This window comes from Phenylobacterium sp., assembly GCF_035539035.1.
GTDB lineage: Bacteria > Pseudomonadota > Alphaproteobacteria > Caulobacterales > Caulobacteraceae > Phenylobacterium.
On record NZ_DATLJI010000012.1, the window covers coordinates 167,319 to 222,977 of the forward strand.

Sequence of the window (55,659 nt, forward strand, 5' to 3'; positions counted from 1 at the left end):
ACGAACCGTCGCATCCGCCAGCGCCGGCCGCCGCGCCGCGATCAGCGCCCCCGCCCGCCGCAGACGGTCGCGCTGGTCGAAGGTCACGGTCTCCAGCGCGTTGGCGAGGCTGGTGCGGCGCTTGACCTCCACCACCGCCAAGGTCCGGCCCCGCAGCGCCAGGAGGTCGATCTCGGCGATCGGGGTCTTCAGGCGGAAGCCCAGGATCCGGTAGCCCTTCAGCATCAGCCAGATGGCCGCCACCACCTCGCCCCGCCGGCCCGACAGCCGCGCCGCCGCGCCGCGGGTCGAGCGGACCTGGCTCACTTGCCGGCCCTCATCTCCATGGCCCGCCGATAGAGGTCGCGGCGAGAGAGGCCCAGCGCCCTGGCCACCTCGGCGGCGGCGTCGGCGGGCTTCAGGCGGGTGAGCGCGTCGGCCAGCGCCGTATCGGCGTCGGCGGCGCTCGCCTCCGCCTCGCGTCCGGGTCCGACCAGGACGACGATCTCGCCCTTCGGGGCCTCGAAGCGCGGATCGGCGGCGAGCTCCGACAGCCGCCCGCGGATCACCGTCTCGTAGAGCTTGGTCAGCTCCCGGCAGACCACCGCCTCCCGGTCGCCCAGCACCGCGGCCATGTCGGCGAGGCTGGCCGCCAGCCGCGAGCCGCCCTCGAAGAAGACCAGGGTGGCGCGCACGGCGGCCAGCTCCTCCAGGAAGGTGCGCCGTGCGGCGCTCTTCGACGGCGGGAAGCCCGCGAACAGGAAGCGGTCGGTGGGAAGTCCGGCCACGGACAGTCCGGCAAGCAGGGCGGAGGCCCCGGGGATCGGGAACACCGGGAATCCCGCCTCGGCCGCGGCCTTCACCAGCCGGTAGCCGGGGTCGGAGACCAGCGGGGTGCCGGCGTCGGACACCAGCGCGACGCGCTTCCCCTCGGCCAGGGCGGCCATGGCCTTGGGCCGCGTGCGCTCCGCGCCATGCTCGTCGTAGCGCTCCAGCTTTGCCGACAATCCGTAGGCGGAGAGCAGCTTGCCGGCCACCCGGGTGTCCTCGGCGAGCACCAGGTCCGCGGCGTGCAGCACGTCCAGCGCCCGGAGCGTGATGTCGCGCAGATTGCCGATCGGGGTCGCCACCACATAGAGGCCCGGCGCCAGCGGCGCGTCATCGAGGGCGGGCGGAGGGAAGGCTCGGGCCATGGCGGAGGGTTCGCCGCTCGCGCGTCGAAAGGCAAGGGCGCTAAGATCGCCCACCAAGAACGAGGAAAGGGAGGAGCCCATGCGCAGGGCGCTGCCGAAGGTCGGTCGCGACTGGCCGGCCGTGAAGGCCGAGATGCTGGGCTACGCGTCGGGCGACGTCCGCTGGCGGGAGGGCAAGACCGCCGTCTACGTCTTCAACGCCGGCGCCGACGTGGAGCAGGTGCAGAAGGAGGCCTACGTCCTCTTCATGAGCGAAAACGGCCTGGGGCCGGCCGCCTTCCCGAGCCTGAAGCGGATGGAGGAGGAGGTGACGGGCTTCGGCCTGGAGCTGTTCCATGCGCCCGAGGACGCGCGGGCGACGATCACCTCCGGCGGCACGGATTCCATCACCATGGCGGTGAAGGCGGCCCGCGACTTCGCCCGGAAGAAGAGGGGCGTGACCGGTCCGCTCAACATCGTCCTGCCACGCTCAGCCCATCCTGCGTTCGACAAGGCCTGCGCCCTGATGGAGATCGAGGTCCGGCGCACGCCGCTGAAGGACTACCTCGCTGATCCCGCCGCCATGGCCGAGGCCGCCGACGCCGCCACGGTGATGATCGTGGGCTCGGCGCCCAACTTCCCCTACGGCCTGATCGACCCGATCGGGGCGCTCTCCGACCTCGCCGTGGCGCGGGACCTGTGGCTGCACGTGGACGCCTGCGTCGGCGGCTACATGGCGCCCTTCGTGCGGATGGACGGGGCGGACATCCCGCCGTTCGACTTCGAGTTGTCCGGCGTCCGTTCGATGTCGGCGGACCTGCACAAGTACGGCTACTGCGCGAAGGGCGCCTCGACGGTATTCTTCCGCTCCGGCGAGCTGCACGAGCTGATGGTCTTCGACGTCCGCAACTGGCCGGGCGGGCGGATGGTGACGCCGACGCTGGCCGGCACCCGCCCCGGTGGGGCGATCGCCGCGGCCTGGGCGGTGATGAACTTCCTGGGCGAGGCCGGCTACCGCCGGAAGCACGCGCTGGTGACCGAGGCGCGGGAGCGGATCGCGGCGGGCGTCGAGGCTCTGGGTTTCACCGTGCTGGGCAAGCCGCAGCTCGGCATCCTGGCCTTCACCCGGGCCGACGCGGACTGCGTGGCGCTCTGGGCGAAGCTGCGCGAGCGCGGCTGGTTCACCGGCGTCACCACCGAGCCCAAGAGCCTGCACCTGATGCTCTCCCCGATCCACGCCGAGGTCGCCGACGCCTACCTCGCCGACCTGAAGTGGGCGCTCGAGGGCTCGCCCGCCGCCGCGGGCGTCGAGGCGCGCTATTCCTAGGTGAGCAGGGCGCGGGTGACCGCGTCCAGCACGAGCCGGCCGGCCGGGGTGGCGCGCAGGCGCTGCGGATCGTCGGCGAGCAGGCCGAGCTCCACGAGCTCCGCCACCTTGGCCGTGGGCAGGTCCAGGACGGCGACCTCGTCGCGGCCGACCCCCTCGGCGATGCGCAGGCCCGACAGCACGCGCTCCTCGGCGGCCTCGACGGGGCTCAGGGCCTCGCGGCTCTCGAAGCCGAAGCCGGTCTCGGCCACCCGGGCGATGTAGTCGGCGGGCCTGGCGGCGGCCACCGTCGCCTCCCGGCCGGCCGACGAACCGATGCGGCCATGGGCCCCCGGGCCTGCGCCCACATAGTCGTGGCCGCGCCAGTAGACGAGGTTGTGCCGCGAACGGGCGCCCTCGCCGCGGGCGTGGTTGGAGACCTCGTAGGCCGTGAAGCCCAGGCCCTCCAGGACCTCCTGGGTGAGGTCGAAGAGCTGTGCGCCCGTCTCGGCGTCCACAGGCGTGATCCGCCCCCGCCGCACGGCCCGGTCGAAGGCCGTGCCGCTCTCGATGGTGAGCTGGTAGGGGGAGACGTGCTCGGCGCCGAGGTCCACGGCCGCGCGCAGCTCGGCCGCCCAGGCCTCGGGCGCCTGGCCGGGCCGGGCGTAGATCAGGTCCACCGAAAGCCGCGGAAAGGCGCTCGCCGCCGTCCGCGCCGCGCGGATCGCCTGGGCGGCGTCGTGGTTGCGGCCAAGGAAGGCCAGCGCCTCGTCGTGCAGCGACTGCAGTCCGAGCGACAGGCGGTTCACCCCGGCGTCGGCGAAGGCCGCGAAGCGGGCGGCCTCGGCGTCCGTGGGATTGGCCTCCAGCGAGACCTCCAGGTCCGGCGCGGGCGTCCAGAGCCGGGTGGCCGCCGCGACGATCTCCGCCGCCCAGACCGGATCCATCAGCGAGGGTGTGCCGCCGCCGAAGAAGACCGAGGTGAGCGTCCGCGGGCCGGTCAGGGCTCGCTGGGCCTCCAGGTCGGCGACGATGGCCCGGGCGAGCGCGGCCTGCTCGACCGTGCGGCCCCGGTCCTTGAAGACGTTGAAGTCGCAGTAGGGGCAGATGCGCGCGCAGTAGGGCCAGTGGACATAGACCCCCAGCGGCGGCGCCGGCGTGGTCACAAGAGCGCCGCCTTCAGCTTGGCGAACGCCCGGGCGCGGTGGCTCATGCCGTCCTTCTCCTCGGGGGCCATCTCGCCGAAGGTCCGATCGTGGCCCTCCGGGGTGAAGATCGGGTCGTAGCCGAAGCCCCGGTCGCCACGCGGCGGGAAGCTCAGCGTCCCGTCCACCCGGCCCTCCACGACCACGGCCGGGCCGTTCGGCCAGGCGACGGCGAGCGCGCAGGTGAACCAGGCCGAGAAGTCCTCGGCGCCCGCCTCCTCCAGCCGCGCCTCGACCTTGCGCATGGCCACGGCGAAGTCCTTGCCCGGCCCGGCCCAGCGGGCCGAATAGATCCCCGGCTGCCCCTCCAGCGCCGTCACCGACAGGCCGGAGTCGTCGGCCAGCGCCACGAAGCCGCTGGCGTCGGCCGCGGCGCGGGCTTTCAGCAGCGCGTTGCCGACGAAGGTGGTCTCGGTCTCGTCCGGCTCGGCCAGGCCGAGCTCGCCCGCGGTCACCAGTTCGAAGCGGTTGTCGAGGATCTCGGCGAGTTCGCGCGCCTTGCCGGGGTTGTGGGTGGCGACCACCAGCCGCGCGCCGGGCTCCAGCTTCAGGGCCATGCGTATGCTCCAAGAGGGTTCGGCCGCGGACCATAGCGCCGGGCGGCCCTGTTGCATTGCGAAAGTTTAATATCGTTACTCGATATTCATTTGATCGAGAAACGATGCGGCCATATCGTTATTCACATCGGGACGGGCAACCCGCCCCACCAACCTCGCTGCAGCGCAGCATGAAATGGAGATGTGAGATGTCGGCTTCGATGATGTTCCTGGACCGGATCGCCCTGACCTTCTTCGTGGCGCTCGCCGCCACCCCCCTGCTGGCGGTCGCCGCCGGCGTCGCGATCTAATAGGCTCCGCCCAGATGGGGTTCGCCCGACCCGCTCCGGCCCGGCACGAGGGCCGGACGGGCTTCGGCGGAGGAGGGGTGAAGATGCGCGCGCTTGGACCTGGATCGGTTTCCAGCTTCCTGAAGATCATCCTCGACGTGGTGTTCGTGGCCCTCTGGATCACCCTGGGCGCCGTGACCCTGGCGCTGCTGGCCGCCCTCCTGTTCAGCTTCAATCCCAGCCTGCTGCTCTCCTCGATCCGCTCGCCCGACGCGGCCGAGCTGGTCGCCCGCGGCCCGCTGTTCGCCGGCATGCTGTTCGCCTTCGGCCTCTCCGTGGCGGGCGTGCTGGTCATCGTCCATTCCCTGCGCCGGATCTTCGTGACGCTCACCGCCGGCGACCCCTTCCATCCGGACAACGTCGGGCGCCTGCGCCTGATCGGCGTCATGCTGGCCGCCCTCGAGCTTGGCCGCTACGCCGTCTGGGGCATCTCCTCCTGGGCGCCGCTGGTCGACCGGGTGGAGCCCAACTTCAGCCTCACCGCCTGGTTCTCGGTCCTCGTGGTCTTCGTCCTGGCCGAGGTGTTCCGCGAGGGCGCCCGCCTGCGCCGTGAAGCCGAGCTGACCATCTGATGCCCATCCGCGTGCACCTGGACCGCGTCCTCCTCGAGCGGCGCATGTCCCTGACCGAGCTCGCCGACCGCGTCGGCGTGACCATCGCCAACCTGTCGATCCTCAAGACCGGCAAGGCGCGGGCGGTGCGGTTCTCGACGCTGGCGGCGCTCTGCCGGGAGCTGGACTGCCAGCCCGGCGACCTCCTGCTCTACGAGCCCGGCCCCGACGACGCGCCGACCGACGACGAGGAGACGTAGCTTGCCCATGTTGCGGCGCACACACACCGCTGCGCCAAAGTGACGCCCGACCGGCGCTCGGGCGCGCAATTCCTTGAACGATGAAATGGACGCTCTTATATGCACTGCAGCAATGCACCTCCCCGCATTGCAGCAGAGGAGTGTCGACCCATGTGGGCGAAGATCGAACGCTTCCTGGACGCCATGTTCGCGCCGCTGGCGCGCGAGCTCGGCCGGCTGCCGCCGCAGGCGGTGCGCGGCCTGTTCGGCGGCTTCTGAGGAAGAAACGGGACGTGCGGGCGGCTGGCTAGCCGCCCGTCGCCTGCCTTTGCATCACCACCAGCTCGCCGATCCCCTTGCGGGCCAGGCTGAACAGCGCCTCGAACTCGGCTTCCGAGAAGCCACGCTTCTCGCCGGTGGCCTGAATCTCCACGATGTCCCCGTTGCCGGTCAGCACGAAGTTGGCGTCGGCCTCCGCGGTGGAGTCCTCCTCGTAGTCGAGGTCGAGCACCGGCGTGCCGGAGAACACCCCGCAGCTGATCGCCGCCACCTGGTCGAGGATCGGGTCCGTCGTGATCAGCCCCTCGTCCAGCAGGTAGCGCGTCGCCATCCTGAGCGCGACCCAGGCCCCGGTGATCGCCGCCGTGCGCGTGCCGCCGTCGGCCTGGACCACGTCGCAGTCCAGCGTGATCTGCCGTTCGCCCAGCGCCTTCATGTCCACCACAGCGCGCATCGAGCGGCCGATCAGGCGCTGGATCTCCTGGGTGCGGCCCGACTGCTTGCCCTGGGCGGCTTCGCGCCGGCCGCGGGTGTGGGTGGCGCGGGGCAGCATGCCGTACTCGGCCGTCACCCAGCCCTGGCCGCGGCCGCGCAGGAACGGCGGCACGCCCTCCTCCAGGCTCGCCGTGACCAGCACCTTGGTGTGGCCGAAGCTCGCCAGGCACGAGCCCTCCGCATAGCGGTTGACGCCGGTCTCCAGCGTCACGGGGCGAAGCAGGTCGGGGGCGCGCTCGGACGGACGCATGGTCGGGGAACTCCTTGGACCCGTCCGGCGTCTTGCGCGGACGGAGGTCGCGCTTATCCTAGATCGGATAGGTCCAGTCCATGGGCGCAGTCAGAGCACAGCCGCAAGCCGACGTGACCAGTCCCTTCCTCGCCCGCGGGCCCTCGCTGGCCGAACTCGACGAGCGCGCGCGGGACATCTTCCGTCGCATCGTCGAAAGCTATCTCGAGACCGGCGAGCCCGTGGGGTCGCGCACCCTCTCGAAGAGCGGCATCACCCTCTCTCCCGCCTCGATCCGCAACACCATGCAGGACCTGACCCAGCTCGGCCTGCTGGGGGCCCCGCACGTCAGCGCCGGCCGGCTGCCGACGCACGCCGGCCTGCGGCTGTTCGTGGACGGCCTGCTGGAGGTGGGCGACGTGGCCGAGGAAGAGCGCCGCTCCATCGAGGCCCGTCTGCGCGCCCACGGCCGCAACTTCGAGGACGCGCTGAACGAGGCCTCGGCCATCCTCTCCGGCCTGGCCGGCGGGGCGGGCGTGGTGGTGACGCCGATCCGCGACGCCGGCGTCAAGCACGTGGAGTTCGTCTCGCTCGGCGTCGAACGGACGCTGGCGATCATGGTCTTCGAGGACGGCACGGTGGAGAACCGGCTGATCCGCCTGCCGGCCGGGGTCACCCCCTCGGCGCTGACCGAGGCCGCCAACTTCCTGAACGCCCGCCTGCGCGGCCGCACGCTCGCCGAGGCCAAGGCCGACCTGCGCCAGGACCTGGAGCGCGCCCGCCGGGAGCTGGACGAAACCGCCGCGCGCCTGGTGGAGGACGGCCTCGCCGCCTGGGGTGGGGGCGACGACGACGAGCGGGCCCTGATCGTCCGCGGCCGGGCCAACCTGCTGGAGACGCGCGAGGCCGCCGACGACCTGGAGCGCGTCCGCTCGCTGTTCGAGGATCTGGAGCACAAGGAGCAGCTCATCCAGCTGCTCGACGGCGTGCGCGATGGCCAGGGCGTGCGCATCTTCATCGGCGCGGAGACCCGGCTGTTCTCGCTTTCGGGTTCCGCCGTGATCGCCGCGCCCTATATGACGGGGTCCCAGCGGGTGCTCGGCGCGATCGGGGTGATCGGGCCCGCCCGACTGAACTATGCCCGGGTCATTCCGTTGGTGGACTACACCGCCCGCGTGCTTGGCCAGGTGATGAACGCGTAAGAGAGAGCAGCCAGACAGACATGTCCGAAGACAAGACGCCCGCCGAAGAGGCGGAAGCGCTCGCGGCCGACGCGGCGGTGGACCAGATCGAAGCCCTGAAGGCCGAAACCGCCGCCCTCAAGGAGCAGGTGCTCCGCTACGCCGCCGACATGGAGAACACCCGCCGGCGCGCCGAGCGCGAGGCCAACGACGCCCGGGCCTACGCCATCCAGAAGTTCGCCAAGGACCTGCTGGCCGCCGCCGACTACCTGGCCATGGCCACCAACCACGCACCGGCCGACCACGCCGACAGCGTGGTGAAGAACTTCGTCGTCGGCGTGCAGATGACCGAGAAGGAGCTGCAGGCCGCCTTCGAGCGCAACGGGCTGAAGAAGATCGACCCGAAGAAGGGCGACCGGTTCGACCCGCACAAGCACGAGGCCATGGCCGAGCAGCCGGCCGAGGCGGGCGTGGCGCCCGGCGCGATCCTGCAGGTGATGCAGCCGGGCTATGAGCTCCTGGGCCGCCTCGTGCGCCCCGCCACCGTGGTGGTCGCGGCGAAGTCGGCCGGCGCGGCCCCGGGCGGCGACGGCGGCGCCAACCCCTACGCCGCCAACGACGAAGGCCAGGGCGGTGGCGGCTCGGTGGACACGCGGGCCTAGAATCCTCCCCTAGCCGGAGGGGGATCGGCTCACGCGCCGCCCTCCTCCCGCCGGGTTCGGCGTCAGAGGTGTGGAAGGCGCCCGAACGTGCCTCCCCGCCTCTTCCCCGGCCCACGAAAATGACTAATGTCGCAGGTCCCTTCCTGTCGGGGGCGCCGGGCGAGATTCGCCCGGGCGCAATGAGGTCCGGGACTAAGGCATGAAGCTGACGATCGAGCGGGCGGCGCTCCTGAAGGCGCTGGGGCACGTGCAGAGCGCCGTGGAACGGCGCAACACCATCCCCATCCTGTCGAACGTGCTGCTGTCGGCCGAGCGCGACCGGCTGACCTTCTCGGCCACCGACCTCGACATGGAGATCATCGACGAGGCCATGGCCCAGGTGGACCAGCCCGGCCAGATCACCGCGCCCGCCCACACCCTCTACGAGATCGTCCGCAAGCTGCCCGAGGGCGCCGACGTCTCGCTGTCGTTCACCGGCGAGGACCCGCGCCTGACGGTCGCCGCCGGCCGCTCGCGCTTCAACCTGCCGGTGCTGCCGGCGGGGGATTTCCCGGTGATGTCCTCGGAGGGCCTTTCGGGCCAGATGACCGTCGACGTCACCGACCTGATCCGCCTGATCGACAAGACCCGCTTCGCCATCTCGGCGGAAGAGACCCGCTACTACCTGAACGGCCTCTACCTCCACACCGTCTCCGAGGGCGGCGCGCTCAAGCTGCGCGCGGTCGCCACCGACGGCTCGCGGCTGGCGCTGGCCGAGATGCCGGCGCCGGAAGGCGCGGCCGGCATCCCGGGCGTGATCGTGCCCCGCAAGACCGTGGGCGAGGCCCGCCGGCTGCTGGACGACGCCGGCGAGAACGTCGAGCTGCAGATCAGCCCCCAGAAGGTCCGCTTCGACCTGAACGGCGCGGCCCTGACCTCCAAGGTCATCGACGGCAACTTCCCGGACTACGGGCGCGTCATCCCCAAGGACAACAACCGCACGGTCATGGTCGACGCCAAGCTGTTCGCCCAGGCCGTGGACCGGGTGGCGACCATCTCGGCGGAGAAGAGCCGCTCGGTGCGCATGGCCATCGAGCCGGGGCGGGTGGTGCTGACGGTCCGCAACATGGAGGCCGGGCAGGCGGTCGAGGAGCTGGAGATCGAGTACGACGGCGAGCCGTTCGAGCTCTCCTTCAACGCCCGCTACCTGCTGGACATCACCGACCAGATCTCCGGCGAGGCGGCCGAGCTGCGCTTCGGCGGCCCCAACGACCCGGCCCTGGTCCTCGACCCGGGCGATCCGGACGTCCAGTACATCCTGATGCCGCTTCGGGTCTGACGGCGCTCACCGCGCGCGGCGATAGGTGAAGTCGAAGCTCGGGCCCCAGGTCCGTCCGCCGTCGCGGCTCTCCTCGCCGAGCTGCCGGACCGAGCCGTCGGCGCCCGACGTATAGGTCATCCGCACGGTCCGCGGCCGCCCGTCCGGCCAGTCGCCGGTCAGCACCATGGCCTGGCCGGTCCAGCCGCCGCGGAACTCCACCCATTCGCCGTCCTTGCCGACCCACGCCTGCCGCCAGCCGGGGTCGGCGGGGACATAGGCGCTGAGGCTGCCCCCGCCGCCCCCCTTCTTCGGCATCCAGTTCTCGCGGATCGCGCAGCCGTCGTAGAGCCGCTCGATCAGGCTCTCGGCCACCACGCGGTTCTGGGCGGTGGGCGTCACCTGCCAGCGCCCGACCCAGAAGTCGAACTGCCCGCGCTCGGGCGTGGCGCAGGCGCCCTGCGCGAACGCGGCGGCCGGCGAGGCGAGCAGCGCGCCGGCGATGAGGATCCTGATCATGCGGGGCAGGCTAGGCCGCGGCCCGGCCGGTCGCCATCGCCGTGCGGCGAGCGCGCCTGCGCCCGCGACGGACGTCAGTGCCCGTGCGGGCCCTCGTAGACGCCGGGGGCGAGTCGCTCGTCCTCTGGGCCTTCCGAGCCCGCAGCCAGGACGAAGCGGCGGTCGCAGTAGGGACATTCCACGAAGGTGGCCTCGCCCATCTCCAGATAGACCCGCGGGTGGCCGAGCGCGCCGCCGACGCCGTCGCAGGCCACGCGGCCCGAGCGGACGGTGATCACTTCCGGCGCGGGCAGGTCGGGCGTCAGCGCCGGGCGGGCCGGCGCGGGCTCGGGACGGGACTGGGCCTCGGCGCCCTTGTTGCGGACTCGGCGAGCCATAAGCGGGACCTCTCATTGCCGCGACCGCGGCGCGCGCTTAGGTACGGGATCACGGCTTTCGCCGTCAATCGAATGGACGGGCATGGACCTCCCCAAGTACGCGATCGAGGCGAAGGGTCTCATCAAGACCTACGCCGCCACCAAGACCACGCCGGAGATGCGCGCCCTGAAAGGGATCGACCTGGCCATCCCGCGCGGCTCGATCTTCGGCCTGCTGGGACCGAACGGGGCGGGGAAATCCACCTTCATCAACATCCTGGCGGGCCTGACGAAGAAGACCTCCGGCTCGGTCAGCATCTGGGGCCGCGACATCGACGAGCGGCCCAGGGACGCGCGCGCCGCCATCGGCGTGGTGCCCCAGGAGATCGCCGCGGACCCCTTCTTCACGCCCCGGGAGGCGCTGGAGGTGGCCGCCGGCATGTACGCCGTGCCGCCGAAGGAGCGCCGCACCACCGAACTGCTCACCGCTCTGGGCCTCGCCGACAAGGAGAAGGCCTACGTCCGCCAGCTCTCCGGCGGGATGAAGCGCCGGCTGATGGTCGCCAAGGCCATGGTCCACAACCCGCCGGTGCTGATCCTCGACGAGCCCACCGCCGGCGTCGACGTGGAGCTCCGCCGCCAGCTCTGGAACTATGTCGTCGAACTGAACCGCAAGGGGGTGACCATCGTGCTCACCACCCACTACCTCGAGGAGGCCGAGGAGCTCTGCGACCAGATCGCGATCATCAACCGCGGCCAGGTGGTGGCCTGCGAGCCGACGCCCCGGCTGCTGGCCCGCATGGACACCCGCAAGGTGCTGGTGACGCCGGTGGAGCCGCTGACCGATGCGCCCGCGCTTCCCGGCTTCGAGACCCATCCCACTAAGGCCGGCGGCTTCTCGGTGAGCTACCGCACGGGCCAGTCCAGCGTCGAGCAGGTGCTGGCCGCGATCCGCGCCGCGGGCCTGCACATCAAGGACATCTCCACCGAGGATCCGGATCTGGAGGACGTGTTCGTCAGCCTCACCTACGCGGCGGAGGAGGCGGCGGAGATCTAGCCGCCTAGCCCGTCACCGCCCGGATGTCGTCCCAGCGGTAGGCCACCTCCCACAGGAGCGCGCCGCCCGGGCCGGGCTCCCGGCGCGCGGGCTCGGCGACCCCGCCGAGGTGCTCGTAGAAGCCGCGGGCGTGGAAGTTCTCGCGCAGCACCGAGATCATCAGCGACCGCGCGCCCTGGTCGCGCAGCGCCCGCGCCGTGCGGGTCAGGAGCTCGCGTCCGACGCCGCGGCCCTGCGACGGGCGCAGCACATAGAGCACGGCGATCTCCGCCTCCCCCTCGATCCCGCGCCGCGACGGCCCGCCCGAGGCGTAGCCCACCAGGCCGAAGCGGTCGGCGGCGGCCAGCGTCAGCGGCCCGTCGGGTCGGGTGAGGTCGCGGCGGAAGCGGCGCGCGAAGCCCGGCTCGCTCATCCGCGCCAGGAAGGCGTCGGGCAGCAGGCCCCGGTAGGTCTCCCGCCAGCTCGCGACGTGGACGTGGGCGAGCGCCTCCGCGTCGGCCGGGCCGGGCGGGAAGATCAGCGCTGCGGACGCTCCACGGGCCTGCGTCATCCATCCACAGCTTGGGACCAAGGGGCGCACGGTCAAGGGCTCCCGATTAGTGATTCGTTAAGCTAGCGTCCCCCGTTCCATGAACGCGCCCGCTCCCATAGCCACGCCCGATCCCGCCGCCGGCGCCTCGCCGGTCATGGCGCAGTTCTTCGAGGCCAAGGCCCGCCAGCCGGACGCGCTGGTGTTCTTCCGGATGGGCGACTTCTACGAGCTGTTCTTCGAGGACGCCCAGAAGGCCGCCGCGGCGCTCGGCATCACGCTCACCGCCCGCGGCCAGCACGCCGGAAACCCGATCCCCATGGCCGGGGTGCCGGCCCACGCCATGGAGGCCTATCTCGCCAAGCTGGTCCGCGCCGGCTTCAAGGTGGCGCTCTGCGAGCAGATGGAGGACCCCGCCGAGGCGAAGAAGCGGGGCTCCAAGTCGGTGGTGCGCCGCGACGTCGTCCGCGTGGTCACGCCCGGCACGCTCACCGAGGACGGCCTGCTCGACGCCCGCGGCGCCAACCGCCTGGCCGCCGTGGCGGTGCGGGCCGGCGCGGCGGCCGTGGCCTCGGTGGAGCTCTCCACCGGGGAGGTCGAGGTGCTGGCCACGAGCGTCTCGGGCCTCGCCTCCGCCCTCGCCGCCCTCGGCCCCTCCGAGATCCTGGTCCCCGACCGGCTGTTCTCCGACGAGGCCGTCAACGTCGCGCTGAAGGCGGCCGGCGGCTTCGTCCAGCCCCTGCCCCAGGCGCTCGCCGAGCCCGCCGCCTCCGAGGCCCGGCTCAAGCGCCTCTACGGCGTGGAGACCCTCGACGGCTTCGGGACGCTCACCGGCGCGGAGGTCGCGGCGCTCGGGCTGATCGCCGCCCATCTGGAGACCACCCAGGCCGGCCGCCTGCCGGCGCTGTCGGCCCCCCGCCGCGCCGGCGAGGCCGACGTCATGGCCATCGATCCGGCCACCCGCGCCAGCCTGGAGATCGAGAAGGCCCAGTCCGGCGGCCGCGACGGCTCCCTGCTCTCGGCGATCGACCGCACGGTCACGGCGCCCGGCGCGCGCCTGCTCGCCGCCCGCCTCGCCCGGCCGCTGCTGGACCCCGCCGCCATCGACGCCCGCCTCGACGCGGTGGCCTGGTTCTGCGAGCAGCGCGGCCAGCGCCAGCGCCTGCGCGAGCAGCTGAAGGGTCTGGGCGACATGGCCCGGGCGCTCTCCCGCCTGGCGCTGGGCCGCGGCGGCCCGCGCGACCTCGGCTGCCTGCGCGACGGCCTGGTGGCCGCCGAGGCCATCGTCGCCCTCTTCGCCCAGACCCGCGATCCGCTGGTCAATCCGCCGGCCGAGATCGCCAGCGCGCTCGCCGCCCTCAACCCGGACCTGCACGCCGACCTGCTGGCCTTCCGCGACCGGCTCTGCCGGGGCCTCGGGACGGACCTCCCGGCGCTGGCCCGCGACGGCGGCTTCGTGGCCGCAGGCGTGCGCCCCGAGCTCGACCAGGCCCGCGCCCTGCGCGACGACAGCCGCAGGGTGATCGCCCAGCTCGAGGCCCGCCTCGCCCAGGAGAGCGGCGTGGCGCTGAAGGTCCGCCACAACGCCGTCCTCGGCTACTTCGTGGAGACCACCGCCAAGGCGGCCGAGCCGCTGATGGCCGCGCCGCTGAACGCCACCTTCATCCACCGCCAGACGCTCGCCAACCAGGTGCGCTTCACCACCGTCGAGCTCGCCGAGCTGGACGCCAAGATCGCCCAGGCCGCCGAGCGGGCGCTGGCCATCGAGCTGGAGACCTTCGAGGCCTGGCGCGCGGCCGCCTGCGAGGTGGCGCCCGCCATCCAGGCCGCCGCCGAGGCCGCCGCCCGCCTGGACGTGGCCGCCGCCTGCGCCGAATGGGCCGACGACGTGGGTGCGAGCCGCCCGGTGGTCGACCGCTCCACCGCCTTCGAGGCCGAGGCCGCCCGCCACCCGGTCGTGGAGAGCGCCGTCCGCCGGGCCGGCGAGGCCTTCACCCCCAACGACTGCCGCCTGGACGGGGCGGGCGCCGGCGGACCCCGGCTGTCGATCGTCACCGGCCCGAACATGGCGGGTAAGTCGACGTTCCTGCGCCAGAACGCGATCCTGGCGGTGCTGGCCCAGGCCGGCTGCTTCGTGCCCGCGAAACGCCTGCGCCTCGGCGTCGTCGACCGGCTGTTCAGCCGCGTGGGCGCCGGCGACGACCTCGCCCGCGGCCGCTCGACCTTCATGCTGGAGATGGTGGAGACCGCCGCCATCCTCACCCAGGCCACCCCGCGCAGCCTGGTCATCCTCGACGAGATCGGCCGCGGCACCGCCACCTACGACGGCCTGGCCATCGCCTGGGCCTGCGCCGAGGCCCTGCACGAGGTGAACCGCTGCCGGGCGCTGTTCGCCACCCACTACCATGAGCTCGCCGTGCTGGAGGGCCGGCTGGCCTATGTCGCCAACCTCAGCCTGCGGGCCAAGGAGTGGAACGGCGACCTGATCTTCCTGCACGAGGCGGGTCCCGGGCCCGCGGACCGCTCCTACGGCGTGCAGGTGGCGAAGCTGGCCGGCGTGCCGCCCGCCGTGGTGGCCCGGGCCAAGGACGTGCTGGAGCGCCTGGAGCGCGAGGCCGGCGCCCCCGCCCACCTCGAGGACCTGCCCCTCTTCGCCGCCGTCGCCGAGCCGGCCCCCGGCCGCCTCGGCCCGAGCCCCGTCGAGGAGGCGCTGAAGGCCCTGGACCCCGACGGCATGAGCCCCCGCGAGGCCATGGACGCCCTCTACAAACTCAAGGGCCTGCTGGCCTAGGCTTCACCCGCCGCGCGACGCCCACCTTGTTGGCGGGCCTGCGGCGCTTGAGTTTCACCACCACCGGCGCGCTGGTGCGGGTCAGTTTGCGGAGTTTCTGCTTCTGCTCGACCTTGGCCTGCTCCTTGGCGCGCAGGTCCGGCTTGCGCGGGGTGAGGCCGTGTTTCCTGCGGGCCAGCTCGTCGCGGGCGGCGCTCTCGCCCGTGCTCTGGGCGGTGCGGCCCTTCGCCTTCAGCTTCCGGGACGGCGAGACGTAGCCGTTGGCGTTCCAGCCCGTCAGGGTGGAGCCGCCGCGATAGCCGCCTTTGGTCATGTCCGGGCCGGAGTGCGCATGGGGCGGGCAACATAGTCAGTGCGCGGGTTCGCGGAAGCCCGTGGCCAGAACCCAGGCGCGAAAAGGCGAGAACCGTCCTATATCGGGGGCCAGCCATGCCCCCGCGCCTTCGCCCGACCCGCCTGGAATACGTCGTCGACGGCGTGAAGCTGCGCTCGCAGCTCTCCACCGCCGCGCTCGAGCATCTTGGCAACGAGGCCGCCCAGCGGAGGGCGGCGCTGGAGATCCTGAAGGCGGCCCTGTTCCGTGGCCGGATGATCGCCAAGGAGCGGCTGGAGAACGGGGCCGGCGGCATCGAGACCGCCCGCCTGCTGTCCGGCGTCACCGACGAGGTTGTCCAGGCGCTCTGGGACTTCACCACCGTCCACGTGTTCCGCGCCCGCAATCCCACCGAGGGCGAGCGCCTGGCGCTGATGGCGGTGGGCGGCTACGGGCGCGGGACGCTGGCGCCCTTTTCCGACATCGATCTGCTCTTCGTGCGGCCCTACAAGCAGACGGCGCACGCCGAGAGCGTCATCGAGTACATGCTCTATGCGCTGTGGGACCTGGGCTTCAAGGTCGGCCACGCCTCGCGGACCATCGAGGAGTGCGTGAAGCTCTCGCGCGAGGACTTCACGATCCGCACCTCGATCCTGGAGGCCCGCCGCCTGGCCGGCGACGAGAGCCTGGCCGCCGAACTGATCCGGCGCTTCCAGCACGACGTGGTCAAGGGCACCGGGGCCGAGTTCGTCGCCGCCAAGCTCAAGGAGCGCGACGACCGCCACGCCCGCGCCGGGGCCAGCCGCTACATGGTCGAGCCCAACGTCAAGGAGGGGAAGGGGGGCCTGCGCGACCTCAACACCCTGTTCTGGATCGCCCAGTACCTGCACCCCGGCGAGAACATCGAGAAGGTGCTGCAGCTGGAGATGTTCGAAGGCCGCGACGTGCGCACCTTCGTCCGCGCCTTCGACTTCCTCTGGGCGGTGCGCTGCCACCTGCACTTCACCACCGGCCGGCCCGAGGAGCGGCTGACCTTCGACCTGCAGCCGGAGATCGCCCGGCGGATGGGCTATGGCGACCGGGCCGACAACCCCGCCGTCGAGCGCTTCATGCGGCGCTACTTCCTGATCGCCAAGGAGGTGGGCGCGCTGACCCGGGTGTTCGCCGCCAAGCTCGAGGCCGAGAAGGTGAAGAGCCGGCCGACCGGCATCTCCCGCCTCTTGCCGGCCCGACGGCCGAAGAAGAAGCCGCTGGACGAGCCCGGCTTCCACGAGGTCGGCGGCCGCCTGGCCGTAGAGGGCCCCGAGACCTTCGAGAAGGACCCGGTCAACCTGCTGCGGCTGTTCCGGATCGCCGACCAGCGCAACCTCGACCTGCACCCGGACGCCTTCACCGCCGCCACCCGCTGCGCGCACCTGATCACCTCGGCGGTGCGGCGCGACCGCCACGCGGCCAAGGTGTTCCTCGACATCCTCGCGCGAGGCCGCGACCCGCAGCGGACGCTGGGCCTGATGACCGAGGCCGGGGTGCTCGGCCGGTTCATCCCGGAGTTCGGGCGCATCGTCGCCCAGATGCAGTTCAACATGTACCACTCGTACACGGTGGACGAGCACACCCTGCGGGCGGTCGGCGTCATCGCGGACATCGCCGAGGGCCGCCTGGCCGAGGACCATCCGCTGTCGGCCCAGATCATGCCGCTGATCGACGACCGCGAGGCCCTGTTCCTGGCCATGCTGCTGCACGACACCGGCAAGGGCGGGGCCGGCGGCCAGGAGAAGGCCGGCGCCCGGGCCGCGCGCCAGGCCTGCGAACGGCTGGGCCTGGAGCGCTCAAAGATCGAGCTGGTCGCCTGGCTGGTGGAGCACCACCTGGTCATGAGCGACTACGCCCAGAAGCGGGACGTTTCTGACCCGCGCACCGTCGCCGACTTCGCCCGCATCGTGGAGACGCCCGAGCGCCTGCGGCTGCTGCTGGTGCTCACCGTCGCCGACATCCGCGCCGTGGGGCCCGGGGTCTGGAACGGCTGGAAGGGCCAGCTGATGCGCGAGCTCTATGGGGCCACCGAGGCGGTGTTCCGCGGCGGCCGGGGCTCCGACGCCGCCGCCGCGCTCAAGCGACATTACGAGAACGCCGCCTACGACGCCCGGGTGGCGCTGGCCCGGACCGACCCGGAAGCCGAGCCCTGGGCCGACGCCATGGAGGACGCCTACTTCTCGGCGTTCAGCGAGGCCGAGGTGCGCGCGCACGCCGCCCTCGCCCGACGCGCCCAGGGCGGCGCGGCCGCCGAGGGCCGCATCCGCGCCGAGCGCAACGCGGCCGAGGTGGCGGTGGCCGCCGCCGACCGCCCGCGCCTGTTCGTGGACCTGGCCGCCGCGATCACTGCGGCGGGCGCCAACGTCGTGGGCGCACGGGTCTTCACCTCGCGCACCGGCCAGGCGCTCGACGTCTTCTACGTGCAGGACGTCACCGGCCAGCCGTACGGCGCCCAGAACCCGCGCGCGCTGGCCAAGCTGGCCGAGTCCCTGGAGGCGGCCGCTCGCGGCGAGCCGGTGCGCCAGGAGCCGGGCCGCAAGGCCGACCTCGGCCGCGCCGCCGCCTTCTCCATCACGCCGACCGTGATGCTGGATAACGACGCCTCCGAAACCTCCACCGTGGTCGAAGCCTCCGGGCGCGACCGCCCCGGCCTGCTGGCGGCTCTGGCCCGCGTGCTCGCCGACGCCGGCCTCTCGATCCTGTCGGCCCACATCGACAGCTACGGCGAGCGGGCGGTGGACGCCTTCTATGTGGTCGACGCCGAGGGCCGGAAGCTCACCGACGCGCGGCGGCGCAATGCGCTGAAGACCGCGCTGATGGCCGCGCTGACCGTCGGCGAGGAGGAGACCTCCCGCCGGGCGCACCTGCAGCGGGCGCGCGCGAGCGTGGCGCGCTAGCCATGGACGCGTTCATGCGCGCCGCGATCGAGGAGGCCCGGCAGGGCTTCGCCGAGGGTGGGATCCCCATCGGCTCGGTCATCGTCCATCAGGGGCGGATCATCGGCCGCGGCCACAACCGGCGGGTCCAGAAGGGCAGCGCCATCCTGCACGGCGAGATGGACGCTTTCGAGAACGCCGGCCGGCAGCCGGCCCAGGTCTATCGCGAGGCGGTGCTCTACACGACGCTCTCGCCCTGCCCGATGTGCAGCGGGGCGATCCTGCTCTACGGGATTCCCAGGGTAGTTGTGGGCGAGAACCAGACGTTCCTTGGCGAGGAGGCCCTGCTGCGGTCGCGCGGCGTGGAGGTCGAGGTGCTGCAGGATCCCGAATGCGTCGCGCTGATGCACCGGTTCATCGCCGAGCGGCCGGAACTGTGGAACGAGGACATCGGCGTCCCGTCCTGAGGCGCTGCACGCGAAACGCGCCGGAAGGCCGCGTGCGCGGCGCCGCGGACGCTTGACGCCGGCGGCCACTCAGCCGACCAACGCCTCCGTGACCGACAATCCCGCCACCAGACCCAGGCCCAAGCGCGGCGGATTGATCCGGTCCTCGGCCATCTTCGCGGCCCTGACCATGGTCAGCCGCATCATGGGCCTGGCCCGCGACCTGGTGATCACCGCAAGGCTCGGCGCCAGCCAGACCATCGCGGCGGACGCCTACTACACGGCGCTGGCCTTCCCGAACCTGTTCCGCCGGATCTTTGCGGAGGGCGCCTTCGCCGCGGCCTTCGTGCCCGGCTACTCCCGCAAGCTCGCCGCCGAGGGCGAGGACGCCGCCGACAACTACGCCGCCGACGCGCTGGCCACCGTCGCGGCCGCCACCGTGGCGCTGACCCTAGCCTGCCAGCTCGCCATGCCGTGGCTGATGTACCTCATCAACCCGGGCTTCGCGGACGATCCGGCCAAGTTCAAGCTGGCGGTGATCCTCACCCAGATCACCATGCCCTACCTGCCCTGCATGGCGATCGCGGCCCTGTTCTCGGGCGTGCTGAACGCGCACGGCCGGTTCATCATCTCCGGCTTCTACCCGACAGTGCTCAATGTGGTGATGCTGGCCGTGGTGATCCCGCAGAAGGATCCGGTGCAGGCCGCCTACGCCGCCTCCTGGGGCGTCATCGTCGCCGGCGTCGGTCAGGCGGCGCTCTGCTGGTGGGGCGCGCGGCGCTCCGGCGGCCGCATCCGCCTCGTGCGGCCGAGGCTCACCCCCGAGATGAAGGCGCTGATCCGGCTGGCCGTGCCGGCGGCCATCGCCAACAGCGCCACCCAGATCAATATCTTCATCTCCGGCATCCTGGCGTCCCAGGTGGACGGCCTGCGGGTGTGGATGAACGTCGCCGACCGCCTGTACCAGCTGCCCATGAGCCTGGTGGGGGTGGCCATCGGGGTGGCGCTGCTGCCCCGCCTCTCGGCTGCCCTGCAGAAGGACGACCACGGCGACGCGCAGATGGCGATGGACCAGGGCCTGGTCTGGTCGCTGGCGCTCAGCCTGCCCGCCGCGGCGGCGCTGATGGCCATGCCGTTCTACCTGATCGACGGCTTCTTCACCCGGGCCGAGTTCGTCCGGGCCGACGCGGTCGCCACTGGCCAGCTGCTCTTCCACTACGGCTGGGGCGTGCCGGCCTTCGTGCTGCTGCGGGTCCTGCAGCCGGCGTTCTTCGCCCGGCAGGACACCAGGACGCCCATGCGCTTCTCGCTGATCAGCGTGGGCGTGAACATCGCGCTCGGCGTCGCCCTCTTCTACACCGTCGGCTTCTGGGGGATCGCCGCGGCGACCTCGATCGCCGCCTGGATCACGGTGCTCCAGATGTGGGTGGCCCTTGGCCGCCGCGGCGTCTACCGCCCCTCCGCCACCGCCCTGTTCAAGATCGGCCGGGTGGCCGCCGCCAGCCTGATCCTCGGCGGCCTGCTGGCCGTCGCCGTCCACTACCGCGCTCTCCTGGAGGCGCCGATCGCCGCCGCCGGCCTGCCGGCCAAGGAGGTGGGCGTCCTGCTGCTGAGCGCGGCGGGCCTCGGCCTCTATCCGGTGCTGCTGTTCGCCTTCGGCGGGGTGACCCCGGCCGAGGCCAAGGCCCTGCTGCGCCGCCGCAAGGGCGACCCCGCCCCGCCGGCGGACTTGCTCTGAGACCCGGCGGCCTGTATCGGCTGCCGCATGACGATGAACACCTGGCGATGGCGCTGACCGCCTGACCCGTCACCTCGGGCCTTGCGCCCGCCTGTCCGTTCCGTCCAGAAGCCTCACATCATGACCGACCAAGCTCCGGCCCCCTACGCGGGCCCGCAACGCGTGCTCTCCGGCGTGCAGCCGTCCGGCGACCTGCACCTGGGCAACTATCTCGGCGCCCTGGTGAAGTTCGCGCGCCTGCAGCACGAGATCCCGACCTTCATCTTCGTGGCCGACCTGCACGCCATCACCGTCTGGCAGGACCCGAAGCTCCTGAAGACCCAGGTCCGCGAGATCGCCGCGGCCTACCTGGCCACCGGCCTGGACCCGAAGGTCGCCACCATCTTCCCGCAGTCGGCGGTGCCGGAGCACGCCGAGCTGGCGTGGGTGTTCAACTGCGTGGCCCGCCTCGGCTGGCTCGACCGGATGACCCAGTTCAAGGAGAAGAGCGGCAAGCACAAGGAGCGGGCCAGCGTCGGGCTCTACACCTACCCCGTGCTGCAGGCGGCCGACATCCTGGTCTACAAGGCCACCCAGGTGCCGGTCGGCGAGGATCAGAAGCAGCACCTGGAGCTGACCCGCGACATCGCCGGCAAGTTCAACCACGACTACGAGGCGCCGGGCTTCTTCCCCCTGCCCGAGCCGCTGACCCAGGGCCCCGGCGCGCGGATCATGAGCCTGCGCGACGGCACGGCGAAGATGTCGAAGTCGGACCCCTCCGACAATTCCCGGATCAACCTGACCGACGACGCCGACGCCATCGCCCAGAAGATTCGCAAGGCCAAGACCGACCCCGAGCCGCTGCCGGAGACGATGGAGGCGCTTTCCGAGCGTCCTGAGGCCCGTAACCTGGTGGGAATCTACGCCGCGCTGGCCGGGCGAACCGAGGCCGAGGTGCTGGCCGAGTTCGCCGGCCAGGGTTTCGGCGCGTTCAAGCCGAAGCTGGCCGACCTCGCCGTCTCCGTGATGGGTCCGATCGGCGGCGAGATGCGCCGCCTGCTGTCCGATCCCGCCGAGATCGACCGCATTCTGGCCGACGGCGCAGCCCGCGCCCGCGAGGTGGCGACCCCCACCATGGCGGAGGTCCGCCGGCTGGTGGGCTTCTGGGCGGGGTGAGCTTGCCTCCCGCCCGACTTGGCCGCACCGTCCGCCCATGAGCGCACGCAAGTTCCTGGTCGTCGCCGACGACACGCCGGAGTTCATGGCGGCGCTGAAGTTCGCCTGCCGCCGGGCCCGCTCCACCAGCGGGCACGTGGCGATCCTGCGTGTGATCGAGCCGGCCGTCTTCGAGCACTGGAGCGGCGTGCGCGAGGAGATCGAGCGCCAGGCGCGCGACGAGGCCGAGGCCCTGCTGCAGGAGGTCGCCGGCTTCGTTCAGGCGGAGACCGGCTATCCGCCGGAGTTCCTGATCGTCAACGCCGACAACGCCCGCGTCGGCCTGAAGAAGGTCATCGGCGACGATCCCGACATCAAAATCCTGGTGCTGGCCTCCGCCTCGGGCGGCCGCGGGCCCGGCCCGCTCGTGGCGTCCATCGCCAAGGACGGGGTGAAGTGGGGCGCCCGCAAGGTGCCGGTCACCCTGGTGCCCGGCGACCTGACCGACGAGGAAATCGCAGACCTGGCCTAGGCCTGCCGGGGAGCGAAAAGTTGCGTTTCGGGCCTTCCGGGCCCACATCTCGCCCATGTTCATCCAGACCGAACCGACCCCGAACCCCGAGGTCCTGAAGTTCCTGCCCGGCCGCGAGGTCATGGCCGACGGGACGCGCGACTTCCGCGAGGCCGAGGAGGCGCAGGCCTCCCCGCTGGCCGCCGACCTGTTCGACATCGAGGGGGTCACCCGGGTCTACTTCGGGCCGGACTTCATCACCGTGGGCAAGCACCCGTCGTTCGACTGGCCGCACCTGAAGGCGCCGGTCCTGGCGGCGATCATGGACCACTTCACCTCCGGGCGGCCGCTGTTCGCGGGCGAGGCGGAGGCCCAGTCCGGCGGGCATGACGAGGGCGTCTACGAGGGCGAGACCGCCCAGATCGTCGCCGAGATCAAGGACCTGCTGGACACCCGCATCCGGCCGGCCGTAGCCCAGGACGGCGGCGACATCCTGTTCGCCAGGTTCGAGGCGGACACCGGCGTCGTCTGGCTCAACATGCGCGGCGCCTGCTCCGGCTGCCCCTCCTCGACCGCCACGCTCAAGGCCGGCGTCGAGAACATGCTCAAGCACTACGTCCCGGAAGTGACCCGGGTCGAGCAGACCCTGGGCTGACGCTTTCCGGCGCCCGCCGGATCGTCTAACCGCCACCCGTGATCGTCCTTGGCCTCGACACCTGCCTGACCGCCTGCTCGGTCGCCGTCACCGATGGCGGCCGCGTGCTGGCGTACGCCTCCGAAGTCATGGCCCGCGGCCACCAGGAGCGGCTCGCGCCCATGGCCGAGCGGGTGATGGCCGAGGCGGGCCTTTCCTTCGACCGGCTGGACCGCATCGGGGTCACCGTGGGCCCCGGCTCCTTCACCGGGCTACGGGTCGGCGTCGCCTTCGCCAAAGGCCTAGGCGCGGCGCTCGGCGTCCCCACCGCCGGGGTCGGCACCCTGGAGGCCCTGGGCGCCGAGGCCGAGGGCCTAGCGTTCGCGGCCATCGATGCGCGCCGCGACCAGGTCTATCTGCAGGCCTTCGAGGACGGCCGCCCCCTGATGGCGCCCGACGTCCTGCCGGTGTCGGTGGCCGCCGCCCGCCTGGCGGAGCTGGCCATGGGACGTCCGCTGACCCTGGTGGGCTCCGGCGCGCCGCTGCTGGCGGACGTGTCGCCGGGCGCACGGATCCTCGCGGCGGAGGGCGCCGACGCCCGTCACGTGGCGCGGATCGCGGGCGGCAAGGCCGCGGCCCCGCTCCGCCCGCTCTATCTGCGAGCGCCCGATGCGCGGCTGCCGGCGTGAGGCGGGCGGGATGAAGCTCGAATGGGCCACGGCCGAGGACGCCCCGGCGCTGGCCACGGCCCACGCCGCCGGTTTTGCGCAGCCCTGGGACGCCGAGGCCTTCGCCGGCCTGCTGGCCGGTCCCGGCGTGTTCGGCTTCCTGGCGCTCGACGAGGAGACGCCGGCGGGCCTCGTCCTCTGCCGCGCCGTGGCGGGGGAGGCGGAGGTGCTCACCATCGCGGTCGATCCCGCGCTGCGCCGGCGGGGGCTGGCCAAGGCGCTGATGGCTGCGGCCCTGGGCGCGGCCCGGCAGGCGGGCGCGGACCAGGCCTTCCTGGAGGTCGCCGCCGACAATGCGCCGGCCGCGGCGCTCTACGCCGGCCTCGGTTTCCGCCGCGCGGGCCTGCGGCGCGGCTATTATGACCGCGGGCCCGAAGGCCGCGCCGACGCGCTCGTGATGCGGCTCGACCTTACGCCCGCGTCCTCTTAGACCTATCCTCCGCAACGTAAGGAGCCTGGAGCCTTGGCCGTGCCGGACCGTATCGAGAAGCTGTGCGTCGACAAGGGCATGCGCATGACCGAGCAGCGCCGGATCATCGCGCGCGTGCTGTCCGAGGCCCACGACCATCCGGATGTCGAGGAACTGCACCGCCGGGCGCACGCCATCGACCCGCACATCTCCATCGCCACCGTCTACCGGACCGTCCGCCTGTTCGAGGAAGCCGGGATCATCCAGCGCCACGACTTCCGCGACGGCCGCTCCCGCTACGAGGAGCACCAGGACGAGCACCACGACCACCTGATCGACATGAAGACCGGCAAGGTCGTGGAGTTCATGGACCCCGAGATCGAGGCCCTGCAGGAGGCCATCGCCCGCAAGCTCGGCTACCGCCTGGTGGACCACCGCCTCGAGCTCTACGGCATGCCGATCGAGGAGTGAAGCGCCCTCCCCATGAAGGGGAGGGAAACTTGCGCCCGCCCGCGTGCGTGCCCATAACGCGGGCCATGTCCGAGACCGCGCCCCGCAAGCGCCTCTACATCAAGACCTACGGCTGTCAGATGAACGTCTACGACAGCGAGCGGATGGCTGATGTCCTCAGCCCCCTGGGCTACGGCATGACCGACAGCCCGGAGGGCGCGGACCTGGTGGTGCTGAACACCTGTCACATCCGCGAGAAGGCCACCGAGAAGGTCTACTCGGAACTCGGCAAGCTCAAGGAGCTGCGCCAGGAGCAGGCCGAGGCCGGCGGCCCCCGCCTCGGCATCGTCGTCGCCGGCTGCGTCGCCCAGGCCGAGGGCGAGGAGATCATGCGCCGCCAGCCCGCGGTCGACCTCGTGGTGGGGCCGCAGGCCTACCACCAGCTGCCGGAGCTGATCGCCCGCGCCCACCGGGCCCGCGGCGAGCGCCTGGCGGCCGACTTCGCGCCCGAGGAGAAGTTCGACGCCCTGTCCACCGCGCGGCGGCCGACGGGCGTCACCGCCTTCCTCACCGTGCAGGAGGGCTGCGACAAGTTCTGCACCTTCTGCGTGGTTCCCTACACCCGCGGCGGGGAGTGGTCGCGGTCGGTCGAGGCCGTCGAGGCGGAGGCCCGCGCCCTGGCGGAGAAGGGGGTCCGCGAGGTCACCCTGCTGGGCCAGAACGTCAACGCCTACACGGGCGAGGGCGGGCTCGCCGGGCTCGTGCGGCGCCTGGCGAAGATCCCCGGCCTGGACCGCATCCGCTACACGACCAGCCACCCGCGCGACATGGACGAGGCCCTCATCGCCGCCCATGGCGAGGTGGAGGAGCTGATGCCCTACCTGCACCTGCCGGTGCAGTCGGGCTCGGACCGGATCCTGCGCGCCATGAACCGGGCGCACACCGCCGAGAGCTACCTGCGGCTGATCGAGAAGATCCGCGCCGCGCGGCCGGACATCGCGATCTCCGGCGACTTCATCGTGGGCTTCCCGGGCGAACGCGACGCCGACTTCGAGGCCACCCTGCAGCTCGTCCGCGAGGTGGGCCACGCCGGCGCCTTCTCCTTCAAGTATTCCCGCCGTCCGGGCACCCCGGCCGCGGCCATGCCTGGCCAGGTGGCGGAAGAGGTCAAGGACGAGCGGCTGGCCCGCCTCAACGCGCTGCTCGAAGAGCAGCAGATGGCGTTCAACGCCGCCCAGACGGGCAAGGACCTGCCCGTTCTGTTCGAGAAGCGCGGCCGCCATCCGGGCCAGCTGATCGGCCGCAGCCCCTATCTGCAGTCGGTGCACGTCAGCGCGCCGGATCGTCTGATCGGCCAGATCGTTACAGTGAAGATCGAGGACGCCGCGCGGAACAGCCTGGCGGGCGCCCTCGCGTCCACCGGGGAACTGGAGCCCGCTTGAGCCGAGCGCCTGAATTCATCACCCTTTCCGACGCCGCCGCCCGCGCGGTGGCGGGGGCCAACAGCCGTCACGCCGCCCTCATCGAGGACGCCTTCGGGGTCCTCGTGGAGACGCCCGGCGGCGGGGTTTCGCTCTCCGGCGACTCCAAGAGTCGCGCCCAGGCGAAGAAGGCCGTCCAGGCCATCGCCGACCGGGCCGACCAGGGGCTGGAGATCTCCGAAGCCGACGTCCGCGTCGCCATCGGCCAGGCGCGCACCGGGACGGGCGGCCCGCCCGGTTCGCTGCCCGTCGGGCGCCGGGGCCAGGTCGCGCCGAAGACCGCCACCCAGGCCGAGTACCTGCAGGCGCTCTCGCAGTGCGAGCTGGTCTTCGGCCTCGGGCCCGCCGGCACCGGCAAGACCTTCCTCGCTGTGGCGCACGGCGCCGGCCTCCTGCTGCGCGGGGAGGTGGACCGCCTGATCGTCTCGCGCCCGGCCGTCGAGGCCGGGGAGCGCCTGGGCTTCCTGCCCGGCGACATGAACGAGAAGGTCGACCCCTACATGGCGCCGGTCTGGGAGGCGCTGACCGATATCCTGGGGGCCGAGCAGCTCCGTCGCCGGCGCGAGAAGGGCGAGATCGAGGTGGCTCCGATCGCCTTCCTGCGCGGCCGCACCCTGTCCCACGCCTTCGTCATCGTGGACGAGGCGCAGAACGCCACCCGCCTGCAGATGAAGATGGTTCTGACCCGTCTGGGCGAAGGCGCCCGGATGGTGGTGACCGGCGATCCGAGCCAGGTGGACCTGGTCAACGCCCGCGACTCCGGCCTGGCCCATGCGGTCAGCCTGCTCGACGGCGTGAAGGGCATCGGCGTGGTCCGCTTCTCCACCGCCGACGTGGTGCGTCACCCGCTCGTGGAGCGGATCGTTCGCGCCTACGACGCCGACGCCGCCCGCAGCCGCGGCGACAAGGGCCCTGACGACCGGTGACCCGGTGATCGACATCGAGATCGAGGACGAGGCCTGGACCCGCAGCCTGGCGGACGCGGAGGTCCTGGCCGTGCGCGCCGCCCAGGCGGTGCTGGACTCCGAGGGGGCCGTGGGCGAGGGGGTGACCCTGCTGCTCACCGACGACGACGCCGTCCAGGAGCTGAACGCCCGCTTCCGCCACAAGGACGGGGCCACCAACGTGCTGTCGTTTCCGGCGCCGCCGAACCCGGAGAAGCACCTTGGCGACGTGGCCCTGGCCTACGGCGTCTGCGTGCGCGAGGCTGCCGAGCAGGGGAAGCCGCTGGCGCATCACCTGCAGCATCTGGTGGCGCACGGGGTGCTCCACCTACTAGGATACGACCACATGACCGAAGCGGAGGCCGAAGCGATGGAAGGCCTCGAGCGCGTCGTCCTGGCCGGACTGGGGATTCCTGACCCCTACGCGGCCGGCGAGGGAGACCATGACCGACCCTGACCCTCCGAGTAGTCCCGAGCCCCGCCGTCGGGGACTGATGGGGCTCTTCAACCTCTTCCGGGGGCCGGCCGCGCCGCCGGAACCCGGCCCGTCCGAGCCGATCGCCCAGGCGACTGGCGAGCTGGTCAGCCAGGCGCGCGCCTTCCAGGACCTGCGCGTCGAGGACGTGATGAAGCCGCGCGCGGACATCGTGGCCATCGACCGCTCCTGCAGCTTCGCCGAGGTGGTCGCACGTTTCGTGGAGGCCGAGCACAGCCGCATGCCGGTCTACAAGGAGACGATCGACGAGCCCGTGGGCGTGATCCACGTGAAGGACGTCTTCAAGCTGCTGGCTCGCAAGACCCGCCGGCCGAAGCCCGAGGACCAGATCCTGATGGGCCGCTATCACCTCGTCCGCCCGCTGCTCTACGTCCCGCCGTCCATGCGGGCGGCCGAACTGCTGGCGATGATGCGCAGCCGGCACAGCCACATGGCGCTGGTGATCGACGAGTTCGGCGGCGCCGACGGCCTGGTCACCCTCGAGGACCTGCTGGAGACCCTGGTGGGCGAGATCGAGGACGAGCATGACGAGGAGGGGGACGACGGCGTGGCGGCCATCGTCGAGGACGAACAGGGCTGGGTGGTCGACGCCCGCACCCCGCTCGAGGACCTGGAGGCGGCCATCGGCGACGGCGTCGACCTGGCGCCCGAGGAGGTGGACGAGGAGATCGACACGGTGGCCGGCCTGGTGAACACCCTGGCCGGCCGCGTGCCGCAGCGCGGCGAACGCATCGAGCACCCGGGCGGCTTCATGATCGACGTCCTCTCCGCCGATCCGCGCCGGGTGAAGCGCGTCCGCGTCCGTCGCGCCGTCGCCGCGCAGGCCTGAGCCCGTGGCCAGCCGACTCTCGCCCTGGATGGTGCGTCTGTGGGCGCTGAGCGCCGGCCTCGCCGCCGGTCTCGCGCACCCGCCCTTCGGGCTCCTGCCGGGGCTGCTGGGCTATGCGCTAATCCTCAACATGCTGGACGCCGAGACGCCCAGGCCGCTGCGCTCGGCCTTCTTCCGCGGCTGGCTGGCCGGCGTCGGCTATTTCGCGATCGGCGTCTGGTGGGTGGTGGAGGCCTTCCTGGTGGACGCCGCCGTCCACGGCTGGATGGCGCCCTTCGCCCTGATCCTGATGGCCGGCGGACTGGCGCTGTTCTGGGGCCTGGCCGCCCTGCTCTACCGCCTGCTCGGCCCCCGGCCGGAGGCCCGCTGGCGGCTGTCGCGGGTGTTCGTCTTCGCCGGCGCCTTCTCGCTTCTGGAGTGGGTGCGCGGCCACGTCTTCACGGGCTTCCCCTGGAACCTGCCGGGTGAGACCTGGGCCGCGGGCTCGCCGCCGTCCCAGGCCGCCGCCGTCGTGGGCGCCTACGGCCTCACCTGGCTGACCCTCGCCATCGCCGCCGCGCCCGCCGTGCTGTTCGACCCCCTCGACCGCAAGGTCCGGGCGCTCGCCGCCTCCGTCTTTGTGGGCGCGCTGGCCTGCCTCTACGCCTTCGGGCTGGGACGGCTCTCGCATGCGGTAAAACCGGCCGCCGACGCGCCGCTGATCCGCATCGTCCAGGCCGACATCGACCAGAAGGACAAGTGGCGGCCGGAGAACCTCGGCCTGATCTTCGACGCCTACCTGCGCCTGTCGCAGAAGCCGGCCGCACGCCCCCCGCAGATCGTGGTCTGGCCCGAGGGCGCGCTGCCGGCGGTGATCGACGAACTGCTGGCGCCGGGCTCCCCCTACGGTTCGCGGCTGGTGGCCGGCTTCACCGAGGGCCAGACCCTGCTGATGGGGGCCAACCGCGCCGAGATCACGGCCGAGGGCGACGCACGCTACTTCAACGCCCTGGTCGCGCTGCGACGAGAGGCCGACGGGCTGCGGGTCACCGGCGTCTACGACAAGCACCGCCTGGTGCCGTTCGGCGAGTACATCCCGCTGGGCGAGCTCGCCACAAAGGTGGGCTTCCGCAGCCTCGTGCACATGCCCGAGGACTTCACCGCCGGGCCGCCGCCCGCGCCCATCGCACCCTGGGGCGTGCCCGCGGTCCAGCCGCTGATCTGCTACGAGGCCCTGTTCCCGGGGTTCACCCGATCGGGCGCCCTGAAGAGCGGCGTGCGGCCGGCCTGGATCCTCAACGTCTCCAACGACGCGTGGTTCGGCCAGACCAGCGGACCGTTGCAGCACCTGAACCTCGCCAGCTACCGGGCGATCGAGGAGGGGCTGCCGATCGTCCGCTCCACGCCCACCGGCGTTTCCGCCGTGATCGACGCCTACGGACGGATCCAGCCCGGCGCCCGGCTGGGGCTCGCCGAACTGGGCGTGATCGACGCCCAGCTTCCGCCCCCTTTGAAACCCACAGTCTACGGACGGGTTGGAGACCTGCCGTTCGTCCTGTTGCTGCTGGCGTCGGCGCTTCCTGCTCTCGCGTACCGCGTTCGCCGACCGAAATGAGGTGACCGGGCCGTCAACCTGTTTCCCTTCGCCAGAAGCTTGGGTAATGAGCCGCATGGACAAGCTTGCCGACTTCGACCGCGGGCCCAATCCCGTGGATCGTCACGTGGGGCTGCGCATCCGCATGCGCCGCAAGGAACTGGGCGTCAGCCAGGAGAAGCTGGCCGAGTCCATCGGCCTGACGTTCCAGCAGGTGCAGAAATACGAGCGGGCGGCCAACCGGGTGAGCGCCTCCAAGTTGTGGGAGATGGCGCGCGCCCTCGACACCTCCGTCGCCTATTTCTACGAGGGCCTGGCCGAGGGGACGGTCGCCCGCGGCTCGAACAGCCAGCCCGGCGAGACGGTGCAGGACTTCCTGCTGACGCCGGAGGGCATGGAGCTGGCGCAGGTATTCCCGCGGATCAGCCATCCGCGGGTGCGCCGCAAGATCCTGGAACTGGTCCGCATCATGGTCGACGATCCGGGCGTCGACGCCTGAGCGCCTGTGGCGGCGGCTTCCGGTTGGGGCGCGACGCCGCGCCGCCGACGGGGCGCTTGGCGGGACATAAAGATTTCTTTATAGGCTTTCGGACCTCGTAGCCGGGCGCCCGCCGGGGGGCGGCGCCTCAGTTCCTTTCCGGAGCCCGTCCTTGAGCCGTTCCAACTACATCTTCACCAGCGAGAGCGTGTCCGAAGGCCACCCGGACAAGGTCGCCGACCGGATCTCCGACACCGTGGTCGACGCCTTCCTGAGCGTGGAGCCTGAGGCCCGCGTGGCCTGCGAGACGCTGGTGACCACCAACCGGATCGTGCTGGCGGGCGAAGTCCGCGCCGGCCGTCCCGGCGGCTCGAAAGCCGAGAACAAGGCGCTCACCAAGGAGATCGTCCGCAGCCTGGAGCCCAAGGTCCGGGCCGCGGTGAAGGACATCGGCTACGAGCAGAAGGGCTTCCACTGGCAGAAGGCGAAGTTCGCCTGCCACCTGCACGAGCAGTCCGCCCACATCGCCCAGGGCGTCGACGCCTCCGACAAGAAGGACGAGGGCGCCGGCGACCAGGGCATCATGTTCGGCTACGCCTGCGACGAGACGCCGGAGCTGATGCCGGCCACCCTGCAGTTCTCGCACAACATCCTGCGCCGCCTGGCCGAGGTCCGTCACTCCGGCGAGTGCGGCGTGCTGGAGCCGGACGCCAAGAGCCAGGTGACCCTGCGCTACGAGAACGGCCGTCCGGTGGAGGTGCTGCAGATCGTCGTCTCCACCCAGCACAAGAAGCGCATCGGCCTGCACATGGCCACGCCCAAGCGCATCGAGGCGGAGATCCGGCCCTATGTGGAGAGCATCTTCCCGACGGGCCTGATCACCAAGAAGACCAAGTGGCACGTGAACCCCACCGGCCGCTTCGAGATCGGCGGGCCGGACGGCGACGCGGGCCTCACCGGCCGCAAGATCATCGTCGACACCTACGGCGGCGCGGCGCCGCACGGCGGCGGCGCCTTCTCGGGCAAGGACCCGACCAAGGTGGACCGCTCGGCCGCCTACGCCTGCCGCTACCTGGCCAAGAACGTGGTCGCCGCGGGCCTCGCGCGCCGCTGCACCATCCAGATCAGCTACGCCATCGGCGTGGCCGAGCCGCTCAGCTTCTATGTCGACCTGCACGAGACCGGCGAGATCGACCCCACCAAGCTGGAGCTGGCGCTGCCGGAGCTGATCGGCGGGGCCACGCCGCGCGCGATCCGCGAGCACCTGGGCCTCAACCGCCCGATCTACGCCCGCACCGCGGCCTACGGCCACTTCGGCCGCACGCCCGACAACGAGGGGGGCTTCTCCTGGGAGAAGACCGACCTCGTGGACGCCCTGAAGGGCCTGGCCTGATCCAGGCCTTGCGGCGCTGGGCGCGCGCCCTCAAGCGCGACGCCCACGCCGTCTGGCTCGCCGCCCGCGACCCGCGCACGCCCTGGTACGCCAAGGTGGTCGCGGTCGCCGTGGCGGCCTACGCCTTCTCGCCCATCGACGTGATTCCGGATTTCATTCCGGTGCTGGGCTACGTCGACGACCTGCTGCTCGTGCCGCTCGGCCTGTGGCTGGCGCTCCGGCTGATCCCGCGCGACGTGCTGGCCGAGCACCGCGCCGCGGCCGAGGCCGCCGCCGACCGCCCGGTGAGCCGCCGGGCCGCCGCGGCCGTCATCCTCGTCTGGATCGCCGTCGCGGCCATCGCGGCCCTCGCCGTGGCCCGCGCGCTGCGCTAGAGCGCACGCCCATGTCCGACCCCCACCCGCCGCTCCGGTCCTTCGGCCGCATCAAGTCGCGCACCATCAAGCCGCGGCAGGCGGCCCTGATGGACACCCTGCTGCCGCAGATCCGCGTCCCCGCCGAGCCGTTCGACCCGCGCGCGCTGATGCCGGAGGCGCGCGAGGTCTGGCTGGAGATCGGCTTCGGTGGCGGCGAGCACATGGCCGCCCAGGCGGCGAAGCATCCCGACGTCCTGATCCTCGGCGCCGAACCCTTCCAGAACGGCGTCGCCAGCGCGCTCCGCCACATCGACGAGCAGGGTCTGAAGAACGTGCGGGTGAAGGACGGCGACGCCCGCGAGCTCCTGTCCCACCTGCCGGACGGGAGCCTGGAGCGGGTGTTCATCCTGTTTCCCGACCCCTGGCCCAAGGCGCGCCACCACAAGCGCCGCCTGGTGCAGGCCGACGTCGCCGCCGAGCTGGCGCGCGTGCTCAAGCCCGGCGGCAGGCTGCGCTTCGCCAGCGACTGGGCCGACTATGTGGATTGGAGCCTGGAGCGGCTGACGGCGAACCCCGCCTTCCGCTGGACCGCGGAGCGCGCGGCCGGCTGGCGGGCCCCGCCGGCCGACCACGTCACCACCCGCTACGAGGAAAAGCGCCTGGGCGACTGCGCCCCGGTGTTCCTGGATTTCGTCAGGGGCTGAGGGGCCTCAGCCCTTGTAGGCCTCGATCGACGCCTTGATCAGCTCGGCGGCCTCGGCGGCGTCGGCCCAGCGGACGATCTCGACGCTCTTGCCCTTCTCCAGGTCCTTGTAGTGCTTGAAGAAGTGGGCGATCTGCTCGGTCAGGATGGTGGGCAGCGCCCGCCAGGAGTCCACGCCCAGATAGAAGGGGTGGAGCTTGTCCACCGGCACGGCCAGGATCTTCTCGTCGCCGCCGGCCTCGTCGCGCATGATCAGCGCGCCCACCGGACGGCAGCGGATGATGGCCCCAGGCACCACAGGCGTCGGCCCCACCACGATGACGTCCATCGGGTCGCCGTCGTCGGCCAGGGTGTGCGGGATGAAGCCGTAGTTGCCGGGATAGAACATCGCCGTGTGCAGGAAGCGGTCGACGAAGATCGCGCCGGACTCCTTGTCCAGCTCGTACTTCACCGGTTCGCCGCCCTGCGGGATCTCGATGACGGCGTTGACGTCGTACGGCGGGTTCTCGCCGACGGGGATCTTGGAGAGGTCCATGGGGAGGAGGCCTTTCGGGACGGCACACAAAGTCGGCGCGCTCTGTGGACCAAGACGCGCCGACAGGAAAGGGGCAGGCTCGATCAGGCCGCCATCACATGCACAACGCGGTGGCGAACGCCCGAGTCGCAACAGGGCTGACAAACCCCTGATCCCCCGCTATATTCCCCTCCAACATCGCTGATAGCGCTGGATGGCGCTTTCAAGCGGCGGGCTCCGGCCCGGCCGCTTTTTTCTTTGCCGGAGGCCAAGCTCGGCCATGCGCGGGAAGACCGCAGAAGACCTGAGGCTCCTGGAGCTGCTCGACCCCGTCGCCGAGGCCGCGGGCTACGACATCGTCCGCCTGCGCCTGATGGGCGGCAGCGAGCAACGGCGCCTGCAGATCATGGCCGAGCGGCCGCAGGACGGCGACATGAACGTCGAGGACTGCGCCCGCCTCTCGCGCGCGATCTCCGAGGTGATGGACGCGGCCGACCCGATCTCCGGCGAATACGTCCTCGAGGTCTCCTCGCCGGGCGTGGACCGGCCGCTCACCCGGCTGAAGGACTTCGAGACCTTCGAGGGCTACGAGGCCCGCCTCGAGCTCGACCGCCTCGCCGAGGGCCGCAAGCGCTTCAAGGGCGTGCTGGCCGGCGTCGAGGGCGACCAGGTGGCCATCGACCTCGATGGCGAGGCGGAGACGGCGCTCGTCCCCTTCGCCTGGATCACCGAGGCCAAGCTGGTGCTTTCCGACGAGCTGATGAAGCGGGGCGCCGACATCCGCGCCGCCCGCCTCGCGGCCGAACAACAACAGACGACTTCCGAGTAGAAGGACCCTCCCATGAGCCTGACCGGCATTTCCGCCAACCGGCTTGAACTCCTGCAGATCGCCGAAGCGGTCGCCCGCGAAAAGTCGATCGACAAGGAGATCGTCATCGAGGCGATCGAGGAGGCGATCCAGAAGGGCGCCCGCTCGCGCTACGGCGCCGAGCACGACATCCGGGTGAAGATCGATCCCAAGACGGGCGAGACGACCGTGAAGCGCGTCGTCACCGTCGTGGCCGACGACGCCACGTTCGGGGTGACGGAAGGCGAGGACGGCGAGGAGATCCCGGTCGAGGAGCCGGCCGGCGTGATCCGCCTGTCGGACGCCAAGCGCACCGACAAGGACGCCTTCGTGGGCAAGACCTACGAGGAGATCCTGCCGCCCTTCGAGTTCGGCCGGGTGCAGACCCAGATGGCCCGCCAGGTGGTGACCGGGAAGGTCCGCGAGGCCGAGCGCGAGCGCCAGTACGAGGAGTACAAGGACCGCGTCGGCGAGATCGTCAACGGCACGGTCAAGCGCGTCGAATACGGCAACGTCGTCGTGGACCTCGGCCGCGGCGAGGGCATCATGCGCCGCGACCAGTCGATCCCGCGCGAGAACTTCAACATCGGCGACCGGATCCGCTGCTACATCTACGACGTCCGCCGCGAGACCAAGGGCCCGCAGATCCTGCTGTCCCGCGCGCACGGCGGCTTCATGGCCAAGCTGTTCGCCCAGGAAGTGCCGGAGGTCTACGACGGGGTCATCGAGATCCGCGCCGTGGCCCGCGACCCCGGCAGCCGCGCCAAGATGGCCGTGGTCTCCAACGACAGCTCCATCGACCCCGTCGGCGCCTGCGTCGGCATGCGCGGCTCTCGCGTGCAGGCCGTCGTGGCCGAGCTGCAGGGCGAGAAGATCGACATCATCCAGTGGAGCCAGGACGAGGCGACCTTCATCGTCAACGCCCTGGCCCCGGCCGAGGTCTCCAAGGTCGTCATGGACGAGGAGGACGAGCGCGTCGAAGTCGTGGTGCCGGACGAGCAGCTCTCGCTCGCCATCGGCCGCCGCGGCCAGAACGTCCGCCTGGCCTCGCAGCTGACCGGCTGGCAGATCGACATCATGACCGAGAGCCAGGAGAGCGAGCGCCGCCAGCGCGAGTTCGCCGAGCGCACCGCCCTGTTCCAGGAAGCCCTGGACGTGGATGAGGTCATCGCCCAGCTGCTGGTCACCGAAGGCTTCGCCACCGTCGAGGACGTGGCCTACGTGGAGAACTCGGAAGTCGCCGCCATCGAGGGCTTCGACGAGGACACCGCCGAGGAGATCCAGGCCCGCGCCCGGGACTACCTCGAGAAGGAAGCCGCCGAGTACGACTCCAAGCGCCGCGAGCTCGGCGTCGAGGACGCCGTGCTGGAGATCGAAGGCGTCACCCTGCCCATGGCCGTGGCCCTGGGCGAGGGCGGCATCAAGACGGTCGAGGACTTCGCCGGCCTGGTGCCCGACGACCTGCGCGGCTGGTTCGAGACCAAGAACGGCGAGCGCGTGCGCGAGCCTGGGATCCTGGAGAGCTTCGCCCTCGATCCGCAGGACGCCGAGACCCTGATCATGCGCGCCCGCGTGGCCATGGGTTGGGTCGAGGCCCCGCCCGAGCCGGAGATCGAAGAGGAGCCCATCGAGGACTCCGAAGCCTACGCCGAAGCCGAAATGGCCGGTGAGGCGCGCGACGCCTGACGGAGACCGATCTTGGCCGCCTCCCCCGCCACGCTAGCCGAAGCCGCCCGTGAGCGGCGGGACATCGTCTCCGGCGAGGTGATGGAGGAGGCGCGCCTGATCCGGTTCGTTCCGGGGCCCGACGGCCTCGTCGTCCCGGATCTGGCGCGAAAGCTGCCCGGCCGCGGCCTGTGGGTCGCGGCCGACCGCGCGTCGGTGGAGACCGCGGCGAAGAAGGGCCTGTTCAGCCGCGCCGCCAAGGCGAAGCTCCAGGCGGGCCCGGATCTCGCCGACCAGGTAGAATCCTTGCTCCGGCGGCGGGTTTTATCGTCGCTGGGCCTTGCACGGAAGGCCGGCGACCTTACCTCGGGCTTCGAGAAGGTCTCCGCGGCCGTCCAGTCCGGCAAGGTCGCCTGGCTGATCGAGGCCTCGGACGGCGCCGCCGACGGCCGCCGCAAGCTTTGGGCGCAAGCCCGCAGACAATCCCGACCGCCCGGCCTGCTCGGCGTCTTCACGGCGTCCGAATTGGGTTTGGCCTTGGGACTGGAGAATGTGATACACACCGCCTTCCTTGCGGGGCGAGCCGCCGATCGTTGGGCGCAGGACGTCCATCGGCTGGCGGGCTTTAGTCCGCTCCTTCCTGAGAGTTGGCGCGAGGAGCCTTGAGGCGAACGGGGCCCCCAAGCCCCGGGCGCCTCTATTCGATTATCCGTTTGGCCGGATCCGCCGGCCGGTAAGTAAAGCGAGCGCATGAGCGACGAGAACAACAACGGCCGACCCTCCGCCCCGGGCGGACGCCAGCCCCTGACCCTCAAGCCCCGCGGGGCCGGATCGGTCAGCGCCGGCACGGTGAAGCAGAGCTTCAGCCACGGCCGTTCGAAGACAGTGGTCGTCGAGACCAAGCGGCCGCGCACACATGTGCAGCCCGGCGGGAACCTCGCTGCGCCGTCGTCCGCCGAGAAGCGCGTCTTCGACAACCGCGGGCCGCAAGGCCCCTCCGCGCCGCGTCCGCAGGGCGGTTCCGCCGGCGGAGCGGGCGACGGGCTGTCGCCGGAGGAGCGCGCCGCGCGCGCCCGGGCGATCGAACTCGCCCGCCAGCAGCAGGCCGCCCAGGAGGCCGAGCGCCGCGCCCGTGAGGAGCGCGCCCGGGCCGAGGCCGAAGCGGCCGCCCGCGCCCGCGCCGCCGAACAGCAGGCCGCCGCGCCCCCGCCGGCTCCCGCGCCGACCCCGGCTCCGGCCGCGCCCGTGACGCCGCCTCCGGCCGCCGCCGCGCCCACGCCTCCCGCCGCCGCGCCGACCCCGGCGCCCACGCCCCGCCCCGCGGCCCCGCCGCCGCAGGCCGCCGCTCCGCGCCCCGAGGCGCCGCGCGGCCCCACCGGCGGTGGGCAGACCCGCACCTATCAGCCTTCGCCCGAGCGTCGCGACGACCGGCCGAGCACCACCACCTATCGTCCGCCGTCGAGCGGCCGCTTCGAAGGCGCCAGCTTCAACCAGCGCGCGCCGCGCCCCGACGCGCGTCCGCAGCGCGACGACCGCGGCCCGCGGCCCGGCGGCGATGCCCGCCCGCCGCGCGACGGCGACCGCGGCCCGCGTCCGGAAGGCGGCGGCACCGTCCGCTACTCGGCGCTCGCGCCGCGTCCGGCCGGCCCCCGCGACGGCCCCCGTGGCCCCGGCGCCGGCCCTCGCGGCCCGCGTGTCGGCCCGGCGGCGCCGCCGGCCACGCCGGAAGTGCAACGCGCCACTCGCCAGGCCCCGCGGCCCGGCGGGGCGGTCATGGATCGCCGTCCCGATGACGACGACCGTCGCCGCGACGCCGGCCCCGGCAAGGCGATCAGCCGCGCCAAGGGCGCCCCGACCCGCCGCGAAGGCCGCCTGACCATCCAGACCGTCGCCGGCGACGCCGAGGGCGCCGAGCGGATGCGCTCGCTCGCTTCCGTCCGCCGCGCCCGCGAGCGTGAGCGCGAGAAGCGCAAGGGCGGCGTCCAGGAAGTGGCCCGCGTGGCCCGCGAGGTCGTCATCCCCGACGTCATCACGGTCAGCGAACTGGCCAACCGGATGGCCATCCGCGGCGTCGAGATCATCAAGTTCCTGATGCGTCAGGGCGTGATGCTGAAGATCAACGACGTCATCGACAACGACACCGCCGAACTGGTGGCCACCGAGTTCGGCCACACCGTGAGGCGCGTGTCGGAAGCCGATGTCGAAGAGGGCTTCATCGGCGCCGAGGACCTCGACGACCACCTGGAGCCGCGGCCCCCGGTCGTCACCGTCATGGGCCACGTCGACCACGGCAAGACCTCGCTGCTCGACGCCCTGCGCTCCACCGACGTGGTGTCGGGCGAGCACGGCGGCATCACCCAGCACATCGGCGCCTATCAGGTGCGGCTGGAGAACGGCCAGAAGGTCACCTTCCTCGACACCCCCGGCCACGCCGCCTTCTCCGCCATGCGCATGCGCGGCGCGACCGTGACCGACATCGTGATCCTGGTGGTGGCCGCCGACGACGGCGTCATGCCGCAGACCATCGAGGCCATCAATCACGCCAAGGCCGCCGGCGCGCCGATCATCGTGGCGATCAACAAGATCGACAAGCCGGACGCCGACCCGACCCGGGTGATCAACGAGCTCCTGCAGCACGAGATCGTGGTCGAGAGCCTGGGCGGCGACACCCAGGTGGTCGAGGTCTCCGCGACCCAGAAGATGGGCCTCGACGACCTGATCGAGAACATCCTGGTGCAGGCCGAGATCCTCGACCTGAAGGCCAACCCCGACCGCACCGCCGACGGCGTGGTGATCGAGGCGAAGCTGGATCGCGGCCGCGGCGCCGTCTCCACGGTGCTCGTCAAGCGCGGCACCCTGAAGCGCGGCGACATCGTCGTGGCGGGCGCCAACTTCGGCCGTGTGCGCGCCCTGCTCAACGAGCGCGGCGAACAACTCGACGCCGCAGGCCCCTCGGTGCCGGTGGAGATCCTCGGCCTCGACGGCACGCCCGATCCGGGCGAGCCCTTCGCGGTCGTGGAGAACGAGGCCCGCGCCCGCGAGCTGACCGAATACCGCACCCGCGTGAAGCGCGAGAAGACCGGCTCCCCGGTCCAGGGCGCCTCGCTCGCCGACATGATGGCCAAGCTTGCCGACAAGAAGGTCTCCGAGCTGCCGGTCATCATCAAGGCCGACGTGCAGGGCTCGGCCGAAGCCATCGTCGGCTCGCTCGACAAGCTGGCCACCGACGAGGTCCGCGCGCGGATCATCCTGTCGGGCGCCGGAGCGATCAGCGAGAGCGACGTGATGCTGGCCAAGGGCGCCGGCTCGCCGATCCTCGGCTTCAACGTCCGCGCCTCCAAGCAGGCCCGCGACCTGGCCGAGCGCGAGGGCGTGGAGATCCGGTACTACGCGATCATCTACGACCTGATCGACGACATCAAAGGCGTGCTCTCGGGCATGCTGGCGCCGATCCAGCGCGAAACCTTCCTGGGCAACGCCGAAGTCCTGCAGGTCTTCGACATCACCAAGGTGGGCCGCGTGGCCGGCTGCCGCGTCACCGACGGCGTGGTCCGCAAGGGCGCCCGCGTCCGGATCATCCGTCAGGACGTGGTGGTGCTCGAACTCGGCACCCTGCAGACGCTCAAGCGCTTCAAGGACGAGGTCAACGAGGTCCAGTCGGGCCAGGAGTGCGGCATGCACTTCGCCGGCTTCCAGGACATCAAGGCGGGCGACACCATCGAGTGCTTCACCCTCGAGGAGGTCAAGCGGAGCCTCTAGGCCGCCGCTTCACCGCCGAGAAGTTCGAAGCCCCGGAGCGCCCCTCCGGGGCTTCCTGCTGTCAGGGGCACGGGAGCCGTGATGTGGCCGCGTTTGTTTCCTATGTAGGGACCTGAAGCGACGGAGTTGGACATGCGTGCGATCGTTCTCGGGATGGCGGCCCTCGCCCTGACCGGCTGCGCCACGGGCAAGAAACTCGACGCCGCCGGCGACGTGCACGCCCTGCTGCTGTCCATCCGCGACAACGACCAGGCCGCCTTCGACGCCCACGTGGACCGGGCCGCGCTGAAGCGCGAGATCCAGGCCAAGCTGGTCGCGGAAGGCGGCAAGGACCAGCGCTTCGGCGGCCTCGCCGCGGCGCTGGCGCCCAGCCTCGCCGAGCTGGCCGGCGAGACCCTTGTCCAGCCGCAGGTCTTCCGCCTGGTGGCCGAACGCTACGGATATACGCCCCGGACCAAGATCCCCGGCCCCGTCGCCATCTCCAGCGCCTTGAAGCCCCTGCCGGACGGGCGGGTCTGCGCCACCCGCGAGAAGGACGGTCCCTGCCTGCTCACCTTCACCAAGGTCGAGGGCACCTGGAAGCTCACCGGCTTCGAGGGCGGGCTTTCGGAGCTGCGCATCTAGGGTCTAGGCTCTCCCCCGGGCGGGGAGGCCGGCATGGGCTACGAGGCGGCGCTTTCGGAGTACGAGCGTTTCGAGTTCGCCGACGGACCGTGGACGCGCGCGGTCTACCGGCGCGGCGCGGGTCCGGCCGTCATCGTCATCCACGAGATGCCCGGCCTGCACCCGGACGTGATCGGCTTCGCGGACCGCGTGGCGGCGGCCGGGATGACCGTCTACTGCCCCAGCCTGTTCGGCGTCCCGGGCCGGCCCGCCACGCATCCGGGCGCCGTCGCCACCATGATCGGCGGACTCTGCATCCGCCGGGAGTTCAACGTCTGGGCCGGTGGCCGCTCCAGCCCGATCGTAGACTGGCTGCGCGCGCTCGCCCGCCGCGCGCACGAGGACTGCGGCGGCAAGGGTGTGGGCGCGGTCGGCATGTGCTTCACCGGCGGCTTCGCGCTGGCGATGATGACCGAACCCGCCGTCGTCGCCCCGGTGCTCTCCCAACCGTCCCTGCCGATGACGCTCGGGCCCGGCGGAAAGGCCCGGCGGGACCAGATCGACGCCTCGCCCGCCGAGGTCGCCTGCGCCCGCAGGCGCCTGGAGACGGAGGACCTCACCGTCCTCGGCCTGCGCTTCGCCGGTGACCCACACGTTCCGGACGCGCGCTTCGCCGCCTATGCCCAGGCCCTCGGCCCGCGCTTCGAGGGCCGCACGATCGATCCCGCCGAGGCCCGGCCCGGCGGCCTGCCGCACCCGCATTCGGTGCTGACCATCAACCTGCGTGAGGAGGGCGAAACCAAGCGCGCCGAGCAGGACGTCATCGCCTTCTTCCGGGCGCGCACCGGCGCGTGACCCGAACAGGGGTGGACGCCGGCTCCCGCGGGCACTAGAAGCGCGCCCTTCCCCTGAGGCGGCGCGTCCGATCCGCGCCCCAGGCACTCGAAAGCACGCCATGTCACGTCATTCCCACACCAACCGCGGGGCGCCCCAGGGCCCGTCCCAGCGCCAGCTGCGCGCGGGCGAGCTCGTCCGCCACGCCCTAGTCGAGATCCTGCGCGAGGAAGACATCACCGATCCGGCCCTGGAGGGCGTCTCGGTGACCGTCACCGAGGTGCGCATGAGCCCCGACCTGCGCCACGCCACCATCTTCGTGGAGCCGCTGGGCGGCGGCCACGCGGAGGAGGTGGTGGGCGGGCTCAACCGGCACGCCAAGTTCATCCGAGGGCGGCTGGGCCGGCACATCGAGCTGAAGTTCACCCCGGACCTGAAGTTCCTGCACGACGAGAGCTTCAACGAGGCGGCGCGGATGAGCCGGCTGTTCGACGACCCGCGCGTGCGCCGCGACCTGACGCCCGACGAGCCTTCGGACAGCTGGAAGGACGAGGACTGATGGCCCGCCGCAGGAAGGGCGACGCGGTCTCCGGCTGGGTGAACCTCGACAAGCCGTACGACCTCACCTCCACCCATGCGGTGAGCCGGATCCGGCGGATCTTCAACGCCCAGAAGGCGGGCCACGCCGGCACCCTGGACCCGCTGGCCACCGGCGTCCTGCCGATCGCGCTGGGCGAGGCCACCAAGACCGTCCCCTTCCTGATGGACGCCGACAAGGCCTACCGCTTCACCATCGCCTGGGGCCGCACCACGGCCACCTACGATCGCGAGGGCGAGACCATCGCCGAATCCGACGTGCGCCCGACGCTCGCCCAGGTGGAGGCGGTTCTGCCGCGCTTCGTGGGCGAGATCGAGCAGGTGCCGCCGGCCTATTCGGCCATCAAGGTGGACGGCGAGCGCGCCTACGACCTGGCCCGCGCCGGGGAGACGGTGGAGCTGAAGTCCCGCATCGTGGTGATCCACGAGGCCCGGGTGGTGGACGCCGCCGACCCCGACCACGTCATCCTGGAGATCGCCTGCGGCAAGGGCACCTATGTCCGCGCGATCGTCCGCGACCTGGCCGAGGCGCTGGGCGCCTGCGGCCACGTGAGCGAGCTGCGGCGCACCCGCGTAGGGTCGTTCACCGAGCAGTCCGCGGTGACGCTGGAATTGCTTGAGGATTTAGGGCATAAGGCCCGCCATTCGGAGGCATTGCTTCCGGTCGAGACCGCGCTGGACGACATCCCGGCGCTGGCCGTGACCGATGAAGACGCCTTCCGATTGAAGCAGGGACGGTCGATCGTTCTCGTTCCCCGACAGGTCGAAGCGGTGAAAGCCAGGCTCAAGCCGGGCTCACGCACCGTTTCAGCCATGTCGGGCGGCTCGGTCGTCGCCCTCTGCGAGATGCGCGCGGGCCGGCTCGAACCCTCGCGGGTCTTCCATCTTGAAAAGAGCGGAGACGAACCCGATGTCGATTACGGCCGAACGCAAGGCTGAAGTGATCAAGACCCATGCCCGCGGCGAAGCGGACACGGGCAGCGCTGAAGTCCAGGTGGCGATCATGTCCGAACGGATCGCGAACCTGACCGAGCACTTCAAGACGCACAAGAAGGACAACCACTCGCGTCGCGGGCTGCTGAAGCTCGTGTCCGCGCGTCGGTCCCTCCTGGACCACCTGAAGAAGTCCGATCCGGCCCGCTACCAGGCGCTGATCGAGACCCTCGGCCTGCGCCGCTAGAGCGTGAAAGTCTCGAGCCTGATCGGACCGGTCAGGCTCGGGGGCTCACGCCAAGTTGCCCGCAGGCCCGGTTGCGAAAGCCGGGCCGGCGGGTCTTAAGAGACTTGCCGCTCCTCCGAAAACAGGCCGGGGGACGCATGCGGCGCCCGGGTCGTCCTTCTCCAGGGACACCCGAACCATACGCCGAGGGTTCGACAGAAATCCTCACCCCGCCTGTTCATTGGAGAGGATTTCGGAAGACCGATCCCCTGTCCGCCCCCGCCCGGGAATACGCCCGCGGGATGAGAAAGAAGCCCAAATGTTCGACATCAAAAGAAAGACCATCGAGTGGGGCGGCAAGACGCTGACGCTCGAAACCGGCCGCATGGCCCGTCAGGCTGACGGCGCGGTGCTGGCCACCTACGGGGAGACCATGGTGCTGGCCACCGCCGTCTTCGCCAAGCAGGCGAAGCCGGGCCAGGACTTCTTCCCCCTGACCGTCAACTACCAGGAGAAGTTCTACGCCGCGGGCAAGATCCCGGGCAGCTTCCCCCGCCGCGAGGGCGCCCCCTCGCAGAAGGAGACCCTGACCAGCCGCCTGATCGACCGTCCGATCCGCCCGCTGTTCGTCAAGGGTTTCAAGAATGAAGTTCAGGTCGTCACCACGGTGCTGGCCCACGACCTCGAGAATGATCCCGACATCGTCGCCATGGTCGCGGCCTCCGCCGCCCTGGTGATCTCCGGCGCCCCGTTCATGGGCCCGATCGCCGGCGCCCGCGTCGGGTATGTCGACGGCCAGTACATCCTCAACCCGACCCTCGACGAGATGAAGGAAAGCCGGATGGACCTGGTGGTCGCCGGCACCCATGACGCCGTCATGATGGTCGAATCCGAGATCAAGGAGATGTCGGAGGACGAGGTCCTGAAGGGTGTGATGTTCGCCCACGCGGGTATGCAGCCGGTGATCGACGCGATCATCGAGCTGGCCGAACACGCCGCCAAGGAGCCCTTCGACTTCCAGCCGGAAGACACCGACGCCCTGAAGGCGGAAGTGAAGAAGGCGATCGGCGCCGATCTGGCCGCCGCCTACAAGATCATGGGCAAGACCGAGCGCCACGCCGCGCTCTCCGCCGCCAAGGACAAGGCCGTCAAGACCTTCGCCAAGTCGGACGAGAACCCGGCCGGCATCGACCCGCTGAAGCTGATCAGCGTGTTCAAGGAACTCGAGGCGGACATCGTCCGCCGCTCGATCCTCGACACCGGCGTGCGCATCGACGGCCGCAAGGTCGACCAGGTCCGCCAGATCGTCGGCGAAGTGGGCGTCCTGCCCCGCGCCCACGGCTCGGCGCTGTTCACCCGCGGCGAGACCCAGGCCCTGGTGGTCGCCACGCTCGGCACCGGCGACGACGAGCAGCTGATCGACGCCCTCGAAGGCAAGTACTTCGAGAAGTTCATGCTGCACTACAACTTCCCGCCGTTCTCGGTGGGCGAGACGGGCCGCATGGGCGCTCCGGGCCGGCGTGAAGTCGGCCACGGCAAGCTCGCCTGGCGGGCCATCCGCCCGATGCTGCCGAGCGCCGAGGAGTTCCCCTACACGATCCGCCTGGTCTCGGAGATCTTCGAGTCCAACGGCTCGTCCTCCATGGCCTCGGTCTGCGGCTCGTCGCTGGCGCTCATGGACGCGGGCGTGCCCCTGAAGAAGCCGGTGTCCGGCATCGCCATGGGCCTGATCCTCGAGAAGGACGGCTTCGCGGTCCTGTCGGACATCCTGGGCGACGAGGACCACCTCGGCGACATGGACTTCAAGGTGGCCGGCACCGCCGACGGCATCACCTCGCTGCAGATGGACATCAAGATCGCCGGCATCACCGAGGAGATCATGCGCAAGGCCCTCGAACAGGCGAAGGGCGGCCGTGATCACATCCTTGGCGAGATGAACAAGGCCATGGAGGCGCCCCGCGCCGAGCTGGGCGAGTTCGCGCCGAAGATCGAGACCATCAAGATCCCCGTCGACAAGATCCGGGAAGTGATCGGCTCGGGCGGCAAGGTGATCCGCGAGATCGTGGAGAAGACCGGCGCCAAGATCGACATCGGCGAGGACGGCACGATCAAGATCGCAGCCGCCGAGGCCACCAGGATCGAAGCCGCCAAGGACTGGATCAAGTCGATCGCCTCGGAGCCCGAGGTCGGCCAGATCTACACCGGCAAGGTCGTGAAGATCGTCGACTTCGGCGCCTTCGTGAACTTCTTCGGCGCCAAGGACGGCCTGGTCCACGTGAGCCAGATCTCCAACGAGCGCGTCGGCAAGGTCTCGGACGTGCTGCAGGAAGGCCAGCAGGTGAAGGTGAAGCTGCTGGGCTTCGACGACCGCGGCAAGACCCGCCTCTCCATGAAGGTCGTCGACCAGGAGACCGGCGAAGACCTGTCGAAGAACGAGAAGGCCGAAGAGACCGCCGACGCCTAAGGCGCCGCGGCCTCGGGCTGAACGATGAGGGGCGGCCGGAGCGATCCGGCCGCCCTTTTCTTTGCCTACAGCTCCAGGTGCAGGAACTGGCTGAAGCCGGAGGGGGCGTAGTCGGCGAAGGGCTCGCCGTCCCGGAAGCCCCGGCGGCGGTAGAGCGCCAGGGCCGGCTCGAACGCCGGCCCGCGGCCCGTCTCCAGGCTCAGGCGGGTGTGGCCGCGGGCGCGGGCCGTCTCGATGATCCGCTCCAGCAGGGCGGCGGCCACGCCTTTGCGCAGGTGGTCGGGGTGCGTGCGCATGGACTTCACCTCGCCCGTTCCATCGGCATGCGCCTTCAGCGCCCCGACGCCGGCGATGGCGGGACCCTCCCACGCGGTCCAGACGGTGATCTCCGGCCGCTGCAGACCCGAGAGGTCGAGGGCGAAGACATGCTCCGGCGGGGTGTTGGCGTGCATCCCGGCCAGATGCAGGGCGAGCAGGGCCCGCACGGGCTCCCCCGACAGGTCGTCTTCCCGGATCTCCAGCACGCCTTGCCTCGCCCCTGTCCGTCCCGGGCGCAGCCTAACGGCTGGAGCGGAGACGGCGTACTCCCCGCCGCGGCCGGCTCGAAGTTCCGGCCGCCCTGCACATCGAGGAGGCGCCGTGGCCCGCCTCAGGCCAGGAAGTCGCCCGCCACCACATCCCAGGCGCCGGTCAGCGAGACGATCTGGGCGTAGGCGAAGTCCACCATGCCGTCGCCGTTGACGTCGCCGCGGTTGGTGCCGACCCAGCCGTCCGAGAACAGCAGGTCCGCATCGCCGTCGCCGTCGAAGTCGGAGACCGCGATCCCGTCGCCGCCCCGGCCCAGGCTGACCACCCGGAAGTTTGTCACGCCGTCGCCGTTGGTGTCACCGAGGTTCAACGCCAGCTCCGAACTGCTGGTGCGGTCCCCGAACAGCACGTCCAGGTCTCCGTCGCCGTCCATGTCGGCGAAGACGGTCCCCATGTAGGCCGACGAGGCGATGGTCCCGCTGGACGCGAAGTCCGGAGCCCCGTCGCCGTCGACGTCGCCGCGGCCCTGGAGCACGTAGGAGCCGCCCGTGTAGGCAGCCACGGCGATGTCGGGCCGGCCGTCGCCGTTCATGTCGGCGATGTCGATCCCGGCCAGGGTGGTGTCGGCGGTGGAGAGGGTCACGGTCCGGAAATCGGGCGTTCCGTCGCCGTTCGCGTCGCCGAGGTTCAGCAGCATGGCCAGCGTGGTCTGGCCGGTGGCCGCCCCATAGGTCGTGAGCACGATGTCCTGGCGTCCGTCGCCGTTCAGGTCGGCCACGTCGACGCCGTAGCTGTACGACTTGGAGGCCACGCCCGGCAGCAGGCGGGTGGTGAAGTCGACGACCCCGTCGCCGTTCACATCGCCGCGGTTGAGGTGAAGGCGGTCGGAGCTCCGGCCGCCCTCCACGATGTCGAGGTCGCCGTCGCCATCGATGTCGGCGAACTTGGCGTCCTGCCACTGGTTCACGCCGTCCGCCGCCAGGGCGAGATAGGCGACGGTGAAATCGGCCTGGCCGTCGCCGTTCGGGTCGCCGGCGTTCAGCAGGAGGGCGCTGCGGCCCGAGAAGTTGCTCACCACCGCGTCGAGGTCGCCATCGCCGTCGACGTCGGCGACGTCGCCACCCCGGGCGCTGAAGCCGCTGAGAAGGGTCCGGGCCGACGAGACGGTGGCGGTGTCGAGCACCCCGTCGCCGTTGGCGTCGCGCACGTCGCCCAGCAGGCGATAGGTCGAGCCGACGAAGGCCATGACGTCCGGCTCGGCGGGAGGCGGGATGGGCCGGGCGGCGCCCGCGGCGGGCGCCTGCATCGGCGGTGGCGGTGGCGGGGGCGGCGGCGGATCGGCCGCGCCAGTGAGGGTGACGGTGATCGTCTGGCTGGCCATGCCGCCGCGGCCGTCGGACAGCTGGACCGCATAGGTCTGGGTGCGGACTTCGCCGGCCGCCAGCCCATCCAGGGCGCTGTCGGGCGCCTGGAAGGTCCAGTCGACGCGGTTGGCCGCCTGGTCGACGGCGCCGAGCGTGAGCGTGCCGAGGTAGCCGGTCCCGGCGGGGCTCACCGTGGCGGAATGGACGTCGGCGAGATCAAGGTCCGCGAACGCCACCGCGCCCGCCGCGGTGTGCAGGGCGGTGCTCTCGTCGGCGGCGCCGTCGGGGCGCTCGGTCACCGCGCCGCTGGCCGTGGTGGCGGCGAGGATCGCCGGCGCGTCGTTGGCGCCGGTGACGGTCACCACCACCGAAGCGGTGGAGGTCGCGCCGTGCTCGTCCCTCATCACATAGGTGAGGGTGACGTCCTGGGTTTCGCCCTGGGCCAGCCCATCGAAGGCCGTCCCCGGGGTGAACACGACCTTGCCGTCGACCACGGCGGCCGAGCCCTTCGGCGCCTCGACCGAGACCAGCGTCTTCAGCGCGCCCGCGTCCACATCGGTGTCGTTGGCCAGCACGTCGATGACGACGGCCTGGTTCTCGCCCGTCGCCGCGCCGTCCGCGACGGCGACGGGGACATCGTTGGCGCCGGTGACGGTCACCACCACCGAGGCGGTGGAGGTCGCGCCGTGCTCGTCCCTCATCACATAGGTGAGGGTGACGTCCTGGGTTTCGCCCTGGGCCAGCCCATCGAAGGCCGTCCCCGGCGTGAACACCACCTTGCCGTCGACCACCGCGGCCGAACCCTTCGGCGCGTCCACGGACACCAGCGTCTTCACCGCGCCGGCGTCCACATCGGTGTCGTTGGCGAGCACATCGATCACCACGCCCTGGTTCTCGCCGGTCGACGCCCGGTCGGCGACCGCCACGGGGCCGTCGTTGGCGCCGGTGACGGTCACGACCACGGACGCGGTGGAGGTCGCGCCGTGCTCGTCCCTCATCACATAGGTGAGGGTGACGTCCTGGGTTTCGCCCTGGGCCAGCCCGTCGAACGCCGCGCCCGGCGTAAACACCACCTTGCCGTCGACAACCGCGGCGGAGCCTTTCGGCGCGTCCACGGACACCAGCGTCTTCACCGCGCCCGCGTCCACATCGGTGTCGTTGGCGAGCACGTCGACGGTCACGGCCTGGTTCTCGCCGGTCGACGCCCAGTCGGCGACGGCCACGGGGCCGTCGTTCGTCCCGGTGAGGGTGACGGTGACGGTCGCCGTGCTGAGCGCGCCGTTCTTCCCCATCTGGAGGGTGTAGGTGAAGGTGTCGGTGAGCGTCTCGCCGGCGCCTAGCGCGTTGGCCCTGGCGCTGTCGGCCAGATAGACGACGCGGCCGCCCACGATGCTGAGCTGCGCGCCCGCCGCGGTGACCCCGCTGGCAGCGGGCTGCGCCGGGGCGGTCTGGCTGACCGAGTAGAGCGACTTGCCGCCCCCGCCCAAGTCGTTCGCCAGGACGTCGATCGTCAGCGACACGGCCTCCGTGGCCGTGGCGGCGTCGTCCCGCGCTTGGGGCGTGTTGTCGATATTCTTGTCCTGACCAGCCATCACCGCTCTTCTGGATTGCGCCGACGTTCGCCGCCGGTCTGCCCCACGTGATCCGCATCCTTGCGCGCGGCACGGTTAAGCCACTGAAAAGCGTTATGGTTTAACAACTCAGGGGCGCAGGAATTCCGCCCGGAGCCTCCGCCAGGGTTGCGCGGCCAAGAAGAAGGCCCGCCACGCGGCAGGCCCTCGGGATTCGTCTCTCCTCGAAGCCCTGCCTAGCCGCGGAGCTTGCGCAGCAGCACGTCCAGGTCGCGGGCGATGCTCGCATCCTCCGCCTTCACGGACTCGATGCGGCGAACGGCATGCCTTGGATCGAGGGCGGCCACTGAGCCGCAAAGCAAAAGGCCCGCCGTCACCGGCGGGCCTCCTGGTCTTGTTCGCCTCGAGGCGGGTGGCGGCCGGGGCGGGGACGCCGCGGCCGCGCCCGATTAGAAGGCGTAGCGCAGCGTCGCCGAGGCGGTCCGCCCGGCGTAGGCGCGTCCGAGGACGACGCCGCTGGCCGGGATGGTGGCCTGTTCGACGTCCGACAGGGCCAGCTTGTTGAACACGTTGTTGACGTTGACCATCAGCTGAACCCGCTCCGTGGGGCGGATTTGAAGGAACGCGTTCACCAGGGTGTAGCCCGGCAGCTTCAGCTGGTTCGTGTCCTGCGCGTAGCTGCTGGTCGTCCCGATCAGGTTCGCGCCGAAGCTGGCGTACTTCAGATCGACCTGCGGCGTGACGGCGAAGATCAGGTCGGCCTGGTGGCGCGGCGTGTTGCCGACGAACTCGGGATGGGTCGCGTCGCTGGTGATCTCGGCTTTCGTGTAGGTGGCACCGCCGGTGACGCTGAACGGGCCGTGGCTGACCGCCGCTTCCAGTTCCACGCCCTTGGCTTCGTAGCCCCGGATAATGTTCTCGACCTGGATCGAGCCGTCCGGCTTGCTGTTCACTTGGACGTTCTGTTCCCCGGTCTTCGCCGAGAAGCCCGTGACGTTGAAGGTGACGCCGGAGATCCGGTACTTCAGGCCCAGCTCCGCCTGCTTCACGGTGTCGTAGGCGCTGTCGCTGTCGACGAGCTTACCGGTCGAATAGTTCACGGCCGGGGTGAAGAGGATCTTGTCGGCCGAGGCCCGGCCGCCGCGGCTGTAGCGACCGAAGACGGCCAGCTGTTCGGCGATACGGTAGTTCACGCCGGCCGAGTAGCTCACGTAGTCGTAGTCGTAGTCCACGCGGCCCGGGGCGCCGAGCGGCAGGGTGGCGACCTGCGTCTCCGGCCGCGAGATCTGACCGTTGCGGTTCATGTCGACCGTGGTCACGCCGACGCGGCCACCGCCGAGCTCGGCGCCGTACAGCGTGCCCTTCACGTCGCCCATGTCCCAGCGGACGCTGCCGCCGATCGCGATCTTGCCGACGTGGTAGTTGACCGAGGCGTAAGGGGCGGTGACGCCGTAGTTCACGTCATAGCTGCGGTGATAGAGGGGGCCGCCGATCCCGTAGGACAGATAACCGCCCTGGGACGTCGGGACGCCGGCCGCCGTCTTGACGTCGATCAGCGCGGAGCCGCCGTCGCCGCGAACATCGGTCAGCGCGTTCACGAACGACCAGAAGGCGTTGTAGTCCTGGGACGACATGTAGAGGCCTGCCGTCGTCGTCAGATTGCCGCCGCCGATCTTCCAGACGCGGCTGGCGCGCAGGTCGTTGGTCATGTTGTCCAGGCTGTCGAGATCGGTGTCGATCAGGACGTCCGAGGTGAGCAGACCGTTGCCGTTCAGTGCGGACGCACTGGGTATGGCCTGGCCAGCCTGCGGGCCGGTGGCGTAGCTGAGGGAGCCGCCGGGGCCGCCGTAGGCGAAGGCGAGCGCCGCCGCCGGCGCGACCGCGATCGGTCTGACCGTCATGTGGCCGCCGGAGATCGCGGCGAAGCGGAACTTCTCGCTGATCGTCCAGCCGCTGACGTCCAACTGACCTTCGAGCCCCACCGACTTGACGATGGCATGCTGGCCCTCGCGGATGTCCTCGGTGGTGATGCTGTTGTCGCGGCCGAGGGTCAGGATGCCGCTGTTGGCGGCCGACAGCAGCGAGTCGGTCTTCAGGTTGAAGTTGGCCGGAGCCACGAACGTCGGATCGGAGTTGGTCCCGGTCACACGGATCGGTACGAACTGGTATGACGGGGTCCGATCGTCCAGGTATTTCCCGTAGATCCGCACGAAGCCGTTATCGAGCTGCTTCGTGAGGTTGGCCTTGATCTGACCGCCCTTGTACGCGGTATAGCCGACGTCCCGCGGGCCTTCGCCTTGGCGATAGAAGCCGCCGACGTGGAAGCGAAGCGTGTCGGTGAGCTTGTAGCCGTAGTCGGCATCCACCCGCTTCTCGTCATAGTCGAGGCCATAGGTGCCCTGGATGGCGCCGCCTTCCACGTCGCCGGTCTTGGAGATCAGGTTGATCACGCCGCCCGGGGAGTTGGAGGCGAAGGTCGACGCCGAGCCGCCGCGAATGGCCTCGATCTGCGCAAGGTTGAGGTCGTTGCGCATGAACATGTCGGACGTGAACTGCGAGAGGTCGCCGAACTCGAGGACCGGCAGGCCGTCTTCCTGCAGCTGCATGAACTTCGAACCGGTGCCGGAAAGCGGCAGGCCGCGGATCGAGTAGTTCGCATTGCCTTCGCCGCCCGCGTACTCGACGCGGATCCCGGGGATGTTGCGCAGGACTTCGCCCAGCGAACGGGCCCCGAAGGTTTCCGCGTCGGTGCCGCGCAACGCGCTGGTGGACGTTGCGCTGTCCAGCCGGTCACGGCCCTTGGCGACGCCCGTCGAGAAGACCGCTTCGCCGCGGCCCTTCGCCCCCGCGGTCGGCATGGCCTTGTCGGCGGCAGGCTTGGCCACTTCGACGGCGTCAGCGCTCGGCGTCTGGGCCAGGGCCGGCGAGAACATCAGGAGCGGCGCAATCGCCGTCGTCATAAGGAAGCGTTTCATGGGAGGATCTCTGGTGGTCCTATGCATTAATGAAGCGTCGACCGTCATCATGTGCCGTTGAACCTAGATATTTGGTAAATGACGCTAGGTGCAGTCGGGGTTGGGAGTGCGGCATTCTGTCCATAATACTTGCAGTCTGCATCATTCTATCTGTCATTATTGCACATATCGAAGCTGTTGACGCCGCGGGAGCTGCGGGATCTGTCGGCGTTCTTTGAACTGACGGAGCTGTCCAGGCATAGACGCTGCCGCATCTGTCGACGCTATCGATGTCGGCGAAGCTCTCGACGCTGCTGACGCAACGCAAAAACGCGGCGCCCAGCCGGGCGCCGCGTTCTCGATCTTGCGAACTCTCTCGGAAGTTTGTGTAGGCCGAGCGCTAGGCGCGGCCGCCGCTGGCGCGTCTCAGCGGGACCGCGTCGGTTTCGTATGCGGTCGACACGTCGTCCGTGTCGGCCGCCCCACGCAGGCGGAACCGCGCGACCAGAGTGGCCAGTTCGTCGGCTTCCGAAGCCAGGCTTCGCGCGGCGGCTGTCGCTTCCCGCACCATGGCCGCGTTCTGCTGGGTCATGCTGTCCATGCTGGCGACGGCGCTGCTGACCTGCTTGAGGTTATCCGCCTGGGTCTCGGTGCTCTGCGCGATCTCGTTGATCAGCGTGTTGGTGTCGCCGATCTTCGTTCCGATGAGCGTGAGCATCTGCCCGGTGTCGCCGACGCGACCCACCCCGCTCTGAACCTGCTCGGACGAAGTGTTGATGAGGGTCTTGATGTCGCGCGCCGCGTCGGAGGAACGCTGGGCGAGCGCGCGGACTTCCGACGCGACCACGGCGAAGCCCTTGCCGGCGTCCCCGGCCCGGGCGGCTTCGACGCCGGCGTTCAGCGCCAGCAGATTGGTCTGGAAGGTGATGCTGTCGATCAGATTGATGATCTGGCTGATCTCTTCCGAGCTCGCCTGGATGGCGTCCATGGCCGTGATCGCCTCGGTGACGATCGCGCCGCCCTCCATCGCGTTGCCGTTGGCCACCTCGATCGCCGTCCGCGCATCGGAGGCCCTTTGCGCGGTCTCGCCGACCATGGCGCTGACCTGCTGCGTGGCGGCGCTGGTTTCCTGGAGGCGCGACGCCTGCTGTTCCGTCCGGCGGTAGAGGTCCTCGGACGCGGCGTAGATCTCGGCGGCGCCGGAATGCACGCTCTTGGCCGAGCGCGCGACGCCGGAGATGCTTTCATCGAGACCTTCGACGGCGCTGTTGAAGGACTGCCGAAGGCGTTCGTACTCGGGCTCGAACGGCGTGGTGATCGTGTGCGTCAGATCGCCCGAGGCGAGGGCGGCCAGCGCCGTGTCGAGGGTTTCCACCACGCGCCGCTGGGCCGCCTCGGCGCCGAGCCTCGCGCGGTCCGCCTCAGCCTTCGCCTGGTCGGCGGCCGCCTTGGCGCGATCGGCCTCCGCCTTGGCCAGCGCCGCGTCGCGGAAGACGAGAACGGCGCGGGCCATGTCGCCCAGTTCGTCGGTCCGCTCGGAGTCGACCGCGATCTCATTGTCGCCGGCGGCCAGCTGGGTCATCGCCTCGGTGAGCGTCGTGATGGGTTTCGCGATGGAGCGGCTCAGCATCCGCGACAGGGTCATGGCGATCGCGATCAGCGCGATCCCGCCGATCACCAACGCGGCGATGGCCGTGACGATGGCGGTCTGCTGGCGCGCGCCGTTCTTTGCGATGTTCTCCGCCTCGGCGCTACGGACGTCCCGGAGCGGAAGCACCGCGTCGCTGACCAGCACCTTCTTGCCGGCGTCCCGGACTTCCTGCTGCGCTTCATCGCGCCGCCCCGCCTTGACCACTTCGATCAGCCGGTCACCCCAGTCCTTGCGCCACGCAAGCGTCGCCGCGCGGGACTTGGCGATGTGCTCGAGCATGGCGGGGTCGGTGAGGGTCGAGGAGAGCCTCTGCGAGACCTCGTCGTACTCGTCGCGGCCCTCGTAGTAGGACTTGAGATAGCTCTGGTCGCCGGTGACCAAGTAGCCACGGAGCTGGCTGTTCTGTCGGAGGATCGCGGTTTCCAGCGCGAGCGCATCGGCGTGGATGGCCTGACTGCGGTTGTTGCTCTCCGTGGAGGCGCGGATCATCAGGATCGTCGCCAGGAAGACGACCATCATGACGGCTGCGGACACGCAGATAAAAACGAATGACAGGCTAAGCTTCTTGGGAATATTCATCGCAGTCGCCATCGTTCCAGTAGCCAGTGACCGAATAGCGCCGCGGTCGCGGCGTGGAAGTCGTTTCGCCCGGAATAGTTATCAAGCGAACTTATTGCGTCTTCCGAAGTCAAGGACGAGAGCTAAATGACAGTGATTGCCTGAGGATTAATGCTGTCGGCGCGCCTAAACCTGCGTAGCGCGACAAATAGTCTCCCTCCGGACGATCGGGAATTTAGACCGCTTTAAGAGGCGGCGCCGTTCAGTGCCCGCCAACGCAGGGGCGAGAATACTCCTGGGCGTCAGGCAAAGGCGTTTTCTTCGCACTGACAGACACAACCCGGCCTCTTCCCAATTTCTGGGACGCGTTGCTCGTTCGGAATGTAGTTTCATGAAGATGCTTGTGAGGTCTGGCGCCAGTCACGCGTTCGTGCGCCAGGCCGAAACCTGCCGCTCTACAGGCTCGTCGTTCATCGCGTCCGTGCTCGAAGCCGTGGACCGCCAGATTTCGCTCGCACCGCTCACCAGCGGACTGGTGCGCGCATGGACAGGCGATCCGGCCGCGGCGGCGCTGGCGCTGCGCGTGAACGGCGCGCTGCACGCCCTTGCCCGGCGCGGAAGTCTTCCGCACCTGACCGACCTCTACCGGGGCGACCACGAAGACTTCGACGGGGCGATCGCCGAGGCGCTGTCGCAGCAGGACGCGTTCATCGCGGAGTGGATGCGCTATCCGACCCAGACCAACGAGGTCGCCCGGGGCGCGGCGATCATCTCGGCGCTGATGGCGGTCGCCGCGCGACGCCCGATGCCGTTCGAACTCCTGGAGCTGGGCGCCAGCTGCGGCCTCAATCTCAACCTTGCCCGCTATGGCTATCGGTTGGGCTCCGTAAAGGCCGGCGACGCCTCGTCGGCCGTGCAGATCGAGCCAGAGTGGCGCGGCGCGGATCCGCCGAGCGCGCCCGTGTCGGTGGTCTCCGCGCGTGGCGTCGACCTCAATCCGCTGAGCGCCGCCGATCCAATGCATCGCGAGCGGCTGCTGTCCTTCACCTGGGCCGACCAGCCCGCGCGCTCGCAGCGCCTCGAGGCGGCCCTTCAGATCGCCATCGCGCATCCGCCCCAAGTCCATCGGGGCGACGCCAAGCTGTGGCTCGCACAGCGTCTCGCCGAACGGCAGCCGGACGGCCTGTGTCGGGCCGTGGTGCACACGATGTTCCTTCAGTACCTGAGCGATCGGGACCGCCAGGATATCGCTACGATGATGGCGGCGGCCGGGGGCGGCGCGACCGCCGAGCGCCCGCTCGTCGAAATCGGTCTGGAATGGACGACGGATCGCCGCGAGGTCCAGTTGCGCTGCACGCGTTGGCCGGACGGCGAAAGCGCCGTGCTGGCGATCTGCCACCCCTATGGCGACTGGATGGAGTGGCGCGGCTTCTGAACCGCCGGGCCCGACAGGAAAAGGCCCGCCGTCGCCGGTGGCCCTCCGAGCCTCGTCTCTCCTCGAAGCCCGGAGCGGCCGAAGTCGCCTGTCGGTCGCTGTCCTAGCCGCGCAGCTTGCGCAGCAGGACGTCCAGGTCGCGCGCGATGCTCGCGTCCTCGCCCTTCAGGGACTCGATGCGGCGCACAGCGTGCAGGACGGTGGTGTGGTCGCGCCCGCCGAACCGGCGGCCGATGTCCGGCAGGGAGCGGGTGGTGATCTGCTTGGCGAGCCACATAGCCACCTGCCGCGGTCGGGCCACGGCGCGGGCGCGGCGCTCGCTGATCAGGTCGGCCTGCTTGAGGTTGTAGTGTTCGGCGACGGTCTTCTGGATCATGTCCACCGTCACCTTGCGCTCGTTGCACGACAGGTGCGGCCGCAGGATCGACTGCGCGTCGTCGAGGGTCAGGCGGGCCACGTCGGCGCCGACGCGGGCGACGAGGGTGTTCAGGGCGCCCTCCAGTTCGCGGACGCTGTCGGTGAAGCGGTCGGCGAGGAACTGCAGCACGTCGGGCCGAGCGGAGGGCAGGAAGCGGCCCTGCTGGGCGAGGGTGGCCAGCTTGCGCTCCAGGATGCCCAGGCGCAGCGTCCGGTCGGCCGGCTCGATACCGCAGACCAGGCCGGCCTGCAGGTGCGAGCGCAGGCGCGGCTCCATCTCCGACAGTTCGGTGGGCGAGCGGTCGGCCGTCATCACCACGCGGCGGCCGTCCTCCACGAGGGCGATGAGGGTGTGGAACAGCTCTTCCTGGGTGGTCGGCTTGCCCGCCACGAAGTGGACGTCGTCGATCAGCAGCAGGTCGGCGTTGCGCAGCTCGTCCTTGAACGCCTGGGTCTGGCGATCCTGCAGGGCTTTCACGAA

At 70.9% G+C, this 55,659-nt stretch carries 52 protein-coding genes and 1 pseudogene (2 of these 53 running past the window's edge); 37 read left to right on the plus strand and 16 right to left on the minus strand.

Features of this window, described 5'->3' with window-relative positions:
- Both VM685_RS06095 and rsmI read right to left on the minus strand, forming a co-directional pair.
- Window positions 1-306 carry the 5' portion of a YraN family protein gene (locus tag VM685_RS06095; RefSeq protein ID WP_325459232.1) on the minus strand. It extends 69 nt beyond the left edge of the window, so the window shows 306 of its 375 coding nt (coding positions 1-306); its start codon is at window positions 304-306; the stop codon falls past the left edge of the window.
- The gene (gene rsmI, locus VM685_RS06100) at window positions 303-1,172 is read right to left on the minus strand and encodes a 16S rRNA (cytidine(1402)-2'-O)-methyltransferase (protein WP_325459233.1); all 870 of its coding nucleotides are present in this window, start codon (window positions 1,170-1,172) and stop codon (window positions 303-305) included. Before rsmI ends, VM685_RS06095 begins: the two co-directional genes overlap by 4 nt.
- A gap of 79 nt (window positions 1,173-1,251) precedes the next feature.
- Between rsmI and VM685_RS06105 the strand changes: the two genes are divergently transcribed.
- Window positions 1,252-2,478 carry a pyridoxal-dependent decarboxylase gene (locus VM685_RS06105; RefSeq protein ID WP_325459234.1) on the plus strand — a complete coding sequence of 409 codons (1,227 nt, stop codon included), beginning with the start codon at window positions 1,252-1,254 and terminating at the stop codon, window positions 2,476-2,478.
- On the opposite strand, the gene hemW is transcribed toward VM685_RS06105, so the two are convergent.
- Window positions 2,475-3,623, minus strand: coding sequence for a radical SAM family heme chaperone HemW (gene hemW, locus VM685_RS06110; RefSeq protein ID WP_325459235.1), 1,149 nt, complete (start codon window positions 3,621-3,623; stop codon window positions 2,475-2,477). The genes VM685_RS06105 and hemW overlap by 4 nt on opposite strands.
- On the minus strand, window positions 3,620-4,219 hold the full coding sequence (gene rdgB, locus VM685_RS06115) for an RdgB/HAM1 family non-canonical purine NTP pyrophosphatase (RefSeq protein ID WP_325459236.1): 600 nt from the start codon (window positions 4,217-4,219) through the stop codon (window positions 3,620-3,622). Before rdgB ends, hemW begins: the two co-directional genes overlap by 4 nt.
- Window positions 4,220-4,592: 373 nt before the next feature.
- Here rdgB and VM685_RS06120 point away from each other — a divergent pair, with 373 nt between their 5' ends.
- Window positions 4,593-5,120 carry a DUF2975 domain-containing protein gene (locus tag VM685_RS06120; RefSeq protein ID WP_325459237.1) on the plus strand — a complete coding sequence of 176 codons (528 nt, stop codon included), beginning with the start codon at window positions 4,593-4,595 and terminating at the stop codon, window positions 5,118-5,120.
- On the plus strand, window positions 5,120-5,359 hold the full coding sequence (locus VM685_RS06125; RefSeq protein ID WP_325459238.1) for a helix-turn-helix transcriptional regulator: 240 nt from the start codon (window positions 5,120-5,122) through the stop codon (window positions 5,357-5,359). The genes VM685_RS06120 and VM685_RS06125 overlap by 1 nt, the downstream gene beginning before the upstream one ends.
- Window positions 5,360-5,645: 286 nt before the next feature.
- Here VM685_RS06125 and rph read toward each other — a convergent pair whose 3' ends face one another.
- Window positions 5,646-6,362: a ribonuclease PH gene (gene rph / locus VM685_RS06130; protein ID WP_325459239.1), complete on the minus strand. Its 717-nt coding sequence runs from the start codon at window positions 6,360-6,362 to the stop codon at window positions 5,646-5,648.
- Between the two features lie 80 nt (window positions 6,363-6,442).
- Between rph and hrcA the strand changes: the two genes are divergently transcribed.
- The 3 genes from hrcA (at window position 6,443) to dnaN (ending at window position 9,502) form a co-directional block, all read left to right on the plus strand.
- Window positions 6,443-7,543 (plus strand): heat-inducible transcriptional repressor HrcA, encoded by a 1,101-nt coding sequence (gene hrcA, locus VM685_RS06135; RefSeq protein ID WP_325459240.1) that lies wholly within the window; start codon window positions 6,443-6,445, stop codon window positions 7,541-7,543.
- 20 nt (window positions 7,544-7,563) lie between these two features.
- Entirely contained in the window at window positions 7,564-8,184 is a 621-nt protein-coding gene (gene grpE / locus VM685_RS06140; protein ID WP_325459241.1) for a nucleotide exchange factor GrpE, read from the plus strand.
- Between the two features lie 199 nt (window positions 8,185-8,383).
- Window positions 8,384-9,502 (plus strand): DNA polymerase III subunit beta, encoded by a 1,119-nt coding sequence (gene dnaN, locus VM685_RS06145; protein WP_325459242.1) that lies wholly within the window; start codon window positions 8,384-8,386, stop codon window positions 9,500-9,502.
- 6 nt (window positions 9,503-9,508) lie between these two features.
- Here dnaN and VM685_RS06150 read toward each other — a convergent pair whose 3' ends face one another.
- Together VM685_RS06150 and VM685_RS06155 are read right to left on the minus strand one after the other, a co-directional pair.
- Window positions 9,509-10,000: a hypothetical protein gene (locus VM685_RS06150; protein WP_325459243.1), complete on the minus strand. Its 492-nt coding sequence runs from the start codon at window positions 9,998-10,000 to the stop codon at window positions 9,509-9,511.
- Between the two features lie 74 nt (window positions 10,001-10,074).
- The gene (locus tag VM685_RS06155) at window positions 10,075-10,377 is read right to left on the minus strand and encodes a zinc-finger domain-containing protein (RefSeq protein WP_325459244.1); all 303 of its coding nucleotides are present in this window, start codon (window positions 10,375-10,377) and stop codon (window positions 10,075-10,077) included.
- 82 nt (window positions 10,378-10,459) lie between these two features.
- On the opposite strand from VM685_RS06155, the gene VM685_RS06160 reads away from it, so the two are divergent.
- Entirely contained in the window at window positions 10,460-11,413 is a 954-nt protein-coding gene (locus VM685_RS06160) for an ABC transporter ATP-binding protein (protein ID WP_325459245.1), read from the plus strand.
- 4 nt (window positions 11,414-11,417) lie between these two features.
- Here VM685_RS06160 and VM685_RS06165 read toward each other — a convergent pair whose 3' ends face one another.
- Window positions 11,418-11,963, minus strand: coding sequence for a GNAT family N-acetyltransferase (locus VM685_RS06165; RefSeq protein WP_325459246.1), 546 nt, complete (start codon window positions 11,961-11,963; stop codon window positions 11,418-11,420).
- Between the two features lie 79 nt (window positions 11,964-12,042).
- Between VM685_RS06165 and mutS the strand changes: the two genes are divergently transcribed.
- On the plus strand, window positions 12,043-14,733 hold the full coding sequence (mutS, locus tag VM685_RS06170) for a DNA mismatch repair protein MutS (RefSeq protein WP_325459247.1): 2,691 nt from the start codon (window positions 12,043-12,045) through the stop codon (window positions 14,731-14,733).
- On the opposite strand, the gene VM685_RS06175 is transcribed toward mutS, so the two are convergent.
- On the minus strand, window positions 14,714-15,046 hold the full coding sequence (locus VM685_RS06175; protein WP_325459248.1) for a hypothetical protein: 333 nt from the start codon (window positions 15,044-15,046) through the stop codon (window positions 14,714-14,716). The two genes, mutS and VM685_RS06175, sit on opposite strands and share 20 nt — an antisense overlap.
- 116 nt (window positions 15,047-15,162) lie before the next feature.
- Between VM685_RS06175 and VM685_RS06180 the strand changes: the two genes are divergently transcribed.
- The 18 genes and pseudogenes from VM685_RS06180 (at window position 15,163) to trmB (ending at window position 32,259) form a co-directional block, all read left to right on the plus strand.
- On the plus strand, window positions 15,163-17,976 hold the full coding sequence (locus VM685_RS06180; protein WP_325459249.1) for a [protein-PII] uridylyltransferase: 2,814 nt from the start codon (window positions 15,163-15,165) through the stop codon (window positions 17,974-17,976).
- A 2-nt stretch (window positions 17,977-17,978) separates the two neighbouring features.
- Window positions 17,979-18,422 carry a nucleoside deaminase gene (locus tag VM685_RS06185; protein ID WP_325459250.1) on the plus strand — a complete coding sequence of 148 codons (444 nt, stop codon included), beginning with the start codon at window positions 17,979-17,981 and terminating at the stop codon, window positions 18,420-18,422.
- An 88-nt stretch (window positions 18,423-18,510) separates the two neighbouring features.
- Window positions 18,511-20,139 carry a murein biosynthesis integral membrane protein MurJ gene (gene murJ, locus VM685_RS06190; protein ID WP_325459251.1) on the plus strand — a complete coding sequence of 543 codons (1,629 nt, stop codon included), beginning with the start codon at window positions 18,511-18,513 and terminating at the stop codon, window positions 20,137-20,139.
- A 120-nt stretch (window positions 20,140-20,259) separates the two neighbouring features.
- Entirely contained in the window at window positions 20,260-21,294 is a 1,035-nt protein-coding gene (gene trpS / locus VM685_RS06195) for a tryptophan--tRNA ligase (protein WP_325459252.1), read from the plus strand.
- A gap of 37 nt (window positions 21,295-21,331) precedes the next feature.
- Window positions 21,332-21,805 carry a universal stress protein gene (locus tag VM685_RS06200; protein WP_325459253.1) on the plus strand — a complete coding sequence of 158 codons (474 nt, stop codon included), beginning with the start codon at window positions 21,332-21,334 and terminating at the stop codon, window positions 21,803-21,805.
- Between the two features lie 55 nt (window positions 21,806-21,860).
- Window positions 21,861-22,439, plus strand: a complete 579-nt coding sequence (locus tag VM685_RS06205; RefSeq protein ID WP_325459254.1) for a NifU family protein — start codon at window positions 21,861-21,863, stop codon at window positions 22,437-22,439.
- A gap of 41 nt (window positions 22,440-22,480) precedes the next feature.
- Window positions 22,481-23,107 (plus strand): tRNA (adenosine(37)-N6)-threonylcarbamoyltransferase complex dimerization subunit type 1 TsaB, encoded by a 627-nt coding sequence (gene tsaB / locus VM685_RS06210; protein WP_325459647.1) that lies wholly within the window; start codon window positions 22,481-22,483, stop codon window positions 23,105-23,107.
- A 10-nt stretch (window positions 23,108-23,117) separates the two neighbouring features.
- Window positions 23,118-23,576 carry a GNAT family N-acetyltransferase gene (locus VM685_RS06215; protein ID WP_325459255.1) on the plus strand — a complete coding sequence of 153 codons (459 nt, stop codon included), beginning with the start codon at window positions 23,118-23,120 and terminating at the stop codon, window positions 23,574-23,576.
- A gap of 78 nt (window positions 23,577-23,654) precedes the next feature.
- Window positions 23,655-24,026, plus strand: a complete 372-nt coding sequence (locus tag VM685_RS06220; RefSeq protein ID WP_325459648.1) for a Fur family transcriptional regulator — start codon at window positions 23,655-23,657, stop codon at window positions 24,024-24,026.
- Between the two features lie 65 nt (window positions 24,027-24,091).
- Window positions 24,092-25,447: a tRNA (N6-isopentenyl adenosine(37)-C2)-methylthiotransferase MiaB gene (gene miaB / locus VM685_RS06225; protein WP_325459256.1), complete on the plus strand. Its 1,356-nt coding sequence runs from the start codon at window positions 24,092-24,094 to the stop codon at window positions 25,445-25,447.
- Window positions 25,444-26,412 (plus strand): PhoH family protein, encoded by a 969-nt coding sequence (locus tag VM685_RS06230; RefSeq protein ID WP_325459257.1) that lies wholly within the window; start codon window positions 25,444-25,446, stop codon window positions 26,410-26,412. Before miaB ends, VM685_RS06230 begins: the two co-directional genes overlap by 4 nt.
- Window positions 26,413-26,416: 4 nt before the next feature.
- Window positions 26,417-26,887 carry an rRNA maturation RNase YbeY gene (ybeY, locus tag VM685_RS06235; protein ID WP_325459258.1) on the plus strand — a complete coding sequence of 157 codons (471 nt, stop codon included), beginning with the start codon at window positions 26,417-26,419 and terminating at the stop codon, window positions 26,885-26,887.
- A 37-nt stretch (window positions 26,888-26,924) separates the two neighbouring features.
- Entirely contained in the window at window positions 26,925-27,755 is an 831-nt protein-coding gene (locus tag VM685_RS06240; RefSeq protein ID WP_325459259.1) for a CBS domain-containing protein, read from the plus strand.
- A 28-nt stretch (window positions 27,756-27,783) separates the two neighbouring features.
- Entirely contained in the window at window positions 27,784-29,349 is a 1,566-nt protein-coding gene (lnt, locus tag VM685_RS06245) for an apolipoprotein N-acyltransferase (RefSeq protein WP_325459260.1), read from the plus strand.
- 55 nt (window positions 29,350-29,404) lie between these two features.
- Window positions 29,405-29,827: a helix-turn-helix transcriptional regulator gene (locus tag VM685_RS06250; RefSeq protein ID WP_325459649.1), complete on the plus strand. Its 423-nt coding sequence runs from the start codon at window positions 29,405-29,407 to the stop codon at window positions 29,825-29,827.
- 151 nt (window positions 29,828-29,978) lie between these two features.
- A complete protein-coding gene (gene metK / locus VM685_RS06255) occupies window positions 29,979-31,199 on the plus strand; it encodes a methionine adenosyltransferase (protein WP_325459261.1) in 1,221 nt (406 codons plus the stop codon).
- A gap of 11 nt (window positions 31,200-31,210) precedes the next feature.
- Window positions 31,211-31,573 (plus strand): annotated as a pseudogene (locus VM685_RS06260) (YkvA family protein); the annotation flags it as partial.
- A gap of 11 nt (window positions 31,574-31,584) precedes the next feature.
- Complete coding sequence (trmB, locus tag VM685_RS06265) at window positions 31,585-32,259, plus strand: tRNA (guanosine(46)-N7)-methyltransferase TrmB (protein WP_325459262.1); 675 nt, start codon at window positions 31,585-31,587, stop codon at window positions 32,257-32,259.
- Between the two features lie 6 nt (window positions 32,260-32,265).
- On the opposite strand, the gene ppa is transcribed toward trmB, so the two are convergent.
- The gene (gene ppa, locus VM685_RS06270) at window positions 32,266-32,793 is read right to left on the minus strand and encodes an inorganic diphosphatase (RefSeq protein ID WP_325459263.1); all 528 of its coding nucleotides are present in this window, start codon (window positions 32,791-32,793) and stop codon (window positions 32,266-32,268) included.
- Window positions 32,794-33,052: 259 nt separating this feature from the next.
- Here ppa and rimP point away from each other — a divergent pair, with 259 nt between their 5' ends.
- From rimP to pnp, 10 genes are all read left to right on the plus strand, one after another.
- A complete protein-coding gene (rimP, locus tag VM685_RS06275) occupies window positions 33,053-33,601 on the plus strand; it encodes a ribosome maturation factor RimP (RefSeq protein ID WP_325459264.1) in 549 nt (182 codons plus the stop codon).
- Between the two features lie 12 nt (window positions 33,602-33,613).
- On the plus strand, window positions 33,614-35,305 hold the full coding sequence (nusA, locus tag VM685_RS06280) for a transcription termination factor NusA (RefSeq protein WP_325459265.1): 1,692 nt from the start codon (window positions 33,614-33,616) through the stop codon (window positions 35,303-35,305).
- Window positions 35,306-35,314: 9 nt separating this feature from the next.
- Complete coding sequence (locus VM685_RS06285; RefSeq protein WP_325459650.1) at window positions 35,315-35,950, plus strand: RNA-binding protein; 636 nt, start codon at window positions 35,315-35,317, stop codon at window positions 35,948-35,950.
- 84 nt (window positions 35,951-36,034) lie between these two features.
- Entirely contained in the window at window positions 36,035-39,043 is a 3,009-nt protein-coding gene (gene infB / locus VM685_RS06290) for a translation initiation factor IF-2 (protein ID WP_325459266.1), read from the plus strand.
- Between the two features lie 132 nt (window positions 39,044-39,175).
- The gene (locus tag VM685_RS06295) at window positions 39,176-39,667 is read left to right on the plus strand and encodes a DUF2939 domain-containing protein (protein WP_325459267.1); all 492 of its coding nucleotides are present in this window, start codon (window positions 39,176-39,178) and stop codon (window positions 39,665-39,667) included.
- Window positions 39,668-39,700: 33 nt separating this feature from the next.
- Window positions 39,701-40,501, plus strand: a complete 801-nt coding sequence (locus VM685_RS06300) for a dienelactone hydrolase family protein (protein ID WP_325459268.1) — start codon at window positions 39,701-39,703, stop codon at window positions 40,499-40,501.
- Between the two features lie 100 nt (window positions 40,502-40,601).
- On the plus strand, window positions 40,602-41,039 hold the full coding sequence (gene rbfA / locus VM685_RS06305) for a 30S ribosome-binding factor RbfA (RefSeq protein WP_325459269.1): 438 nt from the start codon (window positions 40,602-40,604) through the stop codon (window positions 41,037-41,039).
- A complete protein-coding gene (gene truB / locus VM685_RS06310) occupies window positions 41,039-42,016 on the plus strand; it encodes a tRNA pseudouridine(55) synthase TruB (protein WP_325459270.1) in 978 nt (325 codons plus the stop codon). The genes rbfA and truB overlap by 1 nt, the downstream gene beginning before the upstream one ends.
- Window positions 41,988-42,257: a 30S ribosomal protein S15 gene (gene rpsO, locus VM685_RS06315; protein WP_325459271.1), complete on the plus strand. Its 270-nt coding sequence runs from the start codon at window positions 41,988-41,990 to the stop codon at window positions 42,255-42,257. Before truB ends, rpsO begins: the two co-directional genes overlap by 29 nt.
- A 298-nt stretch (window positions 42,258-42,555) precedes the next feature.
- A complete protein-coding gene (gene pnp, locus VM685_RS06320) occupies window positions 42,556-44,700 on the plus strand; it encodes a polyribonucleotide nucleotidyltransferase (RefSeq protein ID WP_325459272.1) in 2,145 nt (714 codons plus the stop codon).
- A gap of 65 nt (window positions 44,701-44,765) precedes the next feature.
- Here pnp and VM685_RS06325 read toward each other — a convergent pair whose 3' ends face one another.
- The 5 genes from VM685_RS06325 to VM685_RS06345 form a co-directional block, all read right to left on the minus strand.
- Window positions 44,766-45,224, minus strand: coding sequence for a GNAT family N-acetyltransferase (locus VM685_RS06325; protein ID WP_325459273.1), 459 nt, complete (start codon window positions 45,222-45,224; stop codon window positions 44,766-44,768).
- Window positions 45,225-45,349: 125 nt separating this feature from the next.
- Window positions 45,350-48,184 carry an Ig-like domain-containing protein gene (locus tag VM685_RS06330; RefSeq protein ID WP_325459274.1) on the minus strand — a complete coding sequence of 945 codons (2,835 nt, stop codon included), beginning with the start codon at window positions 48,182-48,184 and terminating at the stop codon, window positions 45,350-45,352.
- A 215-nt stretch (window positions 48,185-48,399) separates the two neighbouring features.
- The gene (locus VM685_RS06335; RefSeq protein WP_325459275.1) at window positions 48,400-48,540 is read right to left on the minus strand and encodes a hypothetical protein; all 141 of its coding nucleotides are present in this window, start codon (window positions 48,538-48,540) and stop codon (window positions 48,400-48,402) included.
- A gap of 72 nt (window positions 48,541-48,612) precedes the next feature.
- Complete coding sequence (locus tag VM685_RS06340; RefSeq protein ID WP_325459276.1) at window positions 48,613-51,138, minus strand: TonB-dependent receptor; 2,526 nt, start codon at window positions 51,136-51,138, stop codon at window positions 48,613-48,615.
- Window positions 51,139-51,517: 379 nt separating this feature from the next.
- Window positions 51,518-53,374: a methyl-accepting chemotaxis protein gene (locus VM685_RS06345; protein WP_414693350.1), complete on the minus strand. Its 1,857-nt coding sequence runs from the start codon at window positions 53,372-53,374 to the stop codon at window positions 51,518-51,520.
- A gap of 343 nt (window positions 53,375-53,717) precedes the next feature.
- Here VM685_RS06345 and VM685_RS06350 point away from each other — a divergent pair, with 343 nt between their 5' ends.
- A complete protein-coding gene (locus VM685_RS06350) occupies window positions 53,718-54,761 on the plus strand; it encodes a DUF2332 domain-containing protein (RefSeq protein WP_325459277.1) in 1,044 nt (347 codons plus the stop codon).
- 103 nt (window positions 54,762-54,864) lie between these two features.
- Here VM685_RS06350 and dnaA read toward each other — a convergent pair whose 3' ends face one another.
- Window positions 54,865-55,659, minus strand: the 3' portion of a protein-coding gene (gene dnaA, locus VM685_RS06355; RefSeq protein WP_325459651.1) for a chromosomal replication initiator protein DnaA. It continues 651 nt past the right edge of the window; only the last 795 of its 1,446 coding nucleotides appear in the window; its start codon lies off the right edge, out of view; it ends in the stop codon at window positions 54,865-54,867.

What these genes read in the sequence shown, in the direction of transcription:
- trmB (WP_325459262.1), top strand. Translation starts at nt 31,585, where the DNA reads ATGTCCGACCCCCACCCGCCGCTCCGGTCCTTCGGCCGCATCAAGTCG.
- VM685_RS06185 (WP_325459250.1), top strand. Translation starts at nt 17,979, where the DNA reads ATGGACGCGTTCATGCGCGCCGCGATCGAGGAGGCCCGGCAGGGCTTC.
- VM685_RS06215 (WP_325459255.1), top strand. Translation starts at nt 23,118, where the DNA reads ATGAAGCTCGAATGGGCCACGGCCGAGGACGCCCCGGCGCTGGCCACG.
- VM685_RS06240 (WP_325459259.1), top strand. Translation starts at nt 26,925, where the DNA reads ATGGGGCTCTTCAACCTCTTCCGGGGGCCGGCCGCGCCGCCGGAACCC.
- VM685_RS06120 (WP_325459237.1), top strand. Translation starts at nt 4,593, where the DNA reads ATGCGCGCGCTTGGACCTGGATCGGTTTCCAGCTTCCTGAAGATCATC.
- lnt (WP_325459260.1), top strand. Translation starts at nt 27,784, where the DNA reads ATGGTGCGTCTGTGGGCGCTGAGCGCCGGCCTCGCCGCCGGTCTCGCG.
- rpsO (WP_325459271.1), top strand. Translation starts at nt 41,988, where the DNA reads ATGTCGATTACGGCCGAACGCAAGGCTGAAGTGATCAAGACCCATGCC.
- VM685_RS06180 (WP_325459249.1), top strand. Translation starts at nt 15,163, where the DNA reads ATGCCCCCGCGCCTTCGCCCGACCCGCCTGGAATACGTCGTCGACGGC.
- grpE (WP_325459241.1), top strand. Translation starts at nt 7,564, where the DNA reads ATGTCCGAAGACAAGACGCCCGCCGAAGAGGCGGAAGCGCTCGCGGCC.
- VM685_RS06295 (WP_325459267.1), top strand. Translation starts at nt 39,176, where the DNA reads ATGCGTGCGATCGTTCTCGGGATGGCGGCCCTCGCCCTGACCGGCTGC.
- rbfA (WP_325459269.1), top strand. Translation starts at nt 40,602, where the DNA reads ATGTCACGTCATTCCCACACCAACCGCGGGGCGCCCCAGGGCCCGTCC.
- pnp (WP_325459272.1), top strand. Translation starts at nt 42,556, where the DNA reads ATGTTCGACATCAAAAGAAAGACCATCGAGTGGGGCGGCAAGACGCTG.
- VM685_RS06125 (WP_325459238.1), top strand. Translation starts at nt 5,120, where the DNA reads ATGCCCATCCGCGTGCACCTGGACCGCGTCCTCCTCGAGCGGCGCATG.
- VM685_RS06250 (WP_325459649.1), top strand. Translation starts at nt 29,405, where the DNA reads ATGGACAAGCTTGCCGACTTCGACCGCGGGCCCAATCCCGTGGATCGT.
- nusA (WP_325459265.1), top strand. Translation starts at nt 33,614, where the DNA reads ATGAGCCTGACCGGCATTTCCGCCAACCGGCTTGAACTCCTGCAGATC.
- rsmI (WP_325459233.1), bottom strand. Translation starts at nt 1,172, where the DNA reads ATGGCCCGAGCCTTCCCTCCGCCCGCCCTCGATGACGCGCCGCTGGCG.
- VM685_RS06175 (WP_325459248.1), bottom strand. Translation starts at nt 15,046, where the DNA reads ATGACCAAAGGCGGCTATCGCGGCGGCTCCACCCTGACGGGCTGGAAC.
- trpS (WP_325459252.1), top strand. Translation starts at nt 20,260, where the DNA reads ATGACCGACCAAGCTCCGGCCCCCTACGCGGGCCCGCAACGCGTGCTC.
- VM685_RS06330 (WP_325459274.1), bottom strand. Translation starts at nt 48,184, where the DNA reads ATGGCTGGTCAGGACAAGAATATCGACAACACGCCCCAAGCGCGGGAC.
- infB (WP_325459266.1), top strand. Translation starts at nt 36,035, where the DNA reads ATGAGCGACGAGAACAACAACGGCCGACCCTCCGCCCCGGGCGGACGC.
- VM685_RS06340 (WP_325459276.1), bottom strand. Translation starts at nt 51,138, where the DNA reads ATGAAACGCTTCCTTATGACGACGGCGATTGCGCCGCTCCTGATGTTC.
- VM685_RS06150 (WP_325459243.1), bottom strand. Translation starts at nt 10,000, where the DNA reads ATGATCAGGATCCTCATCGCCGGCGCGCTGCTCGCCTCGCCGGCCGCC.
- VM685_RS06220 (WP_325459648.1), top strand. Translation starts at nt 23,655, where the DNA reads ATGCGCATGACCGAGCAGCGCCGGATCATCGCGCGCGTGCTGTCCGAG.
- VM685_RS06160 (WP_325459245.1), top strand. Translation starts at nt 10,460, where the DNA reads ATGGACCTCCCCAAGTACGCGATCGAGGCGAAGGGTCTCATCAAGACC.
- VM685_RS06105 (WP_325459234.1), top strand. Translation starts at nt 1,252, where the DNA reads ATGCGCAGGGCGCTGCCGAAGGTCGGTCGCGACTGGCCGGCCGTGAAG.
- VM685_RS06205 (WP_325459254.1), top strand. Translation starts at nt 21,861, where the DNA reads ATGTTCATCCAGACCGAACCGACCCCGAACCCCGAGGTCCTGAAGTTC.
- VM685_RS06300 (WP_325459268.1), top strand. Translation starts at nt 39,701, where the DNA reads ATGGGCTACGAGGCGGCGCTTTCGGAGTACGAGCGTTTCGAGTTCGCC.
- rdgB (WP_325459236.1), bottom strand. Translation starts at nt 4,219, where the DNA reads ATGGCCCTGAAGCTGGAGCCCGGCGCGCGGCTGGTGGTCGCCACCCAC.
- ppa (WP_325459263.1), bottom strand. Translation starts at nt 32,793, where the DNA reads ATGGACCTCTCCAAGATCCCCGTCGGCGAGAACCCGCCGTACGACGTC.
- truB (WP_325459270.1), top strand. Translation starts at nt 41,039, where the DNA reads ATGGCCCGCCGCAGGAAGGGCGACGCGGTCTCCGGCTGGGTGAACCTC.
- hrcA (WP_325459240.1), top strand. Translation starts at nt 6,443, where the DNA reads ATGGGCGCAGTCAGAGCACAGCCGCAAGCCGACGTGACCAGTCCCTTC.
- rimP (WP_325459264.1), top strand. Translation starts at nt 33,053, where the DNA reads ATGCGCGGGAAGACCGCAGAAGACCTGAGGCTCCTGGAGCTGCTCGAC.
- mutS (WP_325459247.1), top strand. Translation starts at nt 12,043, where the DNA reads ATGAACGCGCCCGCTCCCATAGCCACGCCCGATCCCGCCGCCGGCGCC.
- VM685_RS06200 (WP_325459253.1), top strand. Translation starts at nt 21,332, where the DNA reads ATGAGCGCACGCAAGTTCCTGGTCGTCGCCGACGACACGCCGGAGTTC.
- VM685_RS06165 (WP_325459246.1), bottom strand. Translation starts at nt 11,963, where the DNA reads ATGACGCAGGCCCGTGGAGCGTCCGCAGCGCTGATCTTCCCGCCCGGC.
- VM685_RS06350 (WP_325459277.1), top strand. Translation starts at nt 53,718, where the DNA reads ATGAAGATGCTTGTGAGGTCTGGCGCCAGTCACGCGTTCGTGCGCCAG.
- rph (WP_325459239.1), bottom strand. Translation starts at nt 6,362, where the DNA reads ATGCGTCCGTCCGAGCGCGCCCCCGACCTGCTTCGCCCCGTGACGCTG.
- dnaN (WP_325459242.1), top strand. Translation starts at nt 8,384, where the DNA reads ATGAAGCTGACGATCGAGCGGGCGGCGCTCCTGAAGGCGCTGGGGCAC.
- VM685_RS06155 (WP_325459244.1), bottom strand. Translation starts at nt 10,377, where the DNA reads ATGGCTCGCCGAGTCCGCAACAAGGGCGCCGAGGCCCAGTCCCGTCCC.
- miaB (WP_325459256.1), top strand. Translation starts at nt 24,092, where the DNA reads ATGTCCGAGACCGCGCCCCGCAAGCGCCTCTACATCAAGACCTACGGC.